This is a genomic window from Frigoribacterium sp. Leaf164 (assembly GCF_001423665.1).
Lineage (GTDB): Bacteria > Actinomycetota > Actinomycetes > Actinomycetales > Microbacteriaceae > Frigoribacterium > Frigoribacterium endophyticum.
In genome coordinates, this window is record NZ_LMOX01000001.1 from 581,999 (window position 1) to 630,537 (window position 48,539).

Genomic DNA, 48,539 nt, shown 5'->3' on the forward strand with positions numbered 1-48,539 from the left:
GACGTCCTCGACGTCGACACCGACGGCGACGCGGGCTCGGCCGAGGAGAGCGCGATCTCGATCGTCGACGAGGGCGACGAGGGCACCGACGACTCGGGCGACCTCGACGAGCTGCTCGACACCCTGGCCGAGGCGTCCGACCCCGAGGCCGACGCCGTCGTCGACGACGCGCTCGACATCGACGACGCCGCCGAGGCGGAGGCCGCCGTCGAGGCGACCGACGACGAGGCCGACAGCGAGGCGGAGGAGCTGGCCGCCGAGGGCGACGCCAGCGGCGCGGACGCCGTCATCGCCGAGGCCGAGCAGTCCGTCCAGGACGCCGACGCCGAGGCCGCCTTCGACGACGTCGCCGTCGACGTCGAGTCGGAGGAGGTCGACGACGAGGCCGAGGTCGACCCGTACGAGGCGTTCCGCTACGACCTTCGCGGCAAGCCCGGCAAGTGGTACGTCATCCACAGCTACGCGGGCTTCGAGCGCCGCGTGAAGCAGAACATCGAGAACCGCATGGTCTCCATGACCATGGAGGACTACATCTACCAGGTCGAGGTCCCGATGGAGGACGTCGTCGAGATCAAGAACGGGCAGCGCAAGCTGGTCACCCGCGTGCGGATCCCCGGCTACGTGCTCGTCCGCATGGACCTCAACGAGGACTCCTGGTCGGTCGTCCGCCACACCCCCGGCGTCACCGGCTTCGTGGGCAACGCCCACAACCCGACGCCCCTCCGCTTCGAGGAGGCCTTCAACATGCTGAAGAGCCTCGTCCAGGTGCAGGAGGCGGCCCCGACCGCGAAGGGCGGCGCCAAGGGCAAGCAGACCCAGCGCGTCATCCCCGCCGAGGTCGACTTCGAGATCGGCGAGACGATCACGATCAAGGAGGGCTCGTTCGCGGGTCTCCCCGGCACGATCAACGAGATCAAGCCCGAGAGCGGCAAGCTCACCGTGCTCGTCTCGCTCTTCGAGCGCGAGACCCCGGTCGAGCTCAGCTTCGACCAGGTCACCAAGCTCTAGCACCGCGTCGCCCGTCGGGGGTGTGATCCACGCCCTCGTCCAGTACGCTGTGTCGAGTGCCGGCCTCGTCCGCACCTCCCCCCAGTCTTGACACCTCACCGGAGCCCGTCCCCACGGGCCACCGGGAGAGCCAGCGGCAGCCGCCGTCGGCTCGAACCCCAGAAGAAGGAAAAGAACAATGGCACCGAAAAAGAAGGTCACGGGTCTGATCAAGCTTCAGATCAACGCCGGCGCCGCGAACCCCGCCCCGCCCATCGGCCCGGCCCTGGGTCAGCACGGCGTGAACATCATGGAGTTCTGCAAGGCCTACAACGCCGCGACCGAGTCGCAGCGCGGCAACGTCGTGCCGGTCGAGATCACGGTCTACGAAGACCGCTCGTTCACGTTCGTCCTGAAGACCCCGCCCGCCGCCGAGCTCATCAAGAAGGCTGCCGGCGTCGCCAAGGGCTCCTCGACCCCGCACACCGCCAAGGTCGGCACGCTGACCATGGAGCAGGTCCGCGAGATCGCCACGACGAAGCAGGCCGACCTGAACGCCAACGACATCGACGCCGCGGCGAAGATCATCGCCGGCACCGCCCGCTCCATGGGCATCACGGTCGACGCCTAAGCAGCACCCCTCCGTTCAGGCGACCCGCCTGCACGACCCAGACACCAGTGGGAGAGCCGGCCAGGCTCGCTACCACGTCCCCAGTACGAAGAGGTCCAACATGGCTCAGAAGTCCAAGGCGTACCGCGCCGCTGCCGAGAAGATCGAGGCAGGCAAGTTCTACAGCACCAGCGAGGCCGTCGCGGTCGCCCGCGAGACCGGCTCGAAGAAGTTCGACTCGACCGTCGAGGTCGCGCTCAAGCTCGGCGTCGACCCCCGCAAGGCGGACCAGATGGTGCGCGGCACCGTCATCCTCCCGCACGGCACGGGCAAGACCGCCCGCGTCATCGTCTTCGCGACGGGTGCCGCCGCTGAGGCCGCCATCGCGGCCGGTGCCGACGAGGTCGGCGGCGACGAGCTCATCGAGAAGGTCGCCGGCGGCTACACGTCGTTCGACTCGGCCGTCTCGACGCCCGAGCTCATGGGCAAGGTCGGCCGTCTCGGAAAGGTGCTCGGCCCCCGCGGCCTCATGCCCAACCCGAAGACCGGCACCGTGACCCCGAACGTCGCTCAGGCCGTCAACGACATCAAGGGCGGAAAGATCGAGTTCCGTGTCGACAAGCACAGCAACGTGCACTTCGTCATCGGCAAGGCCGGCTTCTCGGAAGAGCAGCTGAACACCAACCTCGACGCCGCCCTCGAAGAGGTCGTCCGTCTGAAGCCGTCCTCCTCCAAGGGCCGCTACATCACCAAGGGCACGCTGTCGACGACCTTCGGTCCCGGCATCCCCCTCGACATCAACGTCTTCTAGGTCTCACCGACCCAGAGCGCAGCGTCGCCCGAAGGCCGTCCCACTCTCGAGTGGGGCGGTCTTCGTCGTGCCCGTCGACATGTGCTGGGGCATGCCTGGTCAGGGCAGGAGGCGCGGGTGCGGCACCATGGGCAGATGACCGTCATCGTCCGCCCCGCCATGCCCGCCGACTCCGCCCTTCTCGCCGAGGTGGCGGCGGTGACCTTCCCCCTGGCCTGCCCGCCCGGCTCGTCGTTGACGGACATTGCGCGCGTCGTGACGACGACCCTGTCGGAGGACGCCTTCTCGCGGTACCTCGCGGACGACTCCCGGACGGTGCTGCTGGCCGTGGACCCGGCCACGACGGGCGCCCTGGGCTACAGCATGCTCGTGGCCGGCGACCCCGCCGACGCCGACGTCGCCGCCGCCGTGTCGTCCCGGCCGACGGTGGAGCTGAGCAAGTTCTACGTCATGCCCCAGGGGCACGGGACGGGCGCGGCGTCGACCCTGATGGCCGCGACCCTCGACGCGGCCGGCGCGACGGGCGCCTCCTCGGTGTGGCTCGGCGTCAACCAGCAGAACGACCGTGCACTGCGCTTCTACGCCAAGCACGGCCTGGAGCGCGTCGGCACCCGCACCTTCGCCCTCGGCGACGACCCGCAGGCCGACTTCGTGCTCGAGCGTCGCCTCTAGGCTCCCGCGCATCGGCCCCGCCTGACGAGACGTCACTCGTCGGCGACGCGGAGCACGAGCTTGCCGCGCGTGTGGCAGCGCTCCAGCCGGGTGTGGGCGTCGGCCGCCTCGTCGAGGTCGTAGACATCGTCGACGTAGACGCGCAGGTCGCCCGAGTCGAGCAGCCGGGCGATGACCGAGAGGGTCGCGGCGTCGGGGCTCACGGCGAAGCCGGTGGTCCGGACGCCGGCGGCCTCGGCCGCGACGGAGGCCCCGGCGAAGGAGGCGGTGGGGGCGTGCACGACGACGCCGCCGGGCCGCAGCACGCGCAGGCTGGCCTCGGCCACCGCGACGTCGTCCACGAGGGTGACCACGACGTCGACGTCGCGCACCGTCCGCTCGAGGTCGACGGCGTCGTAGTCGACGACCTCGGCGGCCCCGAGCTCGCGGAGCCAGCCCGCGTTCCGCTGCGAGCCGGTCGCGACGACGTGCGCCCCGAAGTAGGCGGCGATCTGGACGGCGAAGTGGCCCACGCCCCCGGCCCCCGCGTGCACGAGGATGCGCTGGCCCTCGTGGGCCTTGGCGACGTCGACCACCATGCCCCAGGCGGTGAGGGCGGCCAGCGGCACGCCCGCGGCCTCGACGTGCGAGAGCGTCGCGGGCTTCCGCGCGACGGACGACGACGGCACGCTGACGTACTCGGCGTAGCTCCCGCCGGCGCGGGGGAAGGGCGCCATGCCGTAGACGGCGTCGCCCACGTGGAGCGCGTGCGCCGCGTACGGCACCTCGACGACGACGCCGCTGAAGTCGTGCCCGAGCACGGCCGGGAACACCGGGACGCCGGCGCTGTCGCCCAGGCCGGCCCGCGCCTCCGCGTCCACCCGGTTGACCCCGGCGGCGAGCACCCGCACCAGCACCTCCGAGCCGACCCGCGTCGGCACGGGCACCTCCGCCGCGACGAGCTGCTCAGGCCCGCCCGTCCGCTCGATGACCATGGCCCGCATCGTCGTGTGCGTCATCGCACCCTCCCTGTCGTCGCGGAGCGCTCGGTGACGAGCAGGCTCCCTGCACGACCCATCAGACAGGGCGGATGGGTCGGTCGTGTTTCGGCCGCGTCACGGGGGCGGAAAACCTCGCCGCGGTCGAGGGGGAGGGCAGCGGGTCAGCGCGAGCGGGTCAGCGCGAGCGGATCAGCGCAGCGGGTCGTAGGGCGGCGGCTCGTAGGCCCGCACGCCCGGGGCGAACGGGTCGACGGGCGCCTGGCGCGCCAGGGTGTCGAGCACGGTGTCGGCGAGGCCCACGAGGCGGTGGATCTCGTCGTCGTCACGGTCGACCCACCGGCACATCGGCACGGCGTCGAGCGGCACGAAGTCGACGTGCTGCTCCCAGACGACGAGCGTGCGCTCCGCCCCGAGCACGTACTGCTGCCAGAACACCTGGCGGAGGTACGAGCGGGGGATGCTCGTCCACGCCTTCTTCGTCGTCTTGATCTCGCAGAGCTCCACCGCGCCGTCGGCCCGGACGGCCACGCCGTCGGGGGTGGCGAGGTGGCGCGGCCGGTCGGCGGCGTGGAAGAGCTTCGAGCTCGGGGCGATGCGGTGCTCCGCGAGCACCCAGCGCGCGATCTCGGGCTCGCGAGCCCGGCCGTGGTCGGTGTAGGCGTTGCCGCCGAAGCCGTTGCCGTAGAGCTTGTCGAGCACCACGGCCTGCACGGCCCGCGGGCTCGAGAGCCGCGCGACGTCGGTCGCGGTGATGCCGCGGCTGCGGGCCCGGAGCCACGCGATGCGGTCGCTCGAGTCGGCGAGCACGCGCTGCTCGTGGGCGGGGCGTGCCGGAGGCGCGGGCGGGGTCGGTTCGTCGTCCCACAGGGAGAGCATGGGCTGGACGATCGACATGCCTCCATGCTCTCACCGGACCGGCGGCGGGCGCGACACCGCGCCTCCTCGTGTCTCGACGTCGTGCGACGACGGCGGGGCGACCGGCCTAGACGGCGGCGGCCAGCTCGTCGATGGCGGCGGGGGAGAGCGCGTGGTGGATGGCGAGCATGCTCGCCCCGATGATCGCGGCGCGGTCGCCGGCCCGCGACTGCACGATGCTGAGGTGCTCGGTGGCGAGGGGCATCGAGCGCGAGTAGACGACCTCGCGGACCCCGGCGATGAGGTGCTCGCCGGCCTGGGCCATCGAGCCGCCGATGGCGATCACCGACGGGTTGATGAGGTTGACGCACGCCGTCAGCACCTCGCCGAGGTCGCGCCCGGCCTGGCGGACGGCCATGATCGCGTCGAGGTCGCCGGCGCGCACGAGGTCGATGACCTCCTTGCCGCCCGGCACGTCGCGGCCGGTGCGGCGCAGCGAGGCGGCGATGGCGGGGCCGGAGGCGACGGCCTCCAGGCAGCCGACGTTTCCGCAGTGGCAGGGGATGCCCGCGCCCCGGGGGATCTGCACGTGGCCGATGTCGCCGGCGATGCCCTGGGCGCCCCGCTGCAGGCGCCCGCTCGAGATGATGCCCGAGCCGATGCCCGTGGCGACCTTGACGAAGAGGAAGTGGTCGGTGCCGGTGAAGGCGTGGCTCCGCTCGCCGAGGGCCATGATGTTGACGTCGTTGTCGACGAGCACGGGCACGTCGAGGTGGCGTCGCACCCAGCCGGGCACGTCGAACCCGTCCCAGCCGGGCATGATCGGCGGGTTGACCGGGCGGCCCGTGCTGAACTGCACGGGGCCGGGCAGGCCGATGCCGACGCCGATCAGGTCGTCGCGGCTCCGGCCGAGGTCGGCGAGCAGGGCGTCCGCCTCGGCGACCATCGTCGTCAGCACGGCCTCCGGCCCGTCGGCGATGGCGAGCTCGACGTGGCGGCTGAGCAGCACCTCGCCCATCAGGTCGGTGAGGGCCGTCGTGAGGTGCCCGGCGCCGAAGTCGGCGCCCAGCACGACGCGGGCCGACGGGATCATCGCGACGCGCGACGGCGGGCGACCGCCGGTCGAGACGGCGTCGGCGAAGGGGCCGACGAGACCGAGGGCGCTCAGCGCGTCGAGCCGGAGCCCGACCGTCGACCGGGCGAGACCGGTCATGGCCGCGAGCTCGGCCCGGGTGCGAGGCCTGCCGTCGCGCAGCAGCTGGAAGAGCTCGCTGGCTCCCGTGCTGCCGAGGGCGGACGGCCGCGTCGTGTCGGACATGAAGGCAGTAAAGCACAGGCCCCGACGACGTTCGAGACAAGGGTGGCGATGATTCGTCGACTTTTGCTTGCGCTCCGACAGAAGTGGTCCTATCGTCGGTCTCGATCAGCGGTGATCGACCCCCGTCGGGGGGTGGACCACCCGCATCCACCTACTCGAAGAGGAGTCTCCCAGGTGACATCACCGATCTCGGTCCAGCTCTACACGGTGCGGGACGCCATCGCGGCCGACCTGCCCGGCACCCTCCGCCGCCTCGCCGACATCGGCTTCACGCAGGTCGAGCCCTGGGGCTTCGTCGAGCGCGTCGACGAGTACGCCGAGGCGCTGCCGGCGGCCGGGCTGACCGCGCCGAGCGCCCACGCCAAGCTCGTCGGCCAGGACCTCGAGCCGATCTTCGCCGCGGCCGTGCGCCTCGGCGTCGGCACGGTCATCGACCCGCACATCGACGAGACCCGGTGGATCACCCGCGAGGACGTCGAGTCGGTCGCCGCCGACCTGGGGCGCATCGCCGAGCAGGCCGCCGAGCACGGGCTCACGGTCGGCTACCACAACCACGCCTTCGAGCTGGAGAACACCATCGACGGCACCCCCGCCCTCGAGGTCCTCGCCGCGGCCCTGCCCCCGACCGTCGTGCTCGAGATCGACACCTACTGGGTCGAGGTCGGTGGCGTCGGCGCGGCCGAGCTCCTCGTCCGCCTGGGCGACCAGGTCCAGTTCCTCCACGTGAAGGACGGCCCCCTGACGAAGGACGACTCCGAGCAGGTCGCCGTCGGCCGCGGCAGCATGCCCGTCCGCGACATCCTGCGCGCGGCGCCGCAGGCCCTCGCCGTCGTCGAGCTCGACGACCACGCGGGCGACGTCTTCACCGCCCTCACCGACAGCTTCGAGTACCTCCAGGGAGTCCGCGCATGACCGACACCACCACGGCCGACCGGGCCACCGCCTCCTCGTCCGGAGCCCCGCGCACGGGGCCGGTCGGCGTCGGCGTCGTCGGCGCCGGCGTGATCAGCGACCAGTACCTCGGCAACCTCACGCAGTTCCCCGACCTCCGCGTGCTGTTCATCGCCGACATCGACGAGGAGCGCGCCGCGGCCCAGGCCGAGAAGTGGGGCGTGCCCGGCAGCGGCTCGGTCGCCGAGCTGCTCGCCCACGACGACGTCGAGATCGTCGTCAACCTGACCATCCCGGCCGCCCACGTCGAGGTCGCCCTCGCCGCGGTCGCCGCCGGCAAGCACGTCTGGGGCGAGAAGCCCTACGCGCTCGACCGCGAGAGCGGGCAGCGACTGCTCGCGGCCGCGCAGGAGGCGGGGGTCCGGGTGGCCGTCGCCCCCGACACCTTCCTCGGCGCGGGCCTGCAGACGGCGCTCCGCGTCGTGCGCCAGGGCGACATCGGCGCCCCGCTGACCGGCCTCGCGCTCTTCCAGGTGCCCGGCCCCGAGTCGTGGCACCCGAGCCCGGAGTTCCTCTTCGCGCACGGCGCCGGCCCGATGTTCGACGTCGGCCCGTACTACCTCACGACCCTCGTGCAGGTCTTCGGCCCCGTGGCGAAGGTCACCGCGACGTCGTCGAAGGCCCGCGAGACCCGCGTCATCGGCTCGGGCCCGAAGGCCGGGACGGAGTTCCCGGTGGAGGTGCCGACGCACGTCAGCGCCCTGCTCCAGTTCGAGAGCGGCGCCAGCGCGCAGGCCGTCTTCAGCTTCGACTCGAAGCTCGCCCGCGCCGGCTTCGTCGAGATCGCCGGGACGGAGGGCACCGCGGTGTTCCCCGACCCGAACATGTTCGACGGCGACACGCTGGTGCACACGGGCGGCGACGAGCCGACCGTCGTGCCGGCGTCGGGGTCGACCTTCACCCGGGGCACCGGCGTCGCCGAGCTCGCCCAGGCCATCCGCGGCGGCCGTCGCGAGCGGGTGCCCGGCGAGCTCGCGTTCCACGTGCTCGACGTCATGGTCTCGCTCGCCGAGTCGGCGGAGCGCGACGAGAGCGTCGTCGTGGCGTCGTCGCTCGAGCCGACGCCCGAGCTGCCCGAGGACTGGGACCCGTCGGTCGCCACCCTCAGCTAGTCGTCGACGGGCCGGCGTCGACGACGAGGCCGGCCCGTCGCGGGGGCACCCGCCCCCACCCCTCACCAGCCCACCACCGAGACAGCACCACCCGCAGCACAGCACCACCGCAGCACCCCGAACACAGCACTTCCCCCACTCGATGAAGAGACCTCTCGAAGAAGAGACACCAGGAGAAGACATGAACACGAAGAAGTTCCGCTGGGTCGCCGCCCTCGCCGTCGGCGTCGTGGCAGCCGGGTCGATGACCGCCTGCTCCGCCGACGGCGGCAGCGACGGCGGCGACGAGACCATCACGTACTGGGCCAGCAACCAGGCACCGACCGTCGAGCGCGACGCCGAGGTGCTTCAGGAGTCGATCGACCGGTACACGGAGGAGACCGGGGTGAAGGTCGACCTCGAGGTCATCCCGTGGTCCGACCTCTACAACCGCATCCTCACCGCCGTCTCGAGCGGCGAGGGCCCCGACGTGCTCAACATCGGCAACACCTGGGCGGTGTCGCTGCAGTCCAGCGGCGCGTTCGTGCCCTGGGAGGGCGACGCCCTCGAGGCCATCGGCGGCCAGGACCGCTTCGTGCAGTCCAGCTTCGCGACCGGCGGTGCCGAGGGCCAGGCCCCGACCTCCGTGCCGCTCTACGGCCTCGCGTACTCGCTGTACTACAACACGGCCATGTTCGAGGCCGCCGGCATCACCGAGCCGCCCGCCACCTGGGACGAGTTCGTGGAGGACGCCAAGAAGCTGACGATCGACACCGACGGCGACGGGCAGATCGACCAGTGGGGCGTCACGATGGCGGGCTCGAGCATCTCGAACAACGCCCACCAGGCGTTCGTCCGCGGCCTGCAGAACGGCGGCGAGCTCTACAACGAGGACGGCGAGCCCGACTTCGGCAACGACGGCGTCGTCGCCGGCGTCAAGGAGTGGGTCGACCTGATGGCCGTCGACAAGGTCGTCTCGCCCTCCGACGCGGAGAGCGTCAACGGCTCCGACATGGCGGCGACCTTCGCCGACGGCCAGGCCGCGATGTTCTTCGACCAGGCCCCGACCGACAACCTCAAGAGCCGTGACTTCACCGACTACGCGGCCGCTCCGGTGCCGATGGAGTCCGCCGACGCCACCGGCCTCGAGGGCACGCAGAGCCACGTCGCCGGCATCAACATCAGCGTCTTCGAGAACAGCGGCAACAAGGACGCCGCGATCGACTTCGTGAAGCACCTGACGAGCGACGACGAGCAGAAGTACCTCAACGAGTCGTTCGGCGCGCTGCCCGTCGTCACGGCGGCGTACGACGACCCGGCGTTCCAGTCGGAGGCCATCAAGCTGAAGCAGGTCACGCTCGCCGACCACGCCCAGCCGATGCCCCTCTACCCCTCTGAAGGACAGATGGAGACCCTCGTCGGCACGGCGATCAAGGACCTCCTCGCGTCCGCAGCCCAGGGCGAGTCGGTCAGCGAGGACGACGTCAAGTCGGCCCTCGAGGACGCGGCCAGCCAGATGAGCTCGGGTCAGTAGCCCGTCCCACCGCCGCGCGCCGGGGCGGCCGGTCACCACGACCGGCCGCCCCGGCACCCGCACCCGAGAGGACCCTCATGACCGTCAACCTGCTGCCGCCCGCCCCCGCCGAGGAGGCGACCCCGCCCGACCGACACCAGGCGGCGCCCCTCCAGCCCGCCCAGAAGCGCAAGGCGCACCGCTCGCCGCTCGCGTACTTCCTGGTCGCGCCCGCCGCCCTCGCCGAGCTGCTCGTCCACATCATCCCGATGGTGCTGGGCGTCTGGATCGCGTTCATCACGCTCAACCAGCTCAGCATCGCCAACTGGGTCAACGCGCCCTTCGTCGGCCTCCGCAACTTCGTCACGGCCCTCGACCCGAGCTCGCCGATCGCCGGCCAGCTCTACGGGGCCCTCGGCCGCACCCTGCTCTTCACCGTCATCGTCGTGGCCATCGCCTGGAGCATGGGCATGCTGGGAGCAGTGCTGCTCACCAGCTCGTTCAAGGGCCGCGGGATCCTCCGCACGCTCTTCCTCGTGCCCTACGCCCTGCCGTCCTACGTCGGGACGATCGCGTGGGCCTTCATGTTCAACCAGCGCGACGGGGCCATCAACCGGTTCCTGGTCGACGACCTGGGCATCCTCCAGGACCGCCCCTTCTGGCTGCTCGGCGGCAACTCGTTCTGGGCGATCGTCATCGTCACGGCCTGGCAGTTCTGGCCGTTCGCCTTCCTGATGCTCCTCGCCGCGCTGCAGAACATCCCGGGCGACGTCTACGAGGCCGCGAGCCTCGACGGCGCGAGCCTCTGGAAGCAGTTCACGCAGATCACGCTGCCCATGGTGAAGCCGGCCAACGCCGTGCTGCTGCTCATCATGAGCCTCTGGATCTTCAACCAGTTCAACGTGCCCTACGTGCTCTTCGGCCCGGCGTCGCCCGAGCAGGCGACGCTCATCTCGCCGCTGATCTACCAGCAGAGCTTCAACAACTGGAACTTCGGCCTCGGCGGCGCCATGAGCGTGATGCTCCTGATCGTCCTGCTGATCGCGTCGGCGTTCTACATCCGCATGGTTCTCCCGAAGGGACAGCACGATGATTGAGACCCGTGGCTTCAAGATCTTCCGGTTCTTCGGGCTGGCCTTCCTGTCGCTCGTCGTGGTCGTGCCGCTGTACGTGGTGCTGACGACGTCGATCAAGCCGCTCGCCGACGTCCAGGGGCTCTTCACCTGGATCCCGACGCGGGTCACGCTCGAGCCGTACGTGCAGATCTGGCAGACCGTGCCGCTGGCGTCGTACTTCAAGAACAGCCTCATCGTCACGGTCTCGGCGACGGTGCTCTCGGTGGCCATGGCGGTGCTGGCGGCCTACTCGCTGGCCCGCCTGCGCTTCCGCGGGCAGCGGAGCTTCAGCCTCGTGGTGCTGTCGACCCAGATGTTCCCCGGCATCCTGTTCCTGCTGCCGCTCTTCCTCATCTTCGTGCAGATCCAGCGCACGGTCGGGGTGCAGCTCACGGGCAGCTACCTCGGGCTGATCATCACCTACATGACGTTCAGCCTGCCGTTCTCGATCTGGATGCTCACGGGCTACTTCGCCTCCATCCCGAAGGAGCTCGAGGAGGCGTCGATGATCGACGGGACGGGCCGCCTCGGCGCGCTCTTCCGCGTCATCATCCCCGTCGCGAAGCCCGGCATCATCGCCGTCGCGGTCTACGCCTTCATCACGGCGTGGGGCGAGGTCCTCTTCGCCTCAGTGCTGACCAGCAAGGACACGCGGACCCTGTCGATCGGCCTCCGGGCGTACGCGTCGCAGCAGGACGTCTACTGGAACCAGCTGATGGCCGCGTCGGTGGTCGTCTCGCTGCCCGTGCTGATCGGCTTCATGCTCGTGCAGAAGCACCTGATCACGGGGCTCTCCTCGGGCGCGGTCAAGTGACCCGGCCGGGAGGCGCCGCCCCGGTCGTCACGGTCGGGGCGGCCCGCCCCGCCCCCGCCGTGGAGGCCGGAGGCGCCTCCCGGCCCGGGCACGTCCGCGTCGGCATCGTGGGCGGCGGCTTCATGGCGCGCGTCCACGCCGCCGCCGCCCGCACCGCCGGCGCCGAGGTCGTGGCCCTCGCGTCGTCGACCCCGGAGAGCGCCGCCCGCGCGGCGGCCTCGCTCCGCGTCGCCCGGGCGCACGCGTCGGTCGCCGAACTCGTCGACGACCCCGCCGTCGACGTCGTGCACGTCTGCTCGCCGAACGCCAGCCACGCCCCGGTCGCGCTCGCCGCGCTCCGGGCCGGCAAGCACGTCGTCTGCGAGAAGCCCCTCGCGACGACGAGCCAGGAGGGGGAGGCGCTGGTCGCCGCCGCCTCCGCCGCGGGTCGCGTCGCCGCGGTGCCCTTCGTCTACCGCTACCACCCGATGGTCCGGGAGGCGCGGGCCCGCATCGCCCGGGGAGACACCGGCCGGGTGCTGAGCGTCCGGGGGAGCTACCTGCAGGACTGGCTGCTCGAGAGCGACGACGTCGACTGGCGCGTCGACTCGGCCGCCGGGGGCCCGTCTCGGGCCTTCGCCGACATCGGCAGCCACCTCGTCGACCTCCTCGAGTTCGTGCTCGGCGACGCCGGCCGCCTCGTGCGCCTGTCGTCGACGACCACGACCGTGCACCGCGAACGCGGCGGTCGGCCCGTCGACACCGAGGACGAGGCCGCCGTCGTCTTCGAGACCGTCGGGGGAGCGATCGGCACCCTCTTCGTGTCGCAGGTCGCGCCGGGGCGCAAGAACCGCCTCCTCATCGACGTCGCGGGCACGGTCGAGAGCCTCGAGTTCTCGCAGGAGGAGCCCGAGACGCTGTGGGTCGGCCGGCGGCGCGGCACCGAGGTGCTGGCCCGCGACGCGGCGGCCCTGTCGCCCGACGCCGCGCGCCTGTCGATCGTGCCGGCGGGCCACCCGCTCGGCTACGTGGACGCCTTCGCGGCGTTCGTCGCCGACGTCTACGACGCGGTCGACGGCGGCGCGCCCGAGGGGCTCCCGACCTTCGACGACGGCCTCCGGGCGATCCGCGTCACCGAGGGCGTCCTGGCCGCCGCGGCCGGGCGTCGCTGGGTCGACGTGCCCTGACGGGGCCCCGCCCCCTGCCATGCTGGCGGGGACGCCGGGTCGGCACCCCCGCCTCCGCCCGCCCTGCACGACCCCGCCTCCGCACCGTCCGCACCACCCGCACCGCCGCACCGCCCGCCCCGCCCGGAGAGGACCCCATGAGCGAGAGCTCCCGCCCCGTCACCCTGTTCACCGGCCAGTGGGCCGACCTGCCCCTCGAGGAGGTCGCGGCGCTCGCCGCGGGCTGGGGCTACGACGGCCTCGAGATCGCGGCCTCGGGCGACCACCTCGACCTCGAGCGGGCCGACCAGGACGACGCCTACCTCCGCTCGCGCCTCGACGTGCTCGACCGCCACGGCCTGCGCGTGTGGGCGATCTCGAACCACCTCACGGGCCAGGCGGTCTGCGACGACCCGATCGACTTCCGCCACCAGGCGATCCTGCGGCCGTCGACCTGGGGCGACGGCGACCCGGAGGGCGTGCGGCAGCGCGCCGCGGAGGACATGAAGCGGGCGGCCCGCGTCGCCCGCAAGATGGGCGTCGACACCGTCGTCGGCTTCACCGGGTCGGCGATCTGGCCGTACGTCGCGATGTTCCCGCCCGTGCCCGCCAGCGTCATCGACGCCGGCTACGAGGACTTCGCCACGCGCTGGAACCCCATCCTCGACGTGTTCGACGCCGAGGGGGTGCGGTTCGCGCACGAGGTGCACCCGAGCGAGATCGCCTACGACCACTGGACGAGCGTGCGCACGCTCGAGGCCATCGAGCACCGCGAGGCGTTCGGCTTCAACTGGGACCCGTCGCACATGCTCTGGCAGGGCGTCGACGTCGTCGGCTTCATCACCGACTTCGCGTCGCGGATCTACCACGTCGACTGCAAGGACACGCGCGTGCGCCCCGCGTCGGGCCGCTCGGGCGTGCTCGGCTCCCACCTGCCGTGGGGCGACCCGCGCCGCGGCTGGGACTTCGTGTCGACCGGGCACGGCGACGTGCACTGGGAGGACGCCTTCCGCGCCCTCGACGCCGTCGGCTACGACGGCCCCATCTCGATCGAGTGGGAGGACGCCGGCATGGACCGCCTGCACGGCGCCCCGGAGGCCCTGGCCCACGTGCGCTCGCTGCTCTGGCCACGGCCCGCCGCCTCCTTCGACTCCGCGTTCTCGAACCAGTAGCAGGGAGACCGACCCGTGCCCCGACTCCTCCTCCCCGGTCAGACCAGCCGCCTCCTCGTCGTCGACGCCGTCACCGGCGAGGCCGAGGTCGCCTTCCGCAGCGGGCGCGTGCTCGTCGAGGCCCCGAACTGGAGCCCCGACGGCCGCTGGCTCGTCGTCAACGGCGACGGCCTGCTCTGGCGCCTGCCGGCCGACGCCCGCGACGCCGACGAGACCGACCTCGTGCCCGTGCCGCTCGGCGACGTGCCCGAGATCAACAACGACCACGTGATCGCGCCCGACCAGCGGACCGTCGTGGTGAGCGCGCGCGACGGGCACCTGTACGAGGTGCCGTGGCGCGGGGTGCAGCCGGGCGGGAGCGCCCGCCGGGTGACGCGCGACCACCCTCCGGGCAGGAACCACAAGAACTACCTGCACGGCGTCTCGCCCGACGGCACCCAGCTCAGCGTGGTCGTCGGCGCCCTGCCGGCGCCGGTCGACGACCCGGACGGCGAGGAGGCGCGGGCCGGCTGGCGGACGGACGTGGCGCTGGTCTCCGTGGCCGACGGCACCGCGACCGCCGTCACCGCCGACGAGCACCCCGACGACGGCCCCGAGTTCTCGCCCGACGGCCGGTGGCTGTGGTGGAACTCGGAGCGCGCCTCCGGCGGCGTCGCCGGGCACGCCCAGCTGTTCCGGGCCGCGCCCGACGGCGGCGACCTCGTGCAGGTGACCCACGACGAGCGGGTGAACTGGTTCCCCCACCCCTCGCCGGACGGCCGCACGCTGCTCTGGCTGGCGTACGAGCCGGGCACCACCGGGCACCCGGCCGACCGCGACGTGGAGCTGCGGACGATGCCGCTCGGCGACGACGGGCTGCCGGTGCCGGGTGCCGAGCCGCGCACCCTGCGGGCACTGCAGGGCGGCCAGGGCACGGTCAACGTGCCGTGCTGGGCGCCCGACTCGCGGCGCTTCGCCTGCGCGGACTACCCGCGGGGCTGAGCGGAGGGGCGGCGACCGTGGGCCGCGCGTCGGTGCCTCCCGGACGCGACCCCGGTGAGACCCCGGTGCGCCGCCGATGAGGCCCCTGTGACCAGTGCACGGCTCACGCATGGCGCCACCACAGCCGCCTCATAGGAATCCCTCGATACTGGGGAAGGTGACCACTTCGACCCCCGCCACCGCAGCCGCCCCGAGACTCACCCGGGCCGACGGATCGCCCCTCCGCGTCCTCGTCGTCGACGACGAGGCCAGCCTCACCGACCTGCTCTCGATGGCGCTCCGCTACGAGGGGTACGACGTGAAGGCGGCCGCCGACGGCCAGGGCGCGCTCGCCCTCGCCCGCGAGTTCCAGCCCGACGCCATCGTGCTCGACTGGATGCTGCCCGACATCGACGGCATCCAGGTGCTCGGCCGGCTCCGTCAGGGCGGCGACGACACCCCCATCCTCTTCCTCACGGCGAAGGACAGCGTCGAGGACCGCGTCTCGGGGCTCACCGCGGGCGGCGACGACTACGTCACGAAGCCCTTCTCCCTCGAGGAGGTCGTCGCCCGGCTGCGCGGCCTCATCCGCCGATCCGCCTCCGCGATCAGCGAGCACGGCGACTCGCGGATCGTCGTGGGCGACCTCGTCCTCGACGAGGAGAGCTACGAGGTGTCGCGCGCCGGCCGCGAGGTCGAGCTGACCGCCACCGAGTTCGAGCTGCTGCGCTTCCTCATGCGCAACCCGCGTCGCGTGCTGAGCAAGGCGCAGATCCTCGACCGGGTCTGGAGCTACGACTTCGGCGGCAAGTCGAGCGTCGTCGAGATCTACATCTCGTACCTGCGCAAGAAGATCGACGCGGGCGAGGAGCCCATGATCCACACCGTGCGCGGCGTCGGCTACGTCATCAAGCCCACGTCGTGAGCGACGCGCTGCCCGCCCGGGTCGGCGGGCGGCTACGGGGGGCCCTCGGCCGGGTCCCCGCCCCCGGGGCCCCGCTGACGCTCCGCAACCGGCTGATCCTGAGCATCGTCGCCCTCGTCGTGCTGCTCACGGTCGTGATCGGCGCGGTGAGCGTGGTGGCGCTGCGCGGGTCGCTGATGAACCAGCTCGACGCCGACCTGTCGCAGGCCGTGCAGCGCGCGGTCGCCGGGTCGGGCCCGGGCACGGGCGGCCGGCCGACGGTCTCGCCCGACTACGAGGACCTCAGCGGGCCCCGTCAGGCTCCCGGCACCTTCACCGCCCTCCTCCAGGGCGACAGCGTCGTGCAGGTGCACATCGACGACGACGGCCAGGTCACGACGCAGACGAGCACCTCCGACGACACGGCGGTGCAGCGGGTGGCGCAGTCGGCCGTGCCGGTCACCGCCGACCTCGGCGGCGACCTCGGCAGCTACCGCCTGCAGGCCGTGCCCGTGCAGATCCGGACGAGCTCCGCCTCCGTCAGCACGGTCGTCGCGGCGACGCTGGTGGTGGGCCTGCCGACCGACACCGTGTCGCGCACGGTCACCAGCCTCGTCACGATCATCGCCCTGGTCACGCTCGTCGGGCTCGCCCTCGCGGTCGTCATCGCCTACGGCGTCGTCCGGTACGCCCTCCGCCCGCTCGAGCGGATGACCGACACGGCCCTCCGCGTCGCGGAGCTGCCGCTCGACCGCGGCGAGGTCGCCCTCGCCGAGCGCGTCGCCGAGCCCGACGCCGACGTCCGCACCGAGGTCGGGCGCGTCGGCGCGGCCTTCAACCGCATGCTCGGCCACGTGGCCGGAGCGCTGGAGGCGCGTCAGCAGAGCGAGAACAAGGTGCGGCAGTTCGTCGCCGACGCCTCGCACGAGCTCCGCACCCCGCTCGCGTCGGTGCGCGGCTACGCCGAGCTCACCCGGCGCATGGGCACCGACCTGCCGCCGGACGTCGTCTACGCGATGGGCCGGATCGAGTCGGAGGCCGTCCGCATGACCTCGCTCGTCGAGGACCTCCTCCTGCTCGCACGCCTCGACGAGGGCCGCGACCTGGTGGTCGGCGACGTCGACCTGACCCGCGTCGTGCTCGACGCCGTCAACGACGCCCACGTCGCCAGCGACTCGCACCCCGTCGACGTCGACCTGCCCGACCGGCCGGTCGTCGTGCCGGGCGACGCCATGCGCCTCCACCAGATCGTCGCGAACCTGCTGACCAACGCCCGCACCCACACCCCCGACGGCACGAGGGTGCACGTCGCGCTCGGCGTCGACCCGTCGGGCAGCCAAGCGCTCGTCACGGTGGCCGACGAGGGCCCCGGCATCGAGCCGAGCGTGCTGCCGGTGCTCTTCGAGCGGTTCGCGCGCGCCGACAGCTCGCGGTCGCGCACGGCCGGGTCGACCGGGCTCGGCCTCGCCATCGTCGAGGCGGTCGTGCACGCCCACGGCGGGCACGTCTCGGTCGAGAGCAGCCCCGCGGGTGCCGTCTTCACGGTGCGCCTGCCGCTCGAGGGGCCGGCGGAGCCCGACGCGGCGGCGACGTCGCGGGCGACGGGGCCGATGACCGGGTCCGCGCCGGGGCAGGGGCAGGGGCAGGGCGAGGAGGCCCGACTTGCGCGAGCGTGAGTCGTGCGTCTACTCTGTACCCAGCCCAAGACCGCCGGTTGTCATCGCCTGCGCTCAGCCTCGCTGAGACAGACGGAGACCGAAGGTTCTCGAGAGAGAGCGACCAGCGCAGGTGTGTGAAGTCGTTCCTCTTCTCGAAGAGACTCAGCTCCGTGCGCCCGCGCCGGAGCTTTTTTCTTTGCCCCGGCACCGATCTCGGTGTCGTGGGCCTCGAGGTCCCGGGGGCTGCCGGCACACCCACGTTTAGGAGAGCCATGGCGAACAAGGAAGCATCGGTCGCCGAGCTCACGGAGAACTTCCGTGACTCGACCGCCGTCCTGCTCACCGAGTACCGCGGTCTCACTGTCGCTGAGCTCAAGGAGCTCCGCAAGTCCATCAGTGCAGACGCGACGTACGCCGTGGTGAAGAACACGCTCAGCAAGATCGCGGCCAACAACGCCGGAATCAGCTCGTTCGACGACGAACTCGTCGGGCCTTCTGCGATCGCCTTCGTGCACGGTGACCCTGTCACCGTCGCCAAGAGCCTGCGTGACTTCGCCAAGGCACACCCCGCTCTGATCGTGAAGAACGGTTACTTCGACGGTAACCCTCTCTCGGCAGACGAGGTCAACAAGCTCGCCGATCTCGAGTCGCGGGAGGTGCTGCTGGGCAAGCTGGCCGGCGCCTTCAAGGCTTCGCTCTTCGGTGCTGCTTACCTGTTCCAGGCTCCGCTCTCGCAGGCCGTCCGCACGGTCGAGGCGCTGCGCGCGAAGCAGGACGCCGACAGCTAACAGCTGTCGTCGCAACCACCACCACTTCAAGAACACAACAAGGAGAACACCATGGCGAAGCTCACGCAGGACGAACTGATCGAGGCCTTCAAGGAGCTCACGCTCATCGAGCTCAGCGAGTTCGTGAAGAAGTTCGAAGAGGTCTTCGAGGTCACCGCTGCGGCCCCCGTCGCCGCCGCCGGTGCCGCCGGCCCCGCCGCCGCTGCCGAAGAGGTCGAGGAGAAGGACTCCTTCGACGTCGTCCTCGACTCGGTCGGCGACAAGAAGATCCAGGTCATCAAGGAGGTCCGCGCGCTCACGAGCCTCGGCCTCGGCGAGGCCAAGGCCGTCGTCGACGGTGCGCCCAGCACCGTCCTCGAGGGCGCCAACAAGGAGACCGCCGAGAAGGCGAAGGCTCAGCTCGAGGCTGCCGGCGCCACCGTCACCCTCAAGTAGTCGGCGGGGCCCACGGCCCCACCGCTCCTGCACCACAGCAGAAGGCGTCGCCCCTCGGGGCGGCGCCTTCCGCCGTTCCCGGGGGCACTGCGGCGGCACCCGGGGCCGTCTCGCGGTCCGGGCAGCCGGGAGGCCCCGGGCAGCCGGGAAGCCCCGCGAAGCCGGGAGGCCCCGCGAAGCCGGACGGGCTAGGAGGCGCGGCCCACGACGGAGTGCCGACGCCCGTACCCGAGGTACACCGCGGTGCCCACGACCATCCAGAGCGCGAAGGCCACCCAGGTGACCCAGCCGAGCGTCACCATGAGCAGCACGCACGCGGCGAACCCGAGCACCGGCACGACCGGGTAGAGCGGCACGCGGAACGTGCGGTCGAGCTCGGGCCGGTTGCGCCGCAGCCAGATGACCGACACGTTGACCAGCGCGAACGCGAAGAGCGTGCCGATGCTCGTGGCGTCGGCCAGCGCGCCGAGCGGCACGAGGGCCGCGGTGAGGGCGACCGCCCCGCCGACGATCAGCGTGCCCGCCACGGGCGTGCGCGTGCGCGGCGAGACGCGGCCCAGCACGCGCGGCACGAGTCCGTCACGGGCCATGGCCACGAAGATGCGGGTCTGGCCGTAGAGCACCGTCAGCACGACGCTGGCGATGGCGGCCACGGCCGTCACGGCGAACAGGAAGGCCACCCACGGCTGGCCCGTGATGTCGGCCACGATCGTCACGAGGGTCGCCTCGCCGTCGGTGAACTCCGTCCACGGCCGCGCGCCGATCGCCGCGACCGCCACGAGCACGTAGAGCACGGTGATGATCACGATCGAGGCGATGATGGCCCGGGGCAGGTCGCGCCGGGCGTCACGGGCCTCCTCGCCCGCCGTCGAGGCCGCGTCGAAGCCGATGTAGGAGAAGAACAGGCGGGAGGCGGCGGCCGAGACCCCCGCCGCGCCCATCGGGGCCAGGGGCTCGAAGTTGCCCGAGCGGAACGCCGAGAAGGCCACGACGACGAAGAAGACCAGCAGCCCGACCTTGACGACGACGAGGACGGTGTTGACCCAGGCCCCCTCGCGGGCGCCGGGCAGCAGCACGACGGTGGCGAGCAGCACGAGCACGGCCGCGGGCAGGTTGAGCAGGCCGCCGGCCCCGGGCGGGTCGGCGAGGGCGGCCGGCAGGGCGAGGCCGACCACGTCGAGCGCCTCGTTCACGTACTGGCCGGCCCCGACGGCCACCGCGGCGACCGACACCGCGTACTCGAGCACGAGGCACCAGCCGCAGACCCAGGCCAGGCCCTCACCGAGCGTCGCGTAGGCGTAGCTGTAGCTCGACCCGGAGACGGGCACGCTGCCGGCCATCTCGGCGTACGAGAGGGCGCTGAGCAGCGCCGCGACGCCGGCGAGCACGAAGGCCATCCAGACGGCGGGGCCGGCCAGGGGCACGGCGGTGCCGAGCACCACGAGGATCCCCGTGCCGAGCGTCGCGCCGATGCTGATCGCGGTCAGGTGCCAGACGCCGAGGGTGCGTCGGAGCGCCGGCTGGCCCGAGGCCTCCTGGTCGTCGGCGAACGACTCCAGGGGCTTGCGGCGGCGCAGCTGGACGCCCAGCGAGGGGCGGACGGAGGGCGCGGGGGAGGAGGGGGCGACGTCGTCAGGCACCCGCGAGAGGTTACCGCACGGCCGGCCCGCGACTCCCGCGCCCGGTCACGGCCCGGCCGGTCCCGCTCGGGCCGATCCGCGCCTCCCGCGGTCAGTCCGCCTCGACGTCCAGCCCGAGCTGTCGGACCCGCGCCATCGCCTCCCGGCGCGACGTGGCCTGCAGCTTGCGGTAGATGCTCCGCACGTGGCTCTTCACCGTGTTGACGGAGATGTAGAGCTGGTTGCCGATCTGGCCGAGGGTCTGGCCGGTGGCCAGGTGCCGGACGATCACGAGCTCGCGGTCGCTGAGCGGCTCAGCCAGCTCGTCGACCGCGTCGCCCGTGGCGCCGCGCAGGCGGTCGAGGGCCCCCTGGATGACGTCGGGCTGGTCGCGCTGCGCCGCCCGCGACGCGAGGTGGTCGAGCGTCTGCACGGGCAGGGTCGCGAACGGCCAGAGCGAGCCCATGCGCGCGACGGAGAGCAGGGCGCGGTCGAAGGCGATGTCGGCCCGGCCGCCGTCGCCGGTCAGCGCGTGCGCCGCCGCGGCGATGGCGTGCACGTGGCCCATCGTCCGCTCGGTGTGCAGGTCGCCGAGGGCGAGACAGCCCTCGAGGGCGTCGAGCGCCGCCTCGGGTTCGCCGGCCTGGAGGTGCACGAGGGCCAGCACGCGGCTCGGGCAGAGCACGTGGCGGTCGCTCGGCGCGAGCGGGGCGGCGAGGCGACGGGCCTCCTGCGGCTGGCCGAGCGCGCGCATCGTCTCGGCGCGCAGGGCGGCCACGGACGACGGCACGACGGGGTGGCCCGTGAAGCCCTGGGTCAGTCGCGTGATCCGCCCGAGGTGGTCGAGCAGCTCGATGTACCGCTGCTCGACGAGGCAGACGTGGGCCTCGGCGAGCCAGCCCAGCGCCTCCCAGTCGCTCCCGCGCGACGACTCGCGCACGGCGGCGACGATCTGCTCGACCTCCGCGAGGGGCCGGTCGCGCTCGAGGGCCACGTGCAGCCGGGTGATCTGCGCGAGCGCGCCGAACGAGCTGACCAGGAGGTCGGTCCCGGCGGCGAGCTGCTCCGCGTGGGCGACGTGCTCGTCGGCGACGGCGAAGTCGCCGAGCAGCATCGCGACGTAGGCGAGGGCGGAGAGGCACTCGACGCGCTCGGCGGTGCTCAGGTGCTCCTCGCCGAGGCCGGCGGCGAGGCCCAGGGCGAAGAGGGCCTGGTCGTACTCGCCGTAGTGGACGCGGATCAGCCCGAGCTGGAGGCTGAACGAGGCGCTGAGGCCGATGCGGGCGCTGATCGCCTGCGCGAGGTCGGTCTCGATCATCGTGCGGGCGATCTCGAGGTGCTCGTGCGCGACGACGAAGTTGCCGAGGGTGCGCAGCGTGGCCGCGAGGTGGACGTGGTAGCCCGCCCGGACGTCGAGGCCCAGGGTCGGGTCGGCGTCGATGGCCTTGGCCACGCCGCGGAACCACGGCAGCGCGGCGCTGGCCGAGCGCGAGCCGACGGAGCGGTGGCTGGCCGCGAGGGCGAGCAGGATGCGGGGCCGGGAGCGCCACTCCTCCTCGGGGAAGGAGCGCACGGCCTCGCGGAGGCGGGCGCCCTGCACGGGCGCGATGCGGCTCCAGCCGTCCTCGATGGCGTCGAGGGACGCCCGGTGGTCGGTGAGCTGCAGCTCAGCGCTCGGGGGTGCGACGGACGTGTCGTCAGGCGTGTTCACGGGTCCTACCTCTGCCACATCGGGTAGTTCTCCGTCGGGTACGGAGAATGCGGCCACGGGGTGCGGTGAACCACCCCGGAGCCCATCCTAAACTGAGTGTTCTTCCTGGTCACTGCGAAAACGTCGGCCGACCCGAACTGGGGTGGGCAGAAAGGTCGTTCGTCGGCGTGGCGAGGCCCCGGGAGGCGGTGGTCCGGCGGTGTCGTCGGCACGGCGTACCGTGACGGCATGAGCAGGACGAACTCGGTCGCCGCGGGCGGCGTCCGCGGCGGCGGCCGCATCTCGAGCGGCGACGCGCAGGCGCAGAAGGCCGCGAACGCCGCGGCGCCGCGCATCCCCGACCTCTTCCGGCGCATCCGGGGCCTGTTCGACCCGTACCGCCGGGCCCTCGTCGTCACGGTCGTCCTCGTGCTCATCGGGGCCGCGATCAGCGTGCTGCCCCCGCTCTTGACGAAGCAGGCGTTCGACCTCGGGCTCTTCCCCGCGGGCGGCCCCGACGTCCCCGTGCTGCTGGAGCTCGTGGGCGCCATGGTGCTGCTCTGGGTGCTGAGCGCCGGCATCGGCGTGTGGCAGACCTGGCTCACCGCGACGGTCGGCAACCAGGTGATGGGAGCCCTCCGCATCCGGCTCTTCGGGCACCTTCAGCGGATGGAGCTGGCGTTCTTCACGCGCACGAAGACGGGCGTCATCCAGTCCCGGCTGCAGAACGACGTCGGCGGCGTGGCCAACGTCCTCAGCAACACGATCTCGAGCGTGCTCGGCAACACCGTCACGGTGATCGCGGCGTTCGTCTCGATGCTCGTGCTGAGCTGGCAGATGACGGTCGTGACCGTCATCCTCCTGCCGCTCCTCGTCGTCGCCCAGCGTCGGGTGGGCCAGGTGCGCGCGCGGATCGCCACGAAGACGCAGGAGTCCCTCTCCGACATGACCGCCATCACGCAGGAGGCGCTCAGCGTCAGCGGCATCCTGCTCGCGAAGAGCTTCAACCAGCAGCAGGCCGAGGTCGAGCGCTACTCGGCCGAGAACCGCACCCAGATCGGCCTCCAGGTGCGGCAGCAGATGAGTGGCCAGTGGTTCTTCGCCGTGGTCCAGATCTTCCTGTCGGTCATCCCCGCGCTGATCTACCTGGTGGCAGCCTGGCTCATCCTCCGCGACGTGCCCGTGACCGCCGGCACGATCGTCGCCTTCACCACCGTGCAGGCGCGCCTGACCTTCCCGCTGATGGGGCTGCTCCGCGTGGCCCTCGACCTCCAGACCTCGGGGGCGCTCTTCGCCCGCATCTTCGAGTACCTCGACCTGCAGCCGGCCATCACCGAGACGGGCACGCCGCGGCGCGTCGACCGCTCGGCCCTCGGCCGCGTCGAGTTCGACGACGTCGTGTTCAGCTACCCCGACGCCGAGCCGGGCCAGAAGACCCTCCGCGGGGTCAGCTTCGACATCGAGCCGGGGCAGTTCGCGGCCTTCGTCGGGCCGAGCGGGGCGGGCAAGACGACGGTGTCGTACCTCATCCCGCGGTTCTACGAGGCGTCGTCGGGGGCGGTGCGCTTCGCGGGCACCGACGTGCGCGAGCTCGACCAGGAGGACCTCGTGGCGAACATCGGCATCGTCAGCCAGGAGACGTACCTCTTCCACGCGACGATCGGCGACAACCTCCGCTACGCCCGCCCCGACGCCACCGACGAGCAGCTCGTCGCGGCCGCGCGGCAGGCGAACATCCACGAGACGATCGTGTCGTTCCCCGAGGGCTACGACACGGTCGTGGGCGAGCGCGGCTACCGCCTCTCCGGCGGCGAGAAGCAGCGCATCGCCATCGCGCGCGTCCTCCTCAAGGACCCGGCCGTGCTGGTGCTCGACGAGGCGACGAGCGCGCTCGACACGGTGAGCGAGCGCGTGGTGCAGCAGGCGCTCGACGCCGCCGCCCGGGGTCGCACGACGATCGCCATCGCCCACCGGCTCTCCACCGTGCGCGCGGCGGACGTCATCTTCGTCGTGGCGGCCGGCGAGGTCGTCGAGCGCGGCACGCACGACGAGCTGGTGCAGCGAGGCGGGGTCTACGCCGACCTCTACGGCCAGCAGGTCGCCTCGGTCGAGGCAGGGGCGGGCTCCGTCCCCGCCGGCGCAGCCGGGGGCGCGGCGGCGGGGGAGGCCTAGGCGCGCGCTGCGAGCATCTGCTCCATCGCGTCGATGTCGCTCTCCTGGGTCATGATCATGCCCCGGGCGAAGTCGCCGACCTGACGGTCGTCGCTCCGGGCCAGCACGGCCTCGGCCATCTCGATGCCGCCCCGGTGGTGGGCGATCATCAGGGTCAGGAAGAGGCGCTCGGCGTCGACGCCGTCGGCCGCGCGCAGCTCGGCCATCTGCTCGGGGGTCGCGAGGCCGGGCATGGGGTCGCCCGGGGTGTGCGACGGCGCCGACGACCCGTCGGTCGGCGCTGCGCCGGCCGTGTGGTCGTGGTCGCCGTAGCTGCCGTCGAGGGTGGGCCGGGTCATCCACGTCATCGTGGGCTCCGTCGGCGCCTGCGAGTCGCCCCAGAGCTCGAGCCACGCGTACATCTGCCCGGCCTGCTGCGACTGCGCGGTCGCGATGTCGTAGGCGATGGTCCGCACGTCGTCCGCGTCGCTCCGGTCACGGACGGCCATGGCCATCTCGACCGCCTGCTCGTGGTGCACCTGCATGTCGCGCGAGAAGCCCGCCTCCACGCTGCGCTCGCCGGGCACGACCGGCGCCGGGGCGCTCAGGCGGCCGACGGCGACGCCGGCCACGAGCACGATCGCGAGGGCGAGCACCGCCGCGACCACGAGACGGAGCCGACGGGCCCCGGAGTCGCGGGGCGCGCCTCCCTGACCGGTCGCGTCGGAGCGCGTGGTGCCTTCGCCCGCGTCGGTCACGAGACCCGGCCGGGCCCGTCGACGCCTCCGCTGCACGCGGCACCGGGCTCGGGGGCGGCGCTGGACTTCCAGTACTTGGTGACGAAGTCGGCGACGGCCGGGTCGGCCGGGTCGTCGAAGGCGAGCTGGGCGCCCCAGGCGCTCACGTACATCGGGCTGTCCATGCCCTCGTACGGCGAGACCACGGAGTAGGTCGAGGGCGCCAGGTCGGTGACGGCGGCGATCTGGTCGTCCGTCACCTGTGCCGGGTCGTAGGTGAACCAGATCGCGCCGTGCTCCAGGTCGTGCACCGCGTTCTCGTTCGGCACCTGCTCGGTGTAGACGCCGCAGTTCATCCAGACGCCCGCGTGGTCGCCGCCGGCCGGCGGGGTCATCTCGTAGTCGACGGAGCCCGTGACGTGGTTCGCCGTCAGGTCGTCCCAGGTCTGCACGCCGGCGACGGTGATGTCGTCCGGGTCTTGCCGGGGCTGGCCGCTCGTCACGACGAAGGTGACGAGCAGGGCGACGGCCGCGGCGCCCGCGACGGCCGCGATCGAGATGCCCACGACCCGGTTGCGCTTCTGGACGGCCTGCTGGCGCTTCAGCGCCGCGACCTTCTCCTGGCGGCGGGCGTCGCGCTGCTGCTTGACGCTGGGCTTGTTCTTGTCGGTGCTGGCCACGGTGCTGGTCCTCTGCGATGGGGGATCGGTGGTCGGGTGTGGTCGTCGTCGTGCGACGCCGGACGAGCTCGCCGCTCCGGCGCACGCTCGTCTCCGCGAGACCAGTCTGCGTGACGGAGGCCGGGAGCACGAGGGCCCCGGCGCGGCCGGGGCCGCGGACGGTCGTGGATGCGTCACCGACATTCTCCCCAGGCCCGTCTGGGAAGAGCGTCCACAGGGCGCGTGTCGGCGAGGCCCGTCCCCGCCGCCCGTCGTCCACCGTCACACGTCGGAGGGCCGCCGGTAGACTCGGGGGGCGGGTGAACCTCCCGCCCCCGACCCTCACCACAGGCCCCGCCCCGTGCGGCGGCCACCGATCCGCGAGCCCCACGACGGCGGCGGAGAACCCGGAGACGCCGTGAAGTACGCCGAGACCGTCCTCGACCTGGTGGGCGACACCCCGCTCGTCAAGCTGAACAAGGTGACCGAGGGCATCACGGCCACGGTGCTGGTCAAGGTCGAGTACCTCAACCCGGGCGGCTCCTCGAAGGACAGGATCGCGACGCGCATCGTCGACGCCGCCGAGCGCGACGGCCTGCTCAAGCCCGGCGGCACGATCGTCGAGCCGACGAGCGGCAACACCGGCGTCGGCCTCGCCCTCGTGGCGCAGCAGCGCGGCTACCGCTGCGTGTTCGTGCTGCCCGACAAGGTCGGCGACGACAAGCGCAACGTGCTCAAGGCCTACGGCGCCGAGATCGTCGTGACGCCGACGGCCGTCGAGCCCAGCAGCCCCGAGTCGTACTACAGCGTCTCCGACCGGCTCGTCCGCGAGATCCCCGGTGCCTTCAAGCCGAACCAGTACGCCAACCCGGCCGGGCCGCAGAGCCACTACGAGACGACGGGCCCCGAGATCTGGCGCGACACCGAGGGGCGCGTGACCCACTTCGTCGCCGGCGTGGGCACGGGCGGCACCATCAGCGGAACCGGCCGGTACCTGAAAGAGGTCAGCGGCGGCGCCGTCCAGATCATCGGCGCCGACCCTGAGGGCAGCGTCTACAGCGGCGGGACGGGCCGGCCGTACCTCGTGGAGGGCGTCGGCGAGGACTTCTGGCCCTCGGCCTACGACCCCAGCGTCGTCGACCGGATCATCGCCGCCTCCGACGCCCGCTCGTTCGAGCTCACGCGTCGGCTGGCCCGCGAGGAGGGCCTGCTCGTCGGCGGTTCGTCGGGCCTCGCCGTGGCGGCGGCCCTCGACGTCGCCCGCGACCTCGGGCCCGACGACGTCGTCGTCGTGCTGCTGCCCGACGGCGGCCGCGGCTACCTCGGCAAGATCTTCAACGACTCCTGGATGCGCGCCTACGGCTTCAGCGAGAGCGTCGACGGGCGCACCGTGCGCGACGTCCTCGCCGCGAAGGAGAGCGAGCTGCCCGAGCTGGTGCACGCGCACCCCACCGACACCGTCCGCGACGTGGTCGGCATCATGTCGCGCTGGGGCGTCTCGCAGATGCCCGTCCTCACGGCCGAGCCTCCCGTCGTCATCGGCGAGGTCGTGGGCGCCGTCGAGGAGAAGGCGCTGCTCGAGCACGTCTTCACCGGGGCGGTCAGCATGGACGACACGCTCGACGGCGTCGTCGGGGCCGCCCTGCCGCTGATCGGCGTCAACGAGTCGCTGGCCGGGCTCCGGGCGTCGCTCGAGACCGCCGACGCCCTGCTCGTCACCGACGACGGCGCCCCCGTGGGCGTCGTCACCCGCCACGACGTGCTGGCCTTCCTCTCCGCCTAGGCCGCCGGCCCGGCCCGCCCCGGGCTCCGGCACCCCGCTCCCTCACCGACCTCCTGCTCACCCCGAAAGGCGCCCCATGAGCGACACCAGCTACGACCTCGGCTCCGCCGGCTTCTCCACCCGGGCGATCCACGCCGGCCAGCCCTTCGACCCCAGCACCGGCGCGGTCGTGCCGCCCATCTACCAGTCGTCGACCTTCGTGCAGGACGGCATCGGCGGGTTCCGCGGCGGCTACGAGTACGCGCGGTCGGCGAACCCGACCCGCGACTCCCTGCAGGAGCTCCTGGCCGCCCTCGAGGGCGGCACCGCGGCCTTCAGCTTCGCCTCCGGCCTGGCGGCCGAGGACGCGCTGCTCCGGTCGGTGCTGAAGCCCGGGTCGCGCATCGTGATGGGCAACGACGTCTACGGCGGGACCCACCGCCTGGTGAACCGGGTCTGGACCCCGTGGGGCGTCACGCTCGAGACGGCCGAGATGACCGACCTCGACGCCGTGCGCGCCGCCGTCCGCCCCGGCGAGACGGCCGTGCTCTGGGTCGAGACCCCCAGCAACCCGCTGATGAAGATCAGCGACATCGCGGCGCTCGCCGAGATCGGCCACGCGGCCGGCGCGCTCGTGGTGGTCGACAACACTTTCGCCTCGCCCTACCTCCAGCAGCCCCTCGCGCTGGGCGCCGACGTGGTCGTGCACTCGACGACGAAGTACATCGGCGGGCACTCCGACGTCGTCGGCGGTGCGCTCGTCGTGAAGGACGAGGCCCTGGCCGAGGCGATCGGCTTCATCCAGTTCGGGGCCGGCGCGGTCTCGGCGCCGATGGAGGCGTGGCTCACGGTGCGCGGCATCAAGACCCTCGGCGTGCGCGTCGACCGGCACTCGTCGAACGGGCTGGCCCTCGCCCGGGCCCTCGAGGCGCACCCGGCGATCGACCGTGTCTACTACCCGGGCCTCGAGTCGCACCCCGGCCACGAGCTGGCGGCCCGCCAGATGAGGGCCTTCGGCGGCATGATCTCGGTGTCGCTCGCCGCGGGCCCCGCGGCGGCCCGTCGCTTCGCGGAGTCGACGGAGCTCTTCCAGCTCGCCGAGTCGCTCGGCGGCGTCGAGTCGCTCATCGGCTACCCGACCGAGATGACCCACGCCTCCGTGCGCGGCACCGAGCTCGAGGTCCCCGACACCGTGGTGCGCCTCTCGGTCGGCATCGAGGACGTCGCCGACCTGCTCGCCGACGTCGAGCAGGCGCTCGACCGCAGCGCCTCCTGAGCACCGCGGCACCGGCCTAGGCTGGCCGCATGAGCACCGTCGCCCCCTCCGCCGAGCGCGAGGGCGGCGTCCTCTCGCGGCGGTACCTGCTGGCGACCCTCGGCATGGTGGCGCTGATCGGCATCGCGGCCTTCGAGTCGCTGGCGGTCACGACGGTGATGCCGGTCATCGCCCGCGAGCTCGACGGCGAGCAGCTGTACTCGCTCGCCTTCGCCGCCCCGTTGGCGACGGGAGTGGTCGGCATGGTGGTGGCCGGCAACTGGGCCGACCGCAGCGGGCCCCGGGTGGTGATCGTCGCCTCCGTGCTGGCCTTCGGGGTCGGCCTGGCGATCGTCGGCACGGCGCCCGGCATGGTCGTGCTGCTCGCCGGGCGGCTCGTCCAGGGGCTGGGCTCGGGCGCCGTCATCGTCGGCCTCTACGTGATGGTCTCGCGGCTCTACCCGCCGGCGCTCCACCCGTCGATCTTCGCGGGGTTCGCCGCGGCCTGGGTCGTGCCCGGGCTCGTCGGGCCGGTCGTCGCGGGCACCGTGGCGGAGACCGTCGGCTGGCACTGGGTGTTCCTCGGCGCGCTCGTGCTCGCGGTGCCCGCCTTCCTCATGATCCTGCCGAGCCTCCGTCGGGTCGGCCCGCCGGTCGTCGCCCCGGGAGAGCCCCGCGTCGCGTGGAGCGTCGGCCGCATCGCGTGGTCGGGGGGAGCGGCGCTCGCCGTGCTGGCGCTCAACCTCCTCAGCGAGCTGACCCTGGGGGCGGCCGCCGCGGTGGTCGTCGTGGCGGTCGTCGTGCTCGGCGTCGCGCTGCGGCCGCTGCTGCCCCGGGGAACGCTCCGGGCGGCCCCGGGCGTCCCCACCCTCGTGCTCCTCCGCGGCCTCGTGGGCGCCGCCTTCCTCGGCAGCGACGTCTACCTGCCCTACATGCTCTCGTCCGAGTACGGCTTCTCCGCCTCCGCGTCGGGCATCACCCTGACGCTCGGCGCCGTGGCCTGGGCCGGCGCGAGCTGGGCGCAGGGGCGCCTGGGCGCCCGGGTGCCGCAGCTGCTCGGCATCCGGATCGGCGTCGCGTTGGTCGTGGTCGGGGTGCTCTCGGCCGTGGCCTCGCCGCTCCTGCACCTGACGCCCGCCGTGGTCATCGTCGGGTGGTCGCTCGCGGGGGCGGGCATGGGGTTCATGTACCCCCGCTTCTCGGTCCTCGTGCTGCGGGGCTCGGGCGACGACGAGAAGGGCTTCAACAGCTCGGCGCTCACGATCGCCGACTCGTCGGGCTCCGCCGTGGCGCTCGCCGTCACCGGGGCGGCGTTCGTGCAGCTCGGCGGGGCCGCCGATCCGATCGCGTTCGTGGCGTGCTTCGCCGTCGCGCTCGCGGTGGCCCTGCTCGCCTTCGCGGTGACCGGGCGGGCCGTGCCGCGCGACGTGACCTGACCGGCCGCGGGCACCGCGCCTCCCCGGCCCGCGGTCGTCGTCGTCGGAGCAGCGCTGCATAATGGTCTCCGCGCGATGTGTACGGTCACATCGCCATCAGCGATGGAGCGACGTGAAACCTGAGGTCGACAAGGTGCGCGCTCCCAACATCCGCGACGTCGCGGCACTGGCGGGGGTCTCGTACCAGACCGTCTCGAGGGTGCTGAACGACAGCCCGAGCATCCGGCCGGCCACGCGGCAGCGCGTCCTCGACGTCATCGAGCAGATCGGCTACCGCCCGAACCAGGCGGCCAGGGCCCTCGTCACGAGCCGCTCCCGGGCGATCGGCGTGCTCACGCTGCAGAACGTCCACTTCGGCCCGCAGACCATGGTGAACGCCATCGAGCTCGAGGCGCGCGCGGCCGGCTACCGGCTCAGCATCGCGAGCACGACGCGCGCCGACGACGACGTCCGGGCCAGCGTCGACCTGCTGACCAACCAGGCGGTGGAAGCGATCATCGTCATCGCCCCCCAGCGCAAGTTCTTCGACGTGCTCGACCAGCTCGACCTCGGCGTGCCGATCGTCGCCCTGGACAGCACGCGCCGCACCACGGCCCACAGCCTCTCGGTCGACCAGCACGCCGGGGCCCGCCTGGCCACCCGGCACCTCATCGACCTCGGCCACAAGCACATCGTCCACGTCGCCGGCCCGCAGGACTGGATCGAGGCCGACGAGCGCATGCAGGGGTTCCTCTACGAGATGGGCGAGGCCGAGCTCTCGATCGAGCCGCCCATCCTCGGTGACCTCACCGCCGACTTCGGCTACCTCGCGGGCAAGGAGCTGCTGCGCCGCCGCGACTTCACGGCGGTCTTCTCCGCGAACGACCTCATGGCCGTCGGGCTGCTGCACGCGTTCCGCGAGGCCAGCGTCGACGTGCCGCGGGAGGTCAGCGTCGTCGGCTTCGACGACTCCCCGACGGCGGCGCACCTCTGGCCGCCGCTGACGACCGTGCGGCAGGACTTCGAGCTGATCGGGCGACGGGCCGTCGAGCTCGTCGTCTCCGAGCTCGAGGGCGGCACGGTCGTCGACCGCACGCTGGTCGCGCCCGAGCTGATCGTGCGCGGCTCCTCGGCCCGCCCGTGGTTCCTCTGAGGGCACCGCGTCGACGCTCCGCCCCGACCGCCGACGTCGCCCGCCCGCGGCGGTCGTGACACCGTTGTCGGCCGACGGTGACGGACCGGGGGGAGTCGCGCCCCGCCTCCCTCGGACCGGCGCGGATAACGGAACGGCAACGGCATTTGACAGCGGCCATGAGCGGGTCTAGCTTTGCTCCAGTCGCGGTGTGAACGGTCACATCCGGTGTCACAGGAGCCAGGTCGTCCGACCTGGCCGCCAGGCCCGGACAGCGACGAGTCAGGACGAGCCCGCCGCACCCGAGAGGGGCGGTCGGCCGACGAAGAGGTCGAACGTGGAGGTCAGTGTGCCCAGTGCACCGAACACGATGAGCGGGATCCCCGGGGGTGCCGGCCGTGGCCGTTGACTCTCCCGTCATCCTCGAGATGCGCTCCATCACCAAGGAGTTCCCGGGCGTCAAGGCGCTCGACGACGTGTCGATGCAGGTGCGTGCCGGTGAGGTCCACGCGATCTGCGGCGAGAACGGCGCCGGCAAGTCGACGCTGATGAAGGTGCTGTCGGGCGTCTACCCGTACGGCAGCTACAGCGGCGACATCGTCTACCAGGGCGACGTCATGCGTTTCCGTGACATCCGCTCCAGCGAGTCGCAGGGCATCGTCATCATCCACCAGGAGCTGGCGCTCATCCCCGAGCTCTCGATCACCGAGAACATCTTCCTCGGCAACGAGCCGACGAAGTTCGGCGGAGCCATCGACTGGCGCGCGGCGAAGACCCGTGCCGTCGACCTGCTGGCCCGCGTGGGCCTCGGCGACGACCCCGACACGGCGATCAAGAACCTCGGCGTCGGCAAGCAGCAGCTCGTCGAGATCGCCAAGGCGCTGAACAAGAACGTGAAGCTGCTCATCCTCGACGAGCCCACCGCGGCGCTCAACGAGGCCGACTCGCAGCACCTGCTCGACCTGATCCGCGGGCTCAAGGGCCGCGGCATCTCGTCGATCATGATCAGCCACAAGCTCAACGAGATCGAGGCGATCGCCGACTCGATCACGATCATCCGCGACGGCAAGACGATCGAGACGCTCGACGTCAAGGCCGACGGCGTCAACGAGGACCGCATCATCCGCGGCATGGTCGGCCGCAACCTCGCGAGCCGCTTCCCCGACCGCACCCCGAAGATCGGCGAGGTCTTCTTCGAGGTCAAGGACTGGTGGGTCCGCCACCCGCAGACCGCCGAGCGCTTCGTGTGCAAGGGCTCGAACATCTCCGTCCGCCGCGGCGAGATCGTCGGCCTGGCGGGCCTGATGGGCGCTGGCCGCACCGAGCTCGCGATGAGCATCTTCGGCCGCTCGTACGGCCAGTTCGTCTCCGGCCAGATCATCAAGGACGGCGAGACCGTCCAGATCAAGAACGTCTCCGACGCCATCGACAACGGCCTCGCCTACGTCTCGGAGGACCGCAAGGTGCTCGGGCTGAACCTGCTCGACGACATCAAGCGCTCCACGGTCGCCGCGAAGCTCTCCAAGATCTCGAAGGCCTCCGTCGTCAACACGTACGAGGAGCACTCGATCGCGGAGGAGTACCGCAAGAGCCTGCGCGTCAAGACGCCCACGGTCGACGAGGGCGTGGCCAAGCTCTCCGGCGGCAACCAGCAGAAGGTCGTGCTGGCGAAGTGGATGTTCACCGACCCCGACCTGCTCATCCTCGACGAGCCGACCCGCGGCATCGACGTGGGCGCGAAGTTCGAGATCTACAACATCATCAACCAGCTCGCGGCACAGGGGAAGGGCGTCATCGTCATCTCCTCCGAGCTGCCCGAGCTGCTGGGGCTCTCCGACCGGATCTACACGATCTTCGAGGGCACCGTCACCAACGAGATGGACGCGTCCGAGGCCGATGCCGAGACGCTCATGAGAAGCATGACTTCGAAGAAGAGGGAGAACGCCGCATGAGTGGCATCAAAGACCTGAAGAAGGTGTTCGGCGGCAACCAGTCGAACGCTCGCCAGTTCGGCATGATCGCGACGCTCGTCGTGGCCATCCTGATCTTCCAGTTCCTCACCGGCGGGCTCACGCTCGACCCGACCAACCTGATCGCCCTGGTCAGCCAGTACTCGTACATCCTCATCCTCGCCATCGGCATGGTGATGGTCATCGTGGCCGGCCACATCGACCTCTCGGTCGGCTCGGTCGCCGCCTTCAGCGGCATCATGGTCGCCACGTCGATGACGAGCTGGAACTTCCCGTGGCCCGTCGCCATCGTGTTCGGCCTCGTCGTCGGTGCCGTGATCGGCGCCTGGCAGGGGTTCTGGGTCGCCTACGTCGGGGTGCCCGCGTTCATCGTGACCCTGGCCGGCATGCTCCTCTTCCGCGGTGCGAACCAGTTCGTCGGCAACGCCGACACGCTGCCCGTGCCCGAGGGCTTCACGGTCATCGGCGCAGGGTACCTGCCCGAGTTCGGCCCGAACACGGGCTACAACAACGCCACGCTGCTGCTCGGCCTGGTGCTCGCGCTCGTCGTGGTCTACCGCGAGTTCCGCCTCCGCCGCGTCCAGCGCGCCATGGGCTCCGAGATGGCGCCCCTCTGGGTCAGCGTCCTCAAGCTCGTCGTGCTCGTCGGCATCATCGCCTACGCCGCGACCCTCTTCGGCGGCGGCCGCGTCGGCACCTCCTTCCCGATCTCGGGCATCATCCTCGGCGTGCTCGTCCTGGTCTACGGCTTCGTGACGCAGAACACGATCTTCGGCCGCCACATCTACGCGGTCGGCGGCAACTCGCACGCCGCCGAGCTCTCCGGCGTCAAGGCGAAGCGCATCAACTTCTTCGTCATGATGAACATGTCGGTGCTCGCCTCGCTGGCCGGCATGATCTACGTCGCCCGGGCCGGTGCCTCCGGCCCCCAGGACGGCCTGAACTGGGAGCTCGACGCGATCGCTTCGGTCTTCATCGGCGGCGCCGCCGTCGCCGGCGGCATCGGCACCGTGACCGGCTCGATCGTCGGTGGCTTCGTCATCGCCGTCCTGAACAACGGCCTCCAGCTCATGGGCGTCGGCTCCGACAAGGTGCAGATGATCAAGGGCCTCGTGCTGCTGATCGCCGTGGCCGTCGACGTCTACAACAAGAGCCAGGGCCGCCCGTCGATCACGGGCTTCCTCACCCGGGGCCTCCGCCGCGACAAGAACGGCGTCGCCGCTCCCGCCGACGGCGCCCTGGCGAGCAACCAGTCCGGCGTCGGCACGAGCCCGGAGAGCACCACGCCGGCCCTGCAGCCGAACGGCGACCTGAGCGACGTGCAGCGCCCGAAGGCCTCGACCCCCAACTAGACCCACCCGCGGACCGACCACCGACGGTCGGCTCCGCCTCCCCGGGCGGTCGTCACCACGACCGCCCCCCGCACCACCACGTGATCCCTACGAGAAAGTAGACACAGCATGCGCAAAATCGCGCTGGCGACCATGGCGGTCGCCGCAGCAACGACGCTGATCCTGAGCGGCTGCTCCAACTCCGCCCGCACCGACGCCGGTTCCGGCGACGCGGCGTCCGGCTTCGAGCAGGGCTCGACCATCGGCGTGGCGCTGCCCGCGAAGACCAGCGAGAACTGGGTCCTCGCCGGCGACCTCTTCACCGAGGGCCTCACCGAGGCGGGCTTCAAGCCCGACGTGCAGTACGCGGCCGCCTCCGGCACCGTCGCGAACCAGCAGGAGGAGATCCAGTCCATGGTCACCAAGGGCGCGAAGGTGATCATCATCGGCGCGGCCGACGGTGCCCAGCTCGGCACCCAGGTCAAGGCCGCCCACGACGCCGGCGCCGTGGTCATCGCCTACGACCGCCTCATCCTCAACACGGAAGACGTCGACTACTACGTCGCGTACGACAACTTCAAGGTCGGCGAGCTCCAGGGCCAGGCCCTGCTCGACGGCATGGCCGCCAAGAAGGCGGAGGGCCCGTACAACGTCGAGCTCTTCTCCGGCTCGTCCGACGACGCCAACTCGAAGGTCTTCTACGACGGCGCCATGAGCGTCCTGCAGCCGAAGATCGACGACGGCACCGTCGTCGTCGCCTCGGGCCAGACCGACATCAAGCAGACCGCGACCGACGGCTGGAAGGCCGAGAACGCCCAGCGTCGCATGGACTCGCTGCTCACCAGCACCTACGGCTCCACCGAGCTCGACGGCGTCCTGAGCCCCAACGACACCCTCGCCCGCGCCATCATCACCTCGGTGAAGCAGGCCGGCAAGACGGTCCCCGTCGTCACGGGTCAGGACTCCGAGGTCGAGTCGGTCAAGTCGATCATGGCCGGCGAGCAGTACAGCACCATCAACAAGGACACGCGCAACCTGGTCAAGCAGGCCATCGCGATGGTCTCCTCGCTGTCCGAGGGCGACACCGCCGAGACGAACGACGACGAGTCGTACGACAACGGCAGCAAGATCGTCCCGGCCTACCTCCTGCCCCCGCAGATCGTCACGAAGGACAACGCGGCCGAGGCCTACGCCAACGACCCGACCCTCGAGCCGCTGACGAAGTAGTCCCACCCGCAGCACAGCACCACAGCACCACAGCAGCGAGAGCCGATCGCCCCTCCGGGCGGTCGGCTCTCGTCGTCCCGGCCCCGGTACGGTGGTGCCGTGACCGGAGGCGCAGGGCAGGGCGGAGGCCCCGAGGAGGCGCGGGGCGGCCAGGCCGGCCCGCCCCGGTCGGTGCCCGTCACGGTCGAGCTGCTGCTCGCCTCGCCCCGCTCCCGCTACGTGGGGCGGCCCGCCGACGGCGCGGAGCCCGCCCTCGGGCCGGAGACGCCGAGCTCCGTCGAGGTCCGGGCCGGGCTGGGCATCGTCGGCGACCGCTACTTCGGCCGGGCCGCCCACCGCGGCGCTCAGGTGACCGTGTTCGCGGCGGAGTCCCTCGAGACGGTGGCGCGCCTCCTCGGGGTCGACGGGCCGCTCGACGCGGCGGCCACCCGGCGGAACGTCGTGCTGCGCGGCCTCGACGTCGACGCGCTGCGCGGCACGACGTTCAGCGTCGACTCGGGGGAGGGGCCGGTGCTGCTGCGCGCGACCCGCGCGGCGAACCCGTGCGCGTGGATGGACCACGAGCTCGCGCCGGGCGCCTTCCGCGCGATGCGGGGCCGCGGGGGCGTGCGCTGCGAGCCGCTCAGCGACGGCGTGCTGCGGCTCGGCCCGGCCGTCGTGCAGCTCGGGCTCGCCGACGACACGGGTCGGTGACGGCCCGGCTCAGCGACGGTGCGGCTCAGCGACGCCGGGCTCCGCGCTGACCCGCAGCGACGGAGCGTCGGTCAGCTCGGGGTCACTGCCACCAGCTGGGCACCATGGCGACGATGGTGTCGAGCAGGGTCTTGCGGCTGGTGCGCTTGCCGCCGAGCCAGGCCTCGACCGCGCCGACCAGGGCGTGGGCGAAGAACCCTGCCGCGATGTGCACCGAGAGGCCCTCGGGCAGGGCGCCCTCGGGCAGGCGCGAGATGTGCTGCAGCGACGAGGTCTCGAAGTGGCCGGCGAGGGCCTGGTGGATCGACGCGTCGAGGGGGTCGGGCAGCGCGAGGCGGTACATCTCGCGGTAGCGCACGACGTGGTCGACGACCTTCTCGACCCCGCGGCGGGTGATCTCCGCGCCGTCGGCGTCGGGCGCGGCGTCGCGGGCCGCGGCGTCGGCCGCCCGGATCGCGTCGAGCTCGGGGGTGATCACCGCGGTCAGCAGCGCGCCGGGGGAGGTGGCGTGGCTGTAGAACGTCGCCCGGTTGATGCCGGCGGCGCGGGTGACGTCGGCCACGGTGATGGTCGACACGGGCTGCTTCGACGCGAGGTCGACGATGGCCGTGTGCAGGGCCTTCGTGGTCTGCACGATGCGGGCGTCCACCATGGTGACCTCCAGTCGGTACGGGTGCTGGGGCCGAGCTTAGGGGGTCGCCGACGGTCGTCGCGCTAGCCGACATCGGGTGTCGGTCGGGGCTGTCGGAGCCCGCCCGCTCGCCGGTAGTCTCGACGAGGCGGCCCCGCGTCGACGGGCCGACCGCCGCCTCCCCCTCCCTCCTCACCGCCGGGAGCCCACGCCGTCCGCTCGAAACGATTCGAGCCCGGCGGGCCCGGCCGCCCGTCCCCTCCCTCCTCGACCACGAAGGCACCGCGTGACCACCGTCCTCCACCCCGGCGACGCCCTGACCCGCCGTCAGCGTCTCGTCTACGTGATCGTGCTCGGCGCGCTGACCGCGCTCGGCCCGTTCACCATCGACCTCTACCTGCCGGCGTTCCCGGCGCTCGAGGACGACCTGGGGGTGTCGACCGGGCTCGTCCAGCTCACGCTGACCGCGACGACGATCGGCTTCGGCGTCGGGCAGCTGCTCGTCGGCCCGTGGAGCGACAAGGTGGGCCGGCGGGCGCCGCTCATCGCCGCGACCGCCCTGCACGTGCTGGCGAGCATCGGCGCCGCCGCCGCGCCCGACATCGTCTGGCTCGGCGTCTTCCGGGTGCTGCAGGGCATGGGCGCCGCGGCCGGCGGCGTCGTCGCCCTGGCCATGGTGCGCGACCTGTTCGGCGGCCTGCCGCTCGTCCGGATGCTCTCGCGCCTCGCGCTCGTCAACGGCCTCGCGCCCATCCTGGCGCCGGTCATCGGCTCGCAGCTGCTCGCCTTCACGAGCTGGCGCGGCGTCTTCGTCTTCCTCGTCGCGTACGGCGCCCTCGTCATCGTCGCGGCGATGTTCCTCATCGTCGAGACCCTGCCGAAGGAGCGCCGCCACGAGCCCGGGCACTCGAGCCTCGGCCAGCGCTACCGGGTGCTCTTCGGCGACCGGGTCTTCGTCGGCGTCGCCCTGATCGGCGCGATGGTCTTCTCCGGGCTCTTCACCTACCTCTCGGCGTCGTCGTTCCTCTTCCAGGAGGTCTACGGCCTCGACGCGCAGCAGTACGGCTACCTCTTCGCCGTGAACTCGCTCGGCATCGTGGCGGGCGTGCAGATCAGCTCGCGCCTGGCACGGCGGTACGGTCCGCAGTGGATCCTCGCGGCGGCCACCGCCGTCCTGCTCGTCAGCGCGACCACCATCGTCGTGCTCGACTCGTTGCAGGTGGGCCTCCTCGGCATCCTCGTGCCGCTCTGGTTCTTCATCGCAGCCTGCGGGTTCACCTTCCCCCAGGTGCAGGTGCTCGGCCTGGCGAACCACGGCAAGGAGGCCGGCACGGCCGCTTCCCTCCTCGGCGCCCTCAACTTCGGCCTCGCGGGGCTCATCTCCCCGGTCGTCGGGTTCCTCGGCATCGGCTCCGCCGTGCCGATGGGCAGCGTGATGATCTGCACCTCCGTGGTGGCGATCGCCGCGCTGTGGCTGCTGGTGCGCCCTCGGACGGTGCCGGCCCTCGGGCACTGACCCGCGACTCCCCGGTACGTTCTGGGGATGACGACCGACCCGCTCTCGCCGAAGCCGCCGACCCCCGCCGAGGAACGGGTCGCCCGCCGCGTGCAGCGCCGGTGGTGGGTGGTGAGCGCCCTCGGCGCCATCGGGGTCGTGCTGCTGCTCGGCGTCGTCATCACGGCCCGGGCCGGCAGCCTCGGCATCGACGAGGAGTTCATGGGCGAGCTCGTCGAGCACCGCAGCCCGTTCTGGCAGGCGCCGGCGCTCGTCTTCAACGTGATCGGCGCGGGCGTGATCGGCGTCTTCGTCGTGCCGCTCGGGGTGGCGGCCGTGCTGCTGCTCCGGCGCCGGCCGTGGGCGGCCCTGTACTGGATCGCGTCGTGCGCCCTCAGCGCGGGCGTCGTGCAGGTGATCAAGCACACCTTCGGGCGGGCGCGGCCGGAGGAGATCCTCGTGGTGAGCGACTACGGCTCGTTCCCGTCGGGGCACACCGCCAACGCCGCGACGCTCGCCGTGGTGCTCGGGGTGATCCTGCGCCGCGCGTGGGTCTGGATCGCCGGCGTCGTCTACACCGTGGCGATGCTGCTGAGCCGCACGTACCTCGGGGCGCACTGGCTCACCGACACGGTCGGCGGCCTGCTGATCGGTGCAGGCGTGGCGGTCGTGCTCTGGGCGCCGGTGGCGCATCGGCTGCTCGCCGAGCAGGAGCGTGTGCGGGGCCGCGGCTGGGCCTGGCAGCACCGCGACCGTGCGGCGGTGACCTCGTGAGCGACGAGCTGGCCCGGGCCCGCGCGGAGGCCGAGGCCGCGGAGGCCGTCGCCGCCGCCGCCCGCGCCGCGGCGGACGCTGCCGTGGCCCGCGCCCGCGTGCTGGCGCTCGAGGCGGAGGCGGCCGGCAGCGCGGGGTCCGACGGCCCGCCCGCCCCGGCCAGCCCGGACAGCCCGGCCGTCCCGCCCGCCCCGCCCGCCGACGTGCCGGCCCCGGCGGCGGGCCCGCTCAGCGAGGCCGCCGTCGACGAGGTCCGCCGCGGCTACGCGTCGACCGGCCCCGTGCTCGAGATCGGCGCCCTCGTCAACGGCGAGGCCCGGCCCGACGTGCCCGTGCGGGTGCCCGTCGGCATGCTGACGCGGCACGGCCTCGTGGCCGGAGCCACCGGCACCGGCAAGACGCGCACGCTGCAGGTGCTCGCCGAGCAGCTCTCGGCCGCGGGCGTCCCGGTGTTCGCCGCCGACGTGAAGGGCGACCTCTCCGGCATCGCCCGCCCCGGCGCCCCGAGCGACGCGCTCCTCGACCGGACGCGGGGCATCGGGCAGGACTGGTCGCCCGAGGCCGCCCCGACCGAGTTCTTCGCGCTCGGCGGCGTCGGCACGGGCGTGCCCGTGCGGGCCACCGTCAGCGGCTTCGGGCCCCTCCTGCTCAGCAAGGTGCTCGGCCTCAACGACACGCAGGAGTCGAGCCTCGGCCTCGTCTTCCACTGGGCCGCCCGCGCCGGGCTGCCCCTCGTCGACCTCGCCGACCTGCGGAGCGTGCTCACCCACCTGGCCAGCCCCGCGGGCAAGGCCGAGCTGGCCGACCTCGGCGGCCTCAGCACCGCGACCGTCGGCGTCGTGCTCCGCGAGCTCGTCGCGTTCGCCGACCAGGGCGCCGACCGGTTCTTCGGCGAGCCCGAGATCGACACGGCGGAGTTCCTCCGCGTCGCCGCCGACGGCCGCGGCGTGGTCAGCCTGCTCGAGGTGCCCGGCGTGCAGGACCGTCCGGTGCTCTACTCCACCTTCCTCATGTGGCTGCTCGCCGACCTCTACAACGACCTGCCCGAGGTGGGCGACGTCGCGCTGCCGAAGCTCGTCTTCTTCTTCGACGAGGCCCACCTGCTGTTCCGCGACGCGTCGCGGGACTTCCTCGCGCAGGTGACGCAGACGGTACGGCTGATCCGCTCGAAGGGCGTCGGGATCGTCTTCGTCACGCAGACCCCGAAGGACGTGCCCGGCGACGTCCTCGCGCAGCTCGGCTCGCGCATCCAGCACCAGCTGCGCGCCTTCACGCCCGACGACGCCAAGGCCCTCCGCGCGACCGTCTCGACGTACCCGACGAGCGACTACGACCTCGCCGAGGTGCTGACCAGCCTCGCCACGGGGGAGGCGGTCGTGACGGTGATGAGCGAGCGCGGCGCCCCCAGCCCGGTCGCCTGGACCCGCCTGCGCGCCCCGCGCGGCTCGATGGCGCCGACCCCCGCCGACGAGATGGCGGCCGACGTCGCGGCCTCGCCGCTGAGCGCCGTCTACGGCACCGCGGTCGACCGGGACTCCGCCCGGGAGATGCTCGCGCGGAAGCTCGACGCGGCGGCCGCGGCCGACCGCTTCCGCGAGGAGCGCGAGGCCGAGCAGGCGGCGACGCAGGCCGAGTACGACCGTCAGCAACGCGAGTTCGAGCGGGCGGAGGCGACCGCGTCGCGGCGGGAGCGGCGCACGGGCTCGACCCGCGCCTCCGGCGGCTCCCGCACCTCGCGCTCCCGGAGCGACGACGGCGGGCTGCTCGACGATGTGCTCGGCTCGTCGGCCGGCCGCGCGGTCGTCCGCGAGGTGGTGAAGGGGATCTTCGGCACCCTCCGGCGCCGCTGACGCGCCCGGCCGCCGGTCAGGAGCCGGAGAGCACGCCCCACAGCACCGTGAGGCCGCCGGCCGCGAGGGCGAAGACGACCACGACGGCGAGGGCGGCGAGCACGGGCCGGCCCTCGTACCACGAGCGGCTGCCCGGGTACTGGCGGTACAGCTCGCTGAACGAGAGCGGCTTCGGCACCGTCGTGGTGGGCGAGCCGAGGGTCTCGGCGACGAGCGCGATGGCCTCCTCCGACCAGTACGTGCCGCGCATGCGGAAGAGCGGGGCGCCGCCGGCGTCGGTCGCGAAGAGCTGGGGCACCGTGTCGGCCGAGTCGGAGCGGTAGGTGCGCACCACGACCACCGCCGCGATCCGCTCGCGGCGCAGCCGGACGAACCCGGGCAGCCAGCCGCGCTTGATGAACTCGTCGGCCGTGACCCCGACGAACGAGACGCTGTACCGCCAGTAGCAGACCAGCCCGACGACGACCGCGACGTCGGCCGCCCAGATCACCGCCGGCCAGTGGGCCGTGCCGCGGGTCAGCCAGAGCAGGGCGAGCACGACGGGCACGAGCCCGAAGACGGCCGTGAGCACGGCCGTGCGGGCGACGGAGGCGCGCGGCAGCGCGTACGCCTCGAAGTCGTCGCGTGCGACGCCAGCCCTCATCCCGTCCCCCTGTGCGGCACGACGACGCCCCCGCCCGCGGAGGAGGACCGCCACCCCTGACAGTCCTTCGTGCAGCTCCGAGCCTACGGGATCGGCCCCCTCTCGACCGCACCGGGCGGTGCGGTCACGGCACCCCAGACCGGGCAGCCCGCGAACGGGGGGAGTCGCGGGTCGAGCCCCCGCAGCACCCGCCCCGGGCCCCGGCTCAGCGGTCGCGGAGGCGCTCCAGCTCGCGCCGCTCGCGCTTCGTCGGCCGTCCGGCCCCGCGCTCGCGCACCGGCACCGCGGCGACCTCCTCGCGCGGCGGGGGAGGCGGCGTGAGGTCGGTGACGGCCAGGGCCGCGACCGGTGCGCCGACCCGCTTCACGAGGCACTGGCGGACGACGAGGATCCGCTCGAGCCCCGCGAGGCGCACCCGCACCTCGTCGCCCGGCCGGACGGCCTGCGCGGCCTTGACCCGCTCGCCGTTGACCCGCACGTGCCCCGCCCGGCACGCGGTCGTCGCGGCCGACCGGGTCTTGACCACGCGCACGGCCCACAGCCAGGCGTCGACGCGGCAGGAGGCGGGGGAGTCCATCCGACGATGCTACGCGCGGACGGCGCCGAGGTCGTCCGCAGCACCCCTCCGCGTCCGCTACCATTGACGAGGTCGTGCGCCGGTCTCACCGTGCTCACCTCAGGAGGATTCGCCTAGTGGCCTATGGCGCACGCTTGGAAAGCGTGTTGGGTGCAAGCCCTCAGGGGTTCGAATCCCCTATCCTCCGCGACTGAATGGCCTTCCCGTACGGGAGGGCCATTCGTCGCTCTGTGCTGGTCTGGCGCCTCTCGGCGCTGGTGCGGGCGGCTTCGCCGCCGCACCGGAGGGCGCTGGGCGGCTTCGCCGCCGCACCCGAGGGGCGCTGGGCGGCTTCGCCGCCTCCGCTGGGGGGCGGCGCTGGGCGGGTTCGCCGCCTCCGCATCGGTCGGGGGATGGACGGGTCAGGGGGCGGGGTCGGCGGGGGCGTCGTCGAGGCGGAGGGTCATGTAGCGGAGGTCGAGCCAGCGGCCGAACTTCGTGCCGACCTCGCGCAGCAGGCCCGCGTCCTCGAAGCCGAGCGAGCGGTGCAGCCGCGCCGAGCCCTCGTTGCCCGCCTCCACCAGGGCGACCATCACGTGGTGGCCGGCCTCCCTCGACGACGCGATCAGCGACTCCATCAGGGCCCGCCCGGTGCCCCGGCCCTGGTGGCCCTCCCGCACGTACACGCTGTTCTCGACGGTGTGGCGGTAGCCCGGCTTCGCGTGGAACGGCCCGACGCTGCCGTAGCCGACGACGAGGTCGCCCTCGACCGCGACGATCGCGCTGCGCCCGGGCTCGCTGTGCGCCGCCAGCCAGTCGCGCCGGCCCTGCAGGTCGGGCGGCACCTCCGTGAAGATGGCGGTCGAGCGGGCCACGGCGTGGGCGTGGATCTCGAGCACGCCCGGCAGGTCGGCCTCGGTCGCGGTGCGGATCAGCATGCGACGAGCTTAGGAGGCGCGGTGCGGCCGGTCACGTCACCCGCGTCACGCGTAGGTTCGGCTCATGAGCGACGACACCTACACCGCATCCTTCATCGGCGAAGACGGCGCCGAGGTCTCCTCCGAGCAGCTCGCCTACATCGACGGCCTCCCGCAGAAGAGCGTCATGCGGCCCGGCGCCGACGACGGCGAGGACCTCAACTGGGAGCTCGACACCGACACCACCAGCGACGACGGCTTCGTCTACCGCTCGATGGGCGTCGCGCAGCACGACTACTCCTGAGCCCCCGGGCTCGGTAGGGTCGGTCGCGGGGCGGCACCCCGCTCCACAGGACCGACCGCGCACGACGGCGTGCGCGCAGGAGGAGATCGCCATGGCCCCGAAGGACGCGTCACGGTCCGTGCTCCGCAAGAAGCCCGTGCTCGAGATCGAGGACGAGACGAGCGGCACGGGCCTCTTCAAGAGCCTCGGGCTCTGGCAGCTGACCGCGATCGGCGTCGGCGGCATCATCGGGGTCGGCGTCTTCTCGCTCGCCGGCCTCGTGGCCCACGGCGACGACGCGAACCCCGGCGTCGGGCCGGCCGTGTTGTTCTCGTTCCTCATCGCGGGCCTGGCCAGCGCGGCCGCCGCCCTGTCGTACGCCGAGTTCGCCGGCATGGTGCCCCGCGCCGGCTCGGCCTACACGTACGGCTACGTCGCCCTCGGCGAGATCGTCGGCTGGTTCATCGGGTGGGACCTCCTGCTCGAGTACGTCGCCATCGTCGCGGTCGTGGCGATCGGCATCTCCGGCTACTTCGACGCCTTCCTCTCCGGTCTCGGGCTCGACCTCCCGGCGTCGATCGCCTCGACGCCCGACGCGGGGGAGGGCGGCGTCGTCAACCTCCCCGCCATCGTCGTCTGCCTGCTCGTCACGTTCATCCTCAGCCGGGGCTCGAAGGCCTTCGGCCGGTTCGAGATCGTCGCCGTCGGCATCAAGGTGCTGCTCGTGCTCTTCATCATCGGGCTCGGACTCTTCCACCTGAACGCCGAGAACTTCTCCCCGTTCGTGCCCAACGGGTTCGGCCCCGTCTTCACCGGTGCCGCCACCGTGTTCTTCGCGGTCTTCGGCTACGACGCGATGAGCACCGCCGCGGAGGAGAGCGTCGACGGCAAGAAGCACATGCCGAAGGCCATCGTGCTCTCGCTGATCATCGCGATGATCCTCTACGTCGCCGCGACGCTCGTGCTCACCGGCATGCAGGACTGGCGCGAGATCGACCCCGAGGCCGGCTTCGCCTCGGCCTTCACGAGCGTCGGCCTGCCCGTGGTCGCCACGATCATCTCCGTCTTCGCCGTGATCTCGATCCTCACCGTGATGCTCACCTTCCTGCTCGGCGTGACGCGCGTCTGGTTCTCGATGAGCCGGGACGGCCTCCTGCCCGGCTGGTTCGCGCGCACCGACCGCAAGGGCGTGCCGCAGCGGGTCACCTGGATCGCCGGCGTCGCCTCAGCCCTGCTCGCCGGCGTCTTCCCGATCCGGGCCGTCGCCGACCTCACGAACATCGGCATCCTCGCCGCGTTCGTCGTCGTCTGCGTCGCCGTCATCGTCTTCCGGTACCGCAAGCCGGAGGCGCCCCGCACCTTCCGTCTCCCGCTCATGCCGTTCGTGCCCGCGTTCGGCGTGCTCGCCAGCGGCTTCCTCATCGCCCAGCTGCACTGGGAGACCTGGCTGCGCTTCGGCGTCTGGCTCGTCGTCGGCCTCGTCGTCTACTTCGGCTACGGCCGCCGCCACTCGCTGCTGAACCCCGACAGCCCCCGCCTGCCCCGCTGAGCGTCCCCGGTGTCCGCCTCCGCTCCGTGCCGACCCCCGCCTCACCGGCGCCTCGGAGCCGGCCGGTCGTAGGCTGAGGGCCGTGTCGACCCGCATCTACATCACGTCCGCAGAAGGCCACACCGGCAAGTCGACGATCGCGCTCGGCGTGCTCGACACGCTCGGTCACGAGGTGGGCCGGGTGGGGGTGTTCCGCCCCGTCGCGCGCTCTACTGACGAACGCGACTACGTGCTCGAGCTGCTGCTCGCCCACGACAGCGTCGACCTCGCCTACGACGAGTGCGTCGGCGTCACCTACGACGACGTGCACCGTGACCCCGACGCCGCGCTCGCGACCATCGTCAGCCGCTTCGCCGCGGTCGAGCGCCAGTGCGACGCCGTCGTGGTGATCGGCTCCGACTACACCGACGTCGGCAGCCCCACCGAGCTCTCGTTCAACGCGCGGGTCGCGGCCAACCTCGGCGCTCCGGTGCTGCTCGTGCTCGGCGGCCGCACCGCCGACGGCACCGCGGCCCGCACCGGCATCGACATGCGCCAGGTCGCCGAGGTCACCACCGCCGAGCTCCGCAGCGAGCACGCCAGCCTCCTCGCCGTGGTCGCGAACCGGGTCGACCCCGAGCGCCTCGACGAGGTCGTCGGAGGCATCGGCTCGGCCCTCGAGACCGCACCCGGCGGCCGGGTGCCCGTCTGGGCGCTGCCGGAGGACCGCCTCCTCGTGGCTCCGACCGTCCGCGCCGTCCTGGCGGCCACCGGCGCGACGCTCGTCCGCGGCGACGACGCCCTGCTCGACCGCGAGGCGGTCGGCGTGGTCGTGGCGGCCATGTCGATGGAGAACGTCCTGCCGCGCCTCACCGAGGGCGCCGTCGTGGTCGTGCCGGGCGACCGGTCCGACGTGCTCGTCGCCACGGTGCTCGCCCACGCGTCGGAGACCTTCCCCTCGCTCGCCGGGATCGTGCTCAACGGCGGCTTCGACCTCGCCCCGCAGGTCGACCTGCTGCTCGAGGGCCTCGGCAGCTCGCTCCCGGTCGCCCGCAACGAGCTGGGCACCTACGACACCGCGCTCGCGATCACGCAGACTCGCGGCCGCCTCGCCGCCGACTCGCCGCGCAAGTACGACCTCGCCCTCGCCCTCTTCGAGCGACACGTCGACGCTGCCGAGCTGCTCCGCCTGCTCCAGGTGAGCCCGTCGGGCGTCGTCACGCCGCTGATGTTCGAGTACCAGCTGCTCGAGCGTGCCCGCGGCGCCGCGAAGCACATCGTGCTGCCCGAGGGCGACGACGACCGCATCCTCCGCGCCGCGTCGTCGCTGCTGCAGCGGAACGTCGCGAAGCTGACGCTGCTCGGCGACGAGACCGCGATCCGCGCCCGGGGGGCCGAGCTCGGCCTCGACCTCGCCGAGGCGCGGGTGCTCGACCCGTTCGACCCGAGCCTCCAGGTGCAGTTCGCGACGGAGTACGCGCGGCTGCGCGCCCACAAGGGCATCTCGGCCGCGATGGCGATGGACACCGTCACCGACGTCTCCTACTTCGGCACGATGATGGTCAAGCTAGGGCTCGCCGACGGCATGGTCTCCGGCGCGGCGCACACCACCGCCCACACCATCCGCCCGGCCTTCGAGGTCATCAAGACGCTGCCCGACGTCGGCGTCGTGTCGAGCGTCTTCCTCATGGCGCTCGCCGACCGCGTGCTCGTCTACGGCGACTGCGCCGTCATCCCCGACCCGACGGCCGAGCAGCTCGCCGACATCGCGATCTCGTCGGCGCAGACGGCCGAGCAGTTCGGCATCGAGCCGCGCGTAGCGATGCTCAGCTACAGCACCGGCGACAGCGGCTCGGGCGCCGACGTCGAGAAGGTCCGCGCCGCGACCGCCCTCGTGCGCGAGCGCCGCCCCGACCTCCTCGTCGAGGGCCCGATCCAGTACGACGCGGCCGCCGACCCGACGGTCGCCGCCGCGAAGATGCCCGACTCCGACGTCGCGGGCCGGGCGACGGTGTTCATCTTCCCCGACCTCAACACGGGCAACAACACCTACAAGGCGGTGCAGCGGAGCGCCGGAGCGGTCGCGATCGGCCCGATCCTCCAGGGGCTCCGCAAGCCGATCAACGACCTGTCGCGCGGCGCCCTCGTCAGCGACATCGTCAACACGGTCGCGATCACCGCCATCCAGGCCGGGACCCCCGCCGCGGAGGCGCGGGTCACCGCCGACCCCGCGGTCGCGGCCCTGCCCGCCCCCGTCACCACCGCCTCCACCCCCGCCCCCGCAGAAGGGAACACCCCGTGAGCGCAGTCCTCGTCGTCAACTCCGGATCGTCGTCGTTCAAGTACCAGCTGATCGAGCTCGACGGCGAGGCCACCCTCGCGAGCGGCCTGGTCGAGCGCATCGGCGAGGCCACCGGGTCGACGAAGCACCGCAACCACCTGACGGGGGAGGAGACCAGCAGCGACTCCGCCCCCGTCGCCGACCACGCCGCCGGCTTCGCCGCGATGCTCGACGCCTTCCGCGACCACGGCCCGTCGTTCGACGAGCACCCGCCCGTGGCGGTCGGCCACCGCGTGGTGCACGGCGGCGAGGAGTTCGACCGGGCCACCGTCGTCACCGACGAGGTCGAGGCTGCGATCGACCGCCTCTCGGCGCTCGCGCCCCTCCACAACCCCGCGAACCTGCAGGGCATCCGCGCCGCGAAGGAGGCCTTCGCCGACGTGCCGCACGTCGCCGTCTTCGACACCGCCTTCCACCAGACCCTCGCGCCCGCCGCGTACACCTACGCGATCGACGCCGAGCTGGCGTCGAAGCACCACGTGCGCCGCTACGGCTTCCACGGCACGTCGCACAAGTACGTCTCCGAGGCGACGGCGGCCTTCCTCGGGCGCCCGCTCGCCGAGCTCAAGATCATCGTGCTGCACCTCGGCAACGGGGCGTCGGTCGCGGCGATCGACGGGGGCCGCTCGGTCGAGACGAGCATGGGCATGACCCCCCTCGAGGGCCTCGTGATGGGCACCCGCTCGGGCGACATCGACCCGGCCGCGGTCTTCCACCTGCACCGCGAGGCCGGCCTCGGCTTCGACGAGCTCGAGACCCTGCTCAACAAGCAGAGCGGCCTGCTGGGCCTCACCGGCAGCGGCGACATGCGCGACGTGCAGGACAGCGCGTCGCGCGGCGACGCCGTCTCCGAGGCGGCGCTCGCCGTCTACCGCCACCGGATCCGGCACTACGTCGGCGCGTACGTCGCCCAGCTGGGCGGCCTCGACGCCGTCGTCTTCACCGCGGGGGTCGGCGAGAACAACGCGCTGCTCCGCCGTCGCACCCTGGCGGGCCTCGACTTCTTCGGCATCCGCGTCGACGACGACCGCAACGAGCTCTCCTCTCGCGAGGCACGGCTCATCTCGCCGGAGGGCGCGGCCGTCTCGGTGCTCGTCGTGC

General features: G+C 72.5%; 42 protein-coding genes, 1 tRNA gene and 1 pseudogene (1 of these 44 cut by a window edge). 33 read left to right on the forward strand and 11 right to left on the reverse strand.

From position 1 onward, the window contains the following. The 4 genes from nusG to ASF82_RS02685 form a co-directional block, all read left to right on the forward strand. Positions 1 to 1,008, forward strand: partial view of a transcription termination/antitermination protein NusG gene (gene nusG / locus ASF82_RS02670; RefSeq protein ID WP_056053024.1) — the 3' portion only. It extends 81 nt beyond the left edge of the window; 1,008 of the gene's 1,089 nt are visible here — the last part of the coding sequence; its start codon lies beyond the left edge, outside the window; its stop codon occupies positions 1,006 to 1,008. Positions 1,009 to 1,186: 178 nt separating this feature from the next. Next, the gene (gene rplK, locus ASF82_RS02675) at positions 1,187 to 1,618 is read left to right on the forward strand and encodes a 50S ribosomal protein L11 (RefSeq protein ID WP_056053026.1); all 432 of its coding nucleotides are present in this window, start codon (positions 1,187 to 1,189) and stop codon (positions 1,616 to 1,618) included. A gap of 100 nt (positions 1,619 to 1,718) precedes the next feature. Then, a complete protein-coding gene (rplA, locus tag ASF82_RS02680) occupies positions 1,719 to 2,408 on the forward strand; it encodes a 50S ribosomal protein L1 (protein ID WP_043592944.1) in 690 nt (229 codons plus the stop codon). Between the two features lie 135 nt (positions 2,409 to 2,543). Then, the gene (locus ASF82_RS02685) at positions 2,544 to 3,080 is read left to right on the forward strand and encodes a GNAT family N-acetyltransferase (protein WP_056053030.1); all 537 of its coding nucleotides are present in this window, start codon (positions 2,544 to 2,546) and stop codon (positions 3,078 to 3,080) included. Between the two features lie 32 nt (positions 3,081 to 3,112). Here the strand turns inward: ASF82_RS02685 and ASF82_RS02690 are convergent, their stop codons facing one another. The 3 genes from ASF82_RS02690 to ASF82_RS02700 all read right to left on the reverse strand — a co-directional run bounded on the left by ASF82_RS02690 (position 3,113) and on the right by ASF82_RS02700 (position 6,233). Next, positions 3,113 to 4,078, reverse strand: coding sequence for an NADP-dependent oxidoreductase (locus ASF82_RS02690; protein WP_056053033.1), 966 nt, complete (start codon positions 4,076 to 4,078; stop codon positions 3,113 to 3,115). Between the two features lie 171 nt (positions 4,079 to 4,249). Further along, complete coding sequence (locus ASF82_RS02695; protein WP_235491144.1) at positions 4,250 to 4,954, reverse strand: YqaJ viral recombinase family protein; 705 nt, start codon at positions 4,952 to 4,954, stop codon at positions 4,250 to 4,252. 88 nt (positions 4,955 to 5,042) lie between these two features. Then, positions 5,043 to 6,233 carry an ROK family transcriptional regulator gene (locus tag ASF82_RS02700; protein WP_056053036.1) on the reverse strand — a complete coding sequence of 397 codons (1,191 nt, stop codon included), beginning with the start codon at positions 6,231 to 6,233 and terminating at the stop codon, positions 5,043 to 5,045. Between the two features lie 174 nt (positions 6,234 to 6,407). On the opposite strand from ASF82_RS02700, the gene ASF82_RS02705 reads away from it, so the two are divergent. The 12 genes from ASF82_RS02705 to rplL all read left to right on the forward strand — a co-directional run bounded on the left by ASF82_RS02705 (position 6,408) and on the right by rplL (position 18,779). Beyond that, positions 6,408 to 7,145: a sugar phosphate isomerase/epimerase gene (locus ASF82_RS02705; RefSeq protein WP_056053039.1), complete on the forward strand. Its 738-nt coding sequence runs from the start codon at positions 6,408 to 6,410 to the stop codon at positions 7,143 to 7,145. Then, positions 7,142 to 8,296 (forward strand): Gfo/Idh/MocA family protein, encoded by a 1,155-nt coding sequence (locus ASF82_RS02710; RefSeq protein ID WP_056053041.1) that lies wholly within the window; start codon positions 7,142 to 7,144, stop codon positions 8,294 to 8,296. The genes ASF82_RS02705 and ASF82_RS02710 overlap by 4 nt, the downstream gene beginning before the upstream one ends. A gap of 181 nt (positions 8,297 to 8,477) precedes the next feature. Then, positions 8,478 to 9,809 carry an extracellular solute-binding protein gene (locus tag ASF82_RS02715; RefSeq protein ID WP_056053044.1) on the forward strand — a complete coding sequence of 444 codons (1,332 nt, stop codon included), beginning with the start codon at positions 8,478 to 8,480 and terminating at the stop codon, positions 9,807 to 9,809. 77 nt (positions 9,810 to 9,886) lie between these two features. Further along, positions 9,887 to 10,885 carry a carbohydrate ABC transporter permease gene (locus tag ASF82_RS02720; RefSeq protein ID WP_082514255.1) on the forward strand — a complete coding sequence of 333 codons (999 nt, stop codon included), beginning with the start codon at positions 9,887 to 9,889 and terminating at the stop codon, positions 10,883 to 10,885. Next, on the forward strand, positions 10,878 to 11,717 hold the full coding sequence (locus ASF82_RS02725) for a carbohydrate ABC transporter permease (RefSeq protein ID WP_056053048.1): 840 nt from the start codon (positions 10,878 to 10,880) through the stop codon (positions 11,715 to 11,717). The genes ASF82_RS02720 and ASF82_RS02725 overlap by 8 nt, the downstream gene beginning before the upstream one ends. Positions 11,718 to 11,776: 59 nt before the next feature. Then, complete coding sequence (locus ASF82_RS02730) at positions 11,777 to 12,883, forward strand: Gfo/Idh/MocA family protein (RefSeq protein ID WP_056055675.1); 1,107 nt, start codon at positions 11,777 to 11,779, stop codon at positions 12,881 to 12,883. Positions 12,884 to 13,020: 137 nt separating this feature from the next. After that, entirely contained in the window at positions 13,021 to 14,034 is a 1,014-nt protein-coding gene (locus ASF82_RS02735; protein WP_056053051.1) for a sugar phosphate isomerase/epimerase, read from the forward strand. Between the two features lie 15 nt (positions 14,035 to 14,049). Continuing rightward, on the forward strand, positions 14,050 to 15,015 hold the full coding sequence (locus tag ASF82_RS02740; RefSeq protein ID WP_056053055.1) for a PD40 domain-containing protein: 966 nt from the start codon (positions 14,050 to 14,052) through the stop codon (positions 15,013 to 15,015). Positions 15,016 to 15,160: 145 nt separating this feature from the next. Further along, entirely contained in the window at positions 15,161 to 15,919 is a 759-nt protein-coding gene (locus ASF82_RS02745; protein ID WP_235491201.1) for a response regulator transcription factor, read from the forward strand. Further along, positions 15,916 to 17,574, forward strand: a complete 1,659-nt coding sequence (locus ASF82_RS02750; protein ID WP_082514256.1) for a cell wall metabolism sensor histidine kinase WalK — start codon at positions 15,916 to 15,918, stop codon at positions 17,572 to 17,574. The genes ASF82_RS02745 and ASF82_RS02750 overlap by 4 nt, the downstream gene beginning before the upstream one ends. A 254-nt stretch (positions 17,575 to 17,828) precedes the next feature. Beyond that, complete coding sequence (rplJ, locus tag ASF82_RS02755; protein ID WP_056053061.1) at positions 17,829 to 18,344, forward strand: 50S ribosomal protein L10; 516 nt, start codon at positions 17,829 to 17,831, stop codon at positions 18,342 to 18,344. A gap of 51 nt (positions 18,345 to 18,395) precedes the next feature. Then, on the forward strand, positions 18,396 to 18,779 hold the full coding sequence (gene rplL, locus ASF82_RS02760) for a 50S ribosomal protein L7/L12 (protein ID WP_056053063.1): 384 nt from the start codon (positions 18,396 to 18,398) through the stop codon (positions 18,777 to 18,779). A 188-nt stretch (positions 18,780 to 18,967) separates the two neighbouring features. On the opposite strand, the gene ASF82_RS02765 is transcribed toward rplL, so the two are convergent. Continuing rightward, positions 18,968 to 20,419 (reverse strand): APC family permease, encoded by a 1,452-nt coding sequence (locus ASF82_RS02765; RefSeq protein ID WP_056053065.1) that lies wholly within the window; start codon positions 20,417 to 20,419, stop codon positions 18,968 to 18,970. Positions 20,420 to 20,510: 91 nt separating this feature from the next. Beyond that, a complete protein-coding gene (locus tag ASF82_RS02770) occupies positions 20,511 to 22,109 on the reverse strand; it encodes a LuxR C-terminal-related transcriptional regulator (protein ID WP_056053068.1) in 1,599 nt (532 codons plus the stop codon). A 228-nt stretch (positions 22,110 to 22,337) separates the two neighbouring features. Between ASF82_RS02770 and ASF82_RS02775 the strand changes: the two genes are divergently transcribed. After that, the gene (locus tag ASF82_RS02775) at positions 22,338 to 24,260 is read left to right on the forward strand and encodes an ABC transporter ATP-binding protein (protein ID WP_056053070.1); all 1,923 of its coding nucleotides are present in this window, start codon (positions 22,338 to 22,340) and stop codon (positions 24,258 to 24,260) included. Here ASF82_RS02775 and ASF82_RS02780 read toward each other — a convergent pair. Together ASF82_RS02780 and ASF82_RS02785 are read right to left on the reverse strand one after the other, a co-directional pair. After that, on the reverse strand, positions 24,257 to 24,997 hold the full coding sequence (locus ASF82_RS02780) for a DUF305 domain-containing protein (protein WP_056053072.1): 741 nt from the start codon (positions 24,995 to 24,997) through the stop codon (positions 24,257 to 24,259). The two genes, ASF82_RS02775 and ASF82_RS02780, sit on opposite strands and share 4 nt — an antisense overlap. Then, entirely contained in the window at positions 24,994 to 25,656 is a 663-nt protein-coding gene (locus ASF82_RS02785; protein ID WP_056053075.1) for a DUF3105 domain-containing protein, read from the reverse strand. The genes ASF82_RS02780 and ASF82_RS02785 overlap by 4 nt, the downstream gene beginning before the upstream one ends. 397 nt (positions 25,657 to 26,053) lie before the next feature. Here ASF82_RS02785 and ASF82_RS02790 point away from each other — a divergent pair, with 397 nt between their 5' ends. The 8 genes from ASF82_RS02790 to ASF82_RS02825 all read left to right on the forward strand — a co-directional run bounded on the left by ASF82_RS02790 (position 26,054) and on the right by ASF82_RS02825 (position 36,420). Next, positions 26,054 to 27,418: a cystathionine beta-synthase gene (locus ASF82_RS02790; RefSeq protein WP_056053080.1), complete on the forward strand. Its 1,365-nt coding sequence runs from the start codon at positions 26,054 to 26,056 to the stop codon at positions 27,416 to 27,418. Between the two features lie 76 nt (positions 27,419 to 27,494). After that, entirely contained in the window at positions 27,495 to 28,673 is a 1,179-nt protein-coding gene (locus tag ASF82_RS02795; protein ID WP_056053083.1) for a cystathionine gamma-synthase, read from the forward strand. A 29-nt stretch (positions 28,674 to 28,702) separates the two neighbouring features. Next, a complete protein-coding gene (locus ASF82_RS02800; protein WP_056053086.1) occupies positions 28,703 to 30,088 on the forward strand; it encodes an MFS transporter in 1,386 nt (461 codons plus the stop codon). 112 nt (positions 30,089 to 30,200) lie between these two features. Beyond that, entirely contained in the window at positions 30,201 to 31,220 is a 1,020-nt protein-coding gene (locus ASF82_RS02805; protein ID WP_056053090.1) for a LacI family DNA-binding transcriptional regulator, read from the forward strand. Between the two features lie 407 nt (positions 31,221 to 31,627). Then, a complete protein-coding gene (mmsA, locus tag ASF82_RS02810) occupies positions 31,628 to 33,151 on the forward strand; it encodes a multiple monosaccharide ABC transporter ATP-binding protein (protein WP_056055678.1) in 1,524 nt (507 codons plus the stop codon). Then, positions 33,148 to 34,521, forward strand: a complete 1,374-nt coding sequence (mmsB, locus tag ASF82_RS02815; RefSeq protein ID WP_082514259.1) for a multiple monosaccharide ABC transporter permease — start codon at positions 33,148 to 33,150, stop codon at positions 34,519 to 34,521. The genes mmsA and mmsB overlap by 4 nt, the downstream gene beginning before the upstream one ends. A 108-nt stretch (positions 34,522 to 34,629) precedes the next feature. Then, a complete protein-coding gene (locus ASF82_RS02820) occupies positions 34,630 to 35,727 on the forward strand; it encodes a sugar-binding protein (protein ID WP_056053093.1) in 1,098 nt (365 codons plus the stop codon). A gap of 99 nt (positions 35,728 to 35,826) precedes the next feature. Further along, a complete protein-coding gene (locus ASF82_RS02825; protein WP_235491145.1) occupies positions 35,827 to 36,420 on the forward strand; it encodes an MOSC domain-containing protein in 594 nt (197 codons plus the stop codon). Positions 36,421 to 36,502: 82 nt separating this feature from the next. Here ASF82_RS02825 and ASF82_RS02830 read toward each other — a convergent pair whose 3' ends face one another. Beyond that, positions 36,503 to 37,072, reverse strand: coding sequence for a TetR/AcrR family transcriptional regulator (locus ASF82_RS02830; RefSeq protein WP_056053096.1), 570 nt, complete (start codon positions 37,070 to 37,072; stop codon positions 36,503 to 36,505). A 265-nt stretch (positions 37,073 to 37,337) separates the two neighbouring features. On the opposite strand from ASF82_RS02830, the gene ASF82_RS02835 reads away from it, so the two are divergent. From ASF82_RS02835 to ASF82_RS02845, 3 genes are read left to right on the forward strand one after another with little or no spacing between them, the layout of a single operon-like run. Further along, positions 37,338 to 38,567, forward strand: coding sequence for a multidrug effflux MFS transporter (locus ASF82_RS02835; protein WP_056053098.1), 1,230 nt, complete (start codon positions 37,338 to 37,340; stop codon positions 38,565 to 38,567). Positions 38,568 to 38,594: 27 nt separating this feature from the next. After that, positions 38,595 to 39,320 (forward strand): phosphatase PAP2 family protein, encoded by a 726-nt coding sequence (locus ASF82_RS02840; protein ID WP_056053101.1) that lies wholly within the window; start codon positions 38,595 to 38,597, stop codon positions 39,318 to 39,320. After that, positions 39,317 to 41,170, forward strand: coding sequence for a helicase HerA-like domain-containing protein (locus ASF82_RS02845; RefSeq protein WP_056053105.1), 1,854 nt, complete (start codon positions 39,317 to 39,319; stop codon positions 41,168 to 41,170). The genes ASF82_RS02840 and ASF82_RS02845 overlap by 4 nt, the downstream gene beginning before the upstream one ends. Positions 41,171 to 41,186: 16 nt before the next feature. On the opposite strand, the gene ASF82_RS02850 is transcribed toward ASF82_RS02845, so the two are convergent. Together ASF82_RS02850 and ASF82_RS02855 are read right to left on the reverse strand one after the other, a co-directional pair. After that, positions 41,187 to 41,813 (reverse strand): hypothetical protein, encoded by a 627-nt coding sequence (locus tag ASF82_RS02850; protein ID WP_056053109.1) that lies wholly within the window; start codon positions 41,811 to 41,813, stop codon positions 41,187 to 41,189. Between the two features lie 205 nt (positions 41,814 to 42,018). Beyond that, the gene (locus tag ASF82_RS02855; protein WP_056053113.1) at positions 42,019 to 42,390 is read right to left on the reverse strand and encodes an RNA-binding S4 domain-containing protein; all 372 of its coding nucleotides are present in this window, start codon (positions 42,388 to 42,390) and stop codon (positions 42,019 to 42,021) included. Positions 42,391 to 42,492: 102 nt separating this feature from the next. Here ASF82_RS02855 and ASF82_RS02860 point away from each other — a divergent pair. Beyond that, a tRNA-Ser gene (locus tag ASF82_RS02860) sits at positions 42,493 to 42,577 on the forward strand. 214 nt (positions 42,578 to 42,791) lie between these two features. Here ASF82_RS02860 and ASF82_RS02865 read toward each other — a convergent pair. After that, the gene (locus tag ASF82_RS02865) at positions 42,792 to 43,307 is read right to left on the reverse strand and encodes a GNAT family N-acetyltransferase (protein ID WP_056053116.1); all 516 of its coding nucleotides are present in this window, start codon (positions 43,305 to 43,307) and stop codon (positions 42,792 to 42,794) included. A gap of 64 nt (positions 43,308 to 43,371) precedes the next feature. Here ASF82_RS02865 and ASF82_RS02870 point away from each other — a divergent pair, with 64 nt between their 5' ends. From ASF82_RS02870 to ASF82_RS02885, 4 genes and pseudogenes are all read left to right on the forward strand, one after another. After that, positions 43,372 to 43,590: a hypothetical protein gene (locus ASF82_RS02870; protein ID WP_056053120.1), complete on the forward strand. Its 219-nt coding sequence runs from the start codon at positions 43,372 to 43,374 to the stop codon at positions 43,588 to 43,590. Between the two features lie 91 nt (positions 43,591 to 43,681). Then, positions 43,682 to 45,118, forward strand: coding sequence for an amino acid permease (locus tag ASF82_RS02875; RefSeq protein ID WP_056053125.1), 1,437 nt, complete (start codon positions 43,682 to 43,684; stop codon positions 45,116 to 45,118). Positions 45,119 to 45,200: 82 nt separating this feature from the next. Then, positions 45,201 to 47,399, forward strand: a complete 2,199-nt coding sequence (pta, locus tag ASF82_RS02880; RefSeq protein ID WP_056053128.1) for a phosphate acetyltransferase — start codon at positions 45,201 to 45,203, stop codon at positions 47,397 to 47,399. 50 nt (positions 47,400 to 47,449) lie between these two features. Beyond that, positions 47,450 to 48,539 (forward strand): annotated as a pseudogene (locus tag ASF82_RS02885) (acetate/propionate family kinase); the annotation flags it as partial.

What these genes read in the sequence shown, in the direction of transcription:
- rplK (WP_056053026.1), top strand. Translation starts at nt 1,187, where the DNA reads ATGGCACCGAAAAAGAAGGTCACGGGTCTGATCAAGCTTCAGATCAAC.
- rplA (WP_043592944.1), top strand. Translation starts at nt 1,719, where the DNA reads ATGGCTCAGAAGTCCAAGGCGTACCGCGCCGCTGCCGAGAAGATCGAG.
- ASF82_RS02685 (WP_056053030.1), top strand. Translation starts at nt 2,544, where the DNA reads ATGACCGTCATCGTCCGCCCCGCCATGCCCGCCGACTCCGCCCTTCTC.
- ASF82_RS02690 (WP_056053033.1), bottom strand. Translation starts at nt 4,078, where the DNA reads ATGACGCACACGACGATGCGGGCCATGGTCATCGAGCGGACGGGCGGG.
- ASF82_RS02695 (WP_235491144.1), bottom strand. Translation starts at nt 4,954, where the DNA reads ATGTCGATCGTCCAGCCCATGCTCTCCCTGTGGGACGACGAACCGACC.
- ASF82_RS02700 (WP_056053036.1), bottom strand. Translation starts at nt 6,233, where the DNA reads ATGTCCGACACGACGCGGCCGTCCGCCCTCGGCAGCACGGGAGCCAGC.
- ASF82_RS02710 (WP_056053041.1), top strand. Translation starts at nt 7,142, where the DNA reads ATGACCGACACCACCACGGCCGACCGGGCCACCGCCTCCTCGTCCGGA.
- ASF82_RS02715 (WP_056053044.1), top strand. Translation starts at nt 8,478, where the DNA reads ATGAACACGAAGAAGTTCCGCTGGGTCGCCGCCCTCGCCGTCGGCGTC.
- ASF82_RS02720 (WP_082514255.1), top strand. Translation starts at nt 9,887, where the DNA reads ATGACCGTCAACCTGCTGCCGCCCGCCCCCGCCGAGGAGGCGACCCCG.
- ASF82_RS02725 (WP_056053048.1), top strand. Translation starts at nt 10,878, where the DNA reads ATGATTGAGACCCGTGGCTTCAAGATCTTCCGGTTCTTCGGGCTGGCC.
- ASF82_RS02735 (WP_056053051.1), top strand. Translation starts at nt 13,021, where the DNA reads ATGAGCGAGAGCTCCCGCCCCGTCACCCTGTTCACCGGCCAGTGGGCC.
- rplJ (WP_056053061.1), top strand. Translation starts at nt 17,829, where the DNA reads ATGGCGAACAAGGAAGCATCGGTCGCCGAGCTCACGGAGAACTTCCGT.
- rplL (WP_056053063.1), top strand. Translation starts at nt 18,396, where the DNA reads ATGGCGAAGCTCACGCAGGACGAACTGATCGAGGCCTTCAAGGAGCTC.
- ASF82_RS02775 (WP_056053070.1), top strand. Translation starts at nt 22,338, where the DNA reads ATGAGCAGGACGAACTCGGTCGCCGCGGGCGGCGTCCGCGGCGGCGGC.
- ASF82_RS02795 (WP_056053083.1), top strand. Translation starts at nt 27,495, where the DNA reads ATGAGCGACACCAGCTACGACCTCGGCTCCGCCGGCTTCTCCACCCGG.
- ASF82_RS02800 (WP_056053086.1), top strand. Translation starts at nt 28,703, where the DNA reads ATGAGCACCGTCGCCCCCTCCGCCGAGCGCGAGGGCGGCGTCCTCTCG.
- mmsA (WP_056055678.1), top strand. Translation starts at nt 31,628, where the DNA reads ATGCGCTCCATCACCAAGGAGTTCCCGGGCGTCAAGGCGCTCGACGAC.
- mmsB (WP_082514259.1), top strand. Translation starts at nt 33,148, where the DNA reads ATGAGTGGCATCAAAGACCTGAAGAAGGTGTTCGGCGGCAACCAGTCG.
- ASF82_RS02820 (WP_056053093.1), top strand. Translation starts at nt 34,630, where the DNA reads ATGCGCAAAATCGCGCTGGCGACCATGGCGGTCGCCGCAGCAACGACG.
- ASF82_RS02830 (WP_056053096.1), bottom strand. Translation starts at nt 37,072, where the DNA reads ATGGTGGACGCCCGCATCGTGCAGACCACGAAGGCCCTGCACACGGCC.
- ASF82_RS02840 (WP_056053101.1), top strand. Translation starts at nt 38,595, where the DNA reads ATGACGACCGACCCGCTCTCGCCGAAGCCGCCGACCCCCGCCGAGGAA.
- ASF82_RS02850 (WP_056053109.1), bottom strand. Translation starts at nt 41,813, where the DNA reads ATGAGGGCTGGCGTCGCACGCGACGACTTCGAGGCGTACGCGCTGCCG.
- ASF82_RS02855 (WP_056053113.1), bottom strand. Translation starts at nt 42,390, where the DNA reads ATGGACTCCCCCGCCTCCTGCCGCGTCGACGCCTGGCTGTGGGCCGTG.
- ASF82_RS02865 (WP_056053116.1), bottom strand. Translation starts at nt 43,307, where the DNA reads ATGCTGATCCGCACCGCGACCGAGGCCGACCTGCCGGGCGTGCTCGAG.
- ASF82_RS02870 (WP_056053120.1), top strand. Translation starts at nt 43,372, where the DNA reads ATGAGCGACGACACCTACACCGCATCCTTCATCGGCGAAGACGGCGCC.
- ASF82_RS02875 (WP_056053125.1), top strand. Translation starts at nt 43,682, where the DNA reads ATGGCCCCGAAGGACGCGTCACGGTCCGTGCTCCGCAAGAAGCCCGTG.